A 54,098-nucleotide genomic window follows, 5' to 3' on the forward strand; every position below is an offset into this window, starting at 1 on the left:
GCACATGCTGCGGCACAGTTTCGCCAGCCATATCCTGGAATCCTCGGGCGACCTGCGCGGAGTGCAGGAACTGCTGGGGCACGCCGACATCGCCACCACGCAGATCTATACGCACCTGGACTTCCAGCACCTGGCCAAGGTCTACGATGCCGCGCATCCGCGCGCCAAGCGCAAGACCTGATTCCGTGGGAGCGGCGTCCCGCCGCGAGCTCTCCGCCTTTAAGGGCAGAGTGTGCTTGCCTGCTTTGGATTCCACGCCAAGAGCTCGCGGCGGGACGCCGCTCCCACCACCACTCCCCACGGCATGTCTTTGGTCATGCTTGAACCCGCCCGGGTCGTCCCCACCTCACTAGTTAACACCACGGAGGCCGCATGGACCCCAGTCAGAACCCGAATGTTTTCCACGCCACCACCATCCTGTCGGTGCGGCGCAACGGTCGCGTCGCCGTGGCCGGCGACGGGCAGGTCACGCTCGGCAATACGGTGATGAAAGGCAACGCCCGCAAGGTGCGCAGGCTCGGCCGCGACGGTCAGGTGCTGGCCGGTTTCGCCGGCGCGGCGGCCGATGCGTTCACCCTGTTCGAACTGTTCGAAGCCAAACTCGAAAAGCACGGCCAGCTGCAGCGCGCCGCAGTCGAGCTGGCCAAGGACTGGCGTACCGAACGCCGCCTGGGCAAGCTCGAAGCCCTTCTCGCCGTGGCCGACAAGGACACCTCGCTGATCATCAGCGGCACCGGCGATGTGATCGAGCCCGAAGACGGCCTCATCGCCATCGGTTCCGGCGGTTCCTATGCCCTGTCGGCGGCACGGGCGTTGATGGCGCATACCGAGATGGACGCGAAATCCATCGCGGTCGAGTCGCTGAACATCGCCGGCGACATCTGCATCTATACCAATCGCAACATCGTCGTCGAAGAACTGTAAGCCTCGTCAAAATTCCTTTGCCCTTCCGAGCGCATTCCTTTGCCATTCCGAACGCAGTGAGGAATCTGCTTCACCTGCCCGGTAACCAAACAGCAGATCCCTCACTACGTTCGGGATGACAGTACCAAGAGCACACCTATGTCCGCCAAACCCGAGAACATCAGCGCCACCATGACTCCGCGAGAAATCGTGCAGGAACTCGACCGCCACATCGTCGGCCAGCACGCGGCCAAGCGCGCGGTCGCCATCGCGCTCCGCAACCGCTGGCGCCGCATGCAGCTGCAACCGGACCTGCGCGACGAAGTGATGCCGAAGAACATCCTGATGATCGGACCGACCGGTGTGGGCAAGACCGAGATCGCCCGTCGCCTGGCCACGCTGGCCAACGCGCCGTTCGTGAAGGTCGAGGCCACGCGCTTCACCGAGGTCGGCTATGTCGGCAAGGACGTGGAGCAGATCGTGCGCGATCTGGCCGACACTGCCGTCAAGATGTATCGCGAGCAGGCGAAAATACGCGTGCGCACCCAGGCCGAAGAGCGCGCGGAGGACCGCATCCTGGACGCGCTGTTGCCGCGGCGCAGTGCCGGCATCGGTTTCGATGCCGAGGCCGCCCGCAACGAACCCTCGGCGCACGACGGCGATACCCGCACCAAGTTCCGCAAGATGCTGCGTGCCGGCGAGCTGGACGACCGCGAGATCGAGCTGGAACTCTCCGCCAACGTCAGCATGGACATCATGACTCCGCCGGGCATGGAGGAAATGGGCCAGCAGTTGCGGCAGATGTTCTCCAGCATGGGCAGCGCCAAGTCGCATACGCGCACGCTGACCGTCAAGGCCGCGCGCCCGCAGCTGGTGGAAGAGGAGGCGGCCAAGCTGGTCAACGAAGACGATATCCGCGTCGCGGCGATCGAGGCCTGCGAGCAGAACGGCATCGTGTTCATCGACGAGATCGACAAAGTCGCCAAGCGTGGCGGCAACATGAGCGGGGGCGACGTAAGCCGCGAAGGCGTGCAGCGCGACTTGCTGCCGCTGGTGGAAGGCTCCAACGTCAGCACCAAGTACGGCACGGTCAAGACCGACCACATTCTGTTCATCGCCTCGGGTGCGTTCCACTTGGCCAAGCCCAGCGACCTGATCCCGGAATTGCAAGGTCGTTTCCCGATCCGGGTGGAACTCTCGGCGCTGTCGAAAGATGATTTCGTGCGCATCCTCACCGAACCCAAGGCCGCGCTGACCCGTCAGTACGAGGCGCTGTTGCAGACCGAGGGCGTGACCGTGGAGTTCACGGTGGACGCGGTCGAACGCCTCGCGGAGATCGCCGCGCAGGTCAACGAACGCCAGGAGAACATCGGCGCGCGCCGTCTGCACACGGTGCTGGAACGCTTGCTGGACACACTGAGCTACGAAGCGCCCGATCGCGACGGGCAGAAGGTCAGCATCGACAAAGCCTATGTCGACACGCATCTGGGCGAACTGGTGCAGGATCCGGACCTGAGCCGCTACATCCTCTGAGTCTCTTGTAGGAGCGGGCCCTGCCCGCGACGAATTACCAACAGCGTCGCGGGCAGGGCCCGCTCCTACAAATTCAGGTCATCGCGGTTCGATGGCGACCTCGGTCTTCACCGAATTGGCGATGAAGCAATGCTCGTGCGCCGAATGGTGCAGGCGTTGCAGTCCTTCGGCATCGGGCGCGTTGCCTTCAGCGAACACGATCCTGGGACGCAAGGTGACGCGGGTCAGTGCGATCTTGCCGGCCTCGTTCTTGCCCAGCATGCCCACCGCTTCGTCGGCGTAACTGTCGATCACCCAGCCCTTCTTGGCCGCGATCGCCAGCAGGGTCAGCATGTGGCACGACGACAGCGCCACCACCAAAGCTTCTTCCGGGTCCACGCCCTGTTCGCTGCCGCCGTACGCCGGCGCGGCGGAACCGGTGAGCCGTTGCCCGCGTTCGAAGATCCATGCGTGGTCGCGGCTATAGCCCTCGGGCGTGAACGGCTTGCCGTCGCGGTTCCATTGGAGGGTGGTTTTGTGTTCGGACATGTTGCTGCTCGCATGACTGGAAGGGAGCCAACAGTATCCAATGTCAGGCCCACAGGCGTCTGCTAGCCTTGCAAGCGGACAGAGGGCCGAATATCGCGATGGATAGTGAAATAGAACCCAACAGGACGGTGCTGGTAGTCGGTGCGGCGGGATTCCTGGGCGGGTACCTAGTTGCGAGGTTGCGGGAACGTGGCTGGCGCGTACTGCGGGGCGTGCGCGCCCGAGGCCGGGAGTTGGAGGCCGACGAACGCGAATGCGACCTGCAACAACTTCTGTCCGCCGAAAGCTGGTTGCCGTTATTGGTGGGCATTGATGCTGTGATCAATGTCGCCGGCATACTGCGTGAAGAGCAGGGACAGACTTTCGCAGTAGTCCATTTCGATGCGCCGATCGCTTTGGCCTATGCTTGTGTCAAGCGGGGCGTGCAGTGCTTCGTGCAGATATCGGCATTGGGCATGCCTGAGGATGGCGAGTTCATCGCCTCCAAACATCGCTTCGACGAAGCTCTGATGGAGCTTCCGTTGCGCAGCGTGATATTGAGACCTTCGGTGGTCTATGGGGTTTCCGGTTCTTATGGCGGAACCTCGCTGCTGCGTGCGCTGGCTGCGTTTCCGGGCGCCCTGCTTTTGCCGGGTGACGGGCGCTGGCCGATCCAGCCCGTTGCCGTGGAGGATCTGGCCGATCTGGTTGCGCGCGCGCTGGAATCGAAAGCGAACGGCGTCCACGAAGTCGGTGGTCCGGAGCCCATGACCTTGCGCGAATATCAGAGCATTTGGCGCGAATGGCTGCGTATTCCTGGTCGTCGCGCCATTTTCGTTCCTGCGCTTTTGGTGGCGCTGTTGGTTCGCTTCTGGGAAATCATCGGCAGCGGCCCGGTAGGCGAAACGATGTGGCGCATGCTTAAACGCGGGAATATCACCGCCAACGGCACGACCGTGCGCTTGCGCAATGAGTTCGGAATCGCTCCGCGACCTTTGCGGGAGGTGCTCGCCTCGCATCCCAGTCAGGTGCAGGACCGATGGCAGGCGCAGCTTTACTTTCTTGCGCCAACGCTACGCTTGGGCGTCGCTGCACTTTGGCTGGTTTCCGCCTGGGTCGGATGGGCAACGCAGACATCGGAAATAGAACGGTTGGCCGGAGACTCGGTTCTCGGAGCGCTGGCGCCGGTCGTGGTTGCACGTGTGGCCGCCACGCTCGATCTGATCTTCGGGCTTTGGCTGCTGACGGGATTGCGTTTGCGCGTGGCGGTCGCAGCGATGATGATCATGGTGCTGGCCTATACGCTGGCGTTCGGCATCGCATTGCCCACGCTTTGGCTGGATCCCTTGGGCGGACTGGCAAAGAACCTGGTGATCCTTCCGGCGCTTGCCGTGCTCTGGGTGCTTTCCGAGAGGAGATGAGCTTGCTTTACCTTTGGGTCAAATGGATACACATCCTGTCCTCGACGCTGCTCATGGGCACCGGGCTCGGCATCGCATTCTTCATGTGGGTGGCGCACCTGCGCGGCGATGCAAAGGTGATCGCGGCCACTGCGCGGACGGTGGTGATCGCAGATGCCTGCTTCACTGCGCCGGCGGTGGTGGTGCAACTGCTGACCGGGCTCTGGCTGACCCGCATCATGGGGATACCGCTCACCCACTATTGGATCAAGGTCGCGCTGATCCTGTTCGTACTGGTCGGCTGTTGCTGGCTGCCCGTACTGTGGCTACAGGTGCGGGCCCGCAATCTGGCGATGCAGGCGAGCGCCGGCGGAGAGCCCTTGCCGGCGGCTTATTACCGCACCATGCGCTGGTGGTTCTGGCTGGGCTGGCCGGCTTTCATCAGTGTAGTGGCGATCTTCTGGCTGATGGTGATGAAACCGGGCTGAAACGAAGCATTCAATCCTCGCCGATGTCCTCGTTCCACACTTCCGGATTGGCGGCGATGTAGTCGCCCAGCATGGCGATGCATTCCTCGTCGTGCAGGTCGATGACGGTGACGCCGTTCTCGCGCAGCCAGTCGATGCCGCCGCTGAAGTTGACCGATTCCCCGACCACCACCGTGCCGATGTTGAACTGGCGCACCAACCCGCTGCAGTACCAGCACGGCGCCAGGGTGGTGACCATGATGGTGTCGCGGTAGCGGCGCTGGCGGCCGGCCTTGCGGAAAGCGTCGGTTTCGCCGTGAACCGAGGGGTCGTTTTCCTGGATGCGGCGATTGTGGCCGCAGCCCAGCAGGTTGCCGTCGTTATTGAAAAGAGCGGCGCCGATGGGAATGCCGCCTTCGGCCAGGCCCTGGCGGGCTTCTGCGACGGCGGTTTCCAGCAGGGAGCGATAGTCGATGGTGTGGGCCATGGAGGGTCCGGGAAGGGGCGGGCGAAGAAGATGGTGGCATGCGTCAAGGCAAATCAGGAAATGCGGCCCAGGTCACTTCGGCATAGGCGGTTGTCGTTTATCTAGTCATGACAGGAATTGGAGGCGCTTCGTCGCCTTCGCCAGAACGAGGGGACTGAAGTGGCAGTGAGGGGAAGCGCATCGTTTGCAATCGGCATGCGAGCGGTGCTCGCATGCGGGTTGGCGTGGGCGCTGACGACCAGCGCCGCGCAGGCGCAGATCGTCGAGGGGCAGCTGCAGCTGCAGTGGGGCGATCCACGCGGCGGTGTCGGGCAGGCGAAACGACCCGGGAAATTCCTGGTCACGCTGGTGACGGATGAAGGCAAGCGCCAGGCGCTGGACCCGGCGCAGGCACGGATCGCCGCCGGCGATCTCTATGCGCTGGCCAATCGCCGGGTGGCGATCGAGTTCGGCGCTGACCCGCGCAGCGCCGCGCGCAGGAAAGTAGAAGCCATCGTTCCCGCCGACGACCTTGGCCAGGATTACGATCCAGCCGTTCCCCTGAAGACCGGACCGGTGGCCAAGGCGATTGCAGGTCCCACGCGCTGGGTGACGGTGGCCTGCAAGTTCTCCGATATCGATACCGAGCAGAAGACGGTGGAATTCTTTCGCGGCCAGTACGGCGCGCTACCTGGCCAGCTGGGCCATTACTGGCCTGAAGTGTCCTATGGAAAAGTCTCATTGACCGGCAGCGATGCCTACGGCTGGTTCACCTTGCCGCAGCCGCGTTCGTTCTACATCACGGGCGAAGGCGATGGAAAAGCCAATCTGGACAAGTTGTTCGAAGACTGCGCCGCCGCTGCCGATCCCACGGTGGATTTCGCCGTCGTGCAGGGCATCAACATGATGTTCAACGGCGACCTGGACGGTTTTGCCTGGGGCGGCGGCGCCTGCGGACCGCTTGAGGGTGTGGCGAACCGTTGCATCCGCAATACCTGGAATCCACCCTGGGCGTTCAACAACCTGGCGCCGCTGGCGCATGAAATGGGACATGGCTACGGCTTGCCGCATTCCGACAATTCCGATGGCGACGACGATCCCTACGACAATCCCTGGGATGTAATGAGCGATGGATGGCGGAATGCCGTCGCCAATGCGACCTACGGCAGCCTGCCCAAACACATCAACATCTACCAGCGCGACCGCCTGGGCTGGGTGGACGCCGCCCGCAAGCGGACGGTAACGGCGGGTGGGCCAAGGATTACGGTCATCCTGGATACGGCCAGCCGTGCGGTTTCCTTGAACACGCAGATGGTCGTGTTCACGATTCCGCAAGAACCAGGGGTGCTCTACACGCTGGAAGCCCGGAAGCGCGCGGGCAGCTACGAAGCCAACCTGGCCGGCGATGCGGTCATCATCCACCGCGTGGTGAACGACGGCATGGCCCACAGCGTGGATGCGACCGTGCCGCCCGCCAATGTCTCGAACAACGAGGGATCGATGTTCAAGGTCGGGGAAACCTGGGTATCGCCTTACAACGCTTATTGGGTCACGGTGGAGTCGGAAACCATCACGGGCTTCGTGGTGTCCTTGGGTCCGCAGCCGCGTTTCATGAGCGGTCCCGCGCCGATGCGACGTTCGACCGGCGGCACCACCAGCGCCTCGCAGCCGACGGTGCTATCGACGCCCGCCAATCGCAGGCCCAGTCAGGTGAATGAATGCGTGACTGAGCGCAGCGACCTCTTCGCGCAGTGGCGTTGCAACAAGCGTCTCCAATAGCCCGCCCAACTCCGTTATCTGCGCGCGCTCAGCGTGGCACGCGGCCGTTTCCTGCCTGGATCGGTCATCTGGATCAAGCGCGGATGCCATAATCGGCGGAGATGGGCCGCATGGCCCGCGCATCCGCCGCCTTTGGAGTGAACATGGATCTCGCATCCCCGCCTTCCTCATCCGCCGACCAACCTGCCAGCACGAATCGGCTGGCACTGGTGGTGGTGACCTCGATCTTCTTCATGTGGGGCTTCCTCACCTGCCTCAACGACATCCTGATTCCGCACCTGAAGGCCGCGTTCGAACTGAACTACGCGCGCGCGATGCTGATTCAGTTCACTTTCTTCGGCGCCTACTTCCTGATGTCGCTGCCCGCGGGTTGGGTGGTGGGCAAGCTGGGCTACAAGTACGGCATCGTGGTGGGCCTGGCCATCGCCGGCATCGGCGCGGCATTGTTCTGGCCGGCAGCGGAAATGCATAGCTACAACGTGTTCCTGGGCGCCTTGTTCGTGCTGGCCACCGGCATCACCCTGCTGCAGGTCGCAGCCAATCCCTATGTCGCCCTGCTGGGTCCGGAGCGCACCGCTTCCAGCCGTTTGACCCTGGCGCAGGCGTTGAATTCGCTGGGCACGGCGATAGCGCCGATCTTCGGCGGTATGCTGATCCTGGCCGCCGCGCCGAAGACCGCCGCGGAACTTTCCGCGATGCCGGTGGCCGAGGCCCTTGTCTATCGCAGCATGGAAGCCCAATCGGTGCAGTTGCCGTACCTGGTGCTGGCCGGCTTGCTGTTCCTGCTGGCGATCATCATCTGGCTGTTCCGGTTGCCGGCTATTCGCGCATCGACCGACGCGAAAGACGGGCAACACCATGGTCTGTTCGAACCGTTGCGCTATCGCCACGTGTTGCTCGGGGTGATGGGCATCTTCTTCTACGTGGGCGCCGAAGTTTCCATCGGTAGTTTCCTGGTGAACTACCTGTCGCAGCCGGATATCGGCGCCATGACCGAGCAAAGCGCCACGACCTACGTGTCCGCGTACTGGACCGGCGCGATGGTCGGCCGTTTCATCGGTTCGGCGCTGATGCTGCGCGTCGATCCGGGCAAGTTGCTGGCAATCTTCGCGGCCATCGTGGTCGGCCTGTTGCTGATCACCATGACCACCAGCGGCATGACGGCCGTCTACAGCGTGGTCGCCATCGGCCTGTTCAACTCCATCATGTTCCCCACCATCTTCACCCTGGGTGTGGCGCGGCTGGGACCGATGACCAACAAGGCGTCCAGTCTGCTGATCATGGCGATCGTGGGTGGCGCGGTGGTGCCGCTGGCGATGGGCTTCCTGGCCGACAGCATCGGCGTCCAACACGCGTTCCTGCTGCCGGCCCTGTGCTACCTGTTCATCCTGTTTTACGGGTTGCGCGGCTCGCGGGTGACCGACGCGCCGGCAATGCGATAATGGCGGCATGAGCGAATCCCCCTACAAATCCGGCACCACCCACTTCGGCTTCAAGGACGTCGCCGCCAAGGACAAGCAGAAGCTGGTCGGCGAAGTGTTCTCCTCGGTCGCGGGCAACTACGACCTGATGAACGACCTGATGAGTCTGGGCGTGCATCGCGTGTGGAAGCGCTATTTCGTCGGCACCGCGCAGGTGAAGCGCGGCGACCGCGTATTGGATCTCGCGGGCGGCACCGGCGACATCGCTGCGCTGCTCAAGGAACGGGTGGGCGAAGAGGGCGCTGATTCTGATGGACGCGTGGTATTGGGCGACATCAACGCCGGCATGCTCTCGGTCGGCCGCGACCGCATGACCAATCGCGGGCTGGTCAACGGCCTGGACTATGTGCAATGCAATGCCGAGTCGCTGCCGTTCCCCGATAACAGTTTCGACCTGGTCACGATCGCTTTCGGTCTGCGCAACGTCACCGACAAGGATGCGGGCCTGCGGGAGATGTTCCGCGTGCTCAAAGTGGGCGGGCAGGCGCGGGTGCTGGAGTTCTCGGAAGTGACCCTCGACTGGTTCAAGCCCGTTTACGACTTCCATTCGTTCAAGATCCTGCCGAAGCTGGGCCAGCTGTTCGCCAAGGACGCCGGCAGCTACCAGTATCTGGCCGAAAGCATCCGCAAACATCCGCCGCAGGAAGAGCTGAAGACGATGATGCAGGAAGCCGGCTTCGAGCGCTGCAGCTACAAAAACCTGTCGGCCGGCATCGTGGCGGTGCATACGGGCTACAAGGTCTGATACTGGCGGCTATGGATGAATAATGGAAAAACAATCATGAGGAAACTTCTGATGGTTGCTTTCGTTATCCTGAATGCGAAAGCCGCGTTCGCGCAGGAAATAAAGGACCCAAAAGCGACCGAGGTTTGGGAACCTGAGCCTAAAATCGTAACCCCCGGCACGGTAGGCATTGCGGCGCCGTCGGCCGATGCCATCGTTCTGTTCGACGGAACGAATCTGGAGGAATGGACATCGGTCGACAAGCCGGACGCTCCCGCGGAATGGACGGTTTCCGACGGCGTGGTCACGGTAAAGAAAGGCGCCGGAAACATTCAGACCAAACGCTCGTTCGCCGACTACCAGTTGCACCTCGAATGGCGCATTCCGGAGAACATCACGGGAGAAGGGCAGGCGCGTGGGAATAGCGGCTTGTTCCTGGCCTCCACCGGTCCTGGAGACGAAGGTTACGAAATCCAGATTCTGGATTCCTATAACAACCGGACCTATTCCAACGGCCAGGCTGGCGCGATTTACAAGCAGCATATTCCCTTGGCCAATGCCAATAAGAAGCCAGGGAAATGGCAAACCTATGACGTGGTCTGGACCGCTCCACGATTCAACGATGACGGATCGCTGAAGAGTCCGGCAAGGGTTACCGCCTTCATCAACGGCGTGCTGGTGCAGAACAATGCCGAGCTGCAAGGCGCTACCGTTTACATCGGCAAACCGTCTTACAAGAAGCATGGTCCTGCGCCCATCAAACTCCAGGACCATGGAGATCCGAGCGAGCCCATCAGCTTCCGGAATATTTGGGTACGAGAGCTCTGAGCTAGCGGGCGTCCGCTGCAGCAGGGTTCAGTGAAAGAGAGATCTCGTGGGAGCGGCGTCCCGCCGCGAGCTCTTCGCTGGCTTTCGCCTGAGCCCAAAAGCTCGCGGCGGGACGCCGCTCCCACGCTGTTTGGGACTCGCTTGTGCGGTAGGAGGTAAACTGGGCTATCCCCCGTAGCCGGATATGCCCGATGCGTTCTGTTTTCCTGTTGCTGTCCTGCGCCGCCGTGATGGCGGCCGGTTGTTCCCGCGACGCCGCCCCCGCCCCCGAGGCCGCTCCCGCCAAACCCAAGCCCGTCGCCGTGAAAGTGGATCGCAGCCAGGACGAAAGCTCCTACGCCGAGCCAGGCAAGGTCGCCATCACCGATCTGGCGCTGGACCTGGCCATCGATTTCGACAAGAAGACGATCGGCGGCACCGCTACCTACAAGCTAGACTGGAAGGACAAATCCGCCACCCAGCTGGTGCTGGATACGCGCGCGCTGACCCTCTCCAAGGTGGAAGGCGACGATGGCAAGGGCAACTGGACGCCGCTGAAATACGCGCTGGCCGCCAACGACAAGATCTTCGGCAGCAAGCTGACCATCGAAACGCCGGCGCGCAACCCGAACGTACGCATCGCTTACCAGACCTCGCCCGAGGCTTCCGGCCTGCAATGGCTGGAGCCGTCGATGACCGAAGGCAAGCAGTTGCCCTTCATGTTCAGCCAGTCGCAGGCGATCCACGCGCGCAGCTGGGTGCCGCTGCAGGACACGCCCAGCGTGCGCTTCACCTACAGCGCCCACGTCACCAGCCGCCCGGACGTGATGGTGCTGATGAGCGCCGACAACGACCCGGCCGCGCCGCGCGATGGCGACTACAGCTTCAAGATGCCCAATCCCATTCCGTCGTACCTGCTGGCCATCGCCGCGGGCGATCTGGTGTTCAAGCCCATTTCCGCGCGCAGCGGCGTATGGGCGGAACCGACCATGGTCGACAAAGCCGCCAAGGAATTCGAAGACACCGAGAAGATGATCGCCACCACCGAGGCGCTGTACGGCCCCTACCGCTGGGGACGTTACGACATGCTGGTGCTGCCGCCGTCGTTCCCGTTCGGCGGCATGGAGAATCCGCGCCTGACTTTCGTCACGCCTACGGTGATCGTCGGCGACAAATCGTTGGTGTCGCTGATCGCGCATGAGCTGGCGCACAGCTGGTCCGGCAACCTGGTGACCAACGCCAGCTCCAAGGACATGTGGTTGAACGAAGGCTTCACCACTTACGTGCAGTCGCGCATCACCGAGGCGGTGTACGGGCAGGAAGCGGCCGAGATGGAGCGCCAGATCGACCAGGCCGACCTGGCCGAAGAGATCAAGACCGCCGCTCCGGCCGACCAGCTGCTGGTGCTGGCGCCGCTGACCGGTCGCGACCCGGACGAGGCCTTGTCCGGCATCCCGTACAACAAGGGCGCCTGGTTCCTGCAGTTCCTGGAACAGCGTTTCGGCCGCGAAGTGTTCGATCCGTTCCTTCGCGGTTGGTTCGACGACCACGCTTTCCAGAGCGTCAACAGCGACCAGTTCGTCGCCTACCTGCGCAAGAACCTGCTGCCCAAGAACCCGACCGCGGTCACCGAGGCTGAGCTGAACACCTGGCTCAACGAACCCGGTATTCCCGCCTTCGCACCGAAAGCGCAGTCGCGCGGCTTCGCCATCGTCGACACCGCGCGCATCGCCTGGTTGGGCAGCAAGACCCTGCCGAACGCGCAGATCACCTCGGCGTGGACCACGCAGCAGTGGGTGCATTTCATCGACGGTCTGGGCGACAAGCTCGGCGCCGAGCAGCTGAAGCAGCTCGATGACGCCTACAAGTTCACCGGCACCCAGAACGGCGAAATCGCGATGCGCTGGTATCCGCTGGCCGTACGCAGCGGCTATGCCGAAGCGCAGCCGGCGATCGGCGCATTCCTGGAGCGGGTGGGCCGCCGCAAGCTGATCATGCCGATCTACGAAGAGCTGGTGAAGACGCCCGAAGGCCTGGCCTTCGCCAAGGAAGTCTTCGCCAAGGCGCGTCCGGGCTACCACCCGATCACCACCGGATCGGTCGAAGCGCTGCTGGCCAAGACGGAAGCCGGCAAGTAAGCGATGCGTTCCCGACGCCGCACCCTGAAAACGGTCGCCTTGCTGGCGGCCGTTTTCGTTTGCGCGATGGCGGTGTGGTTGTGGCGCGATCCGCTGGCGTTGGTCCATGCGGAGTTCGCGCGGCAACGCTGGGTCGCAGGACTGTCCCTGCGCCAGGCGCAGGTAGCCGGCCACCGCTGGGTCTACGCGGTGCGCGAAGCGGACCAGGCCGATGCGCCCACCGTGGTGATGATCCATGGCTTCACCGGCAGCAAGGAGAACTGGTATCCGCTGGCCGAGAGGCTGCGCGGCCGCTATCGCCTGCTGATCCCGGATCTGCCGGGCTGGGGCGATAGCGAGCGCATCAAAGGACAGGACTACGGGTTCGTGGCGCAAAGCGAAAGGGTCGCGGCCTTCGTCGATGAGATCGCCAAACGGCCGGGCAGCGACGTCGTATTGCTCGGCCATTCGATGGGCGGGGGCATCGTCGCCCTGACCGCCGCCGATCGCCCGCAAAGCGTGGCGCGCGTGGGGTTGTTCGATGCCGCCGGCGTGCGTTTCAAGGACAACCGGTTCGGCACCGAGGTGCTGGCGGGCAAGAACCCGTTCAGTGTGGAAGACGAGGCGTCGCTCAAGCGCTATCTCGACACGGTGTTCCATCTCGATGCCGCCAAGCCCTCGATCCCGTGGCCGGCGTCGCGCGCGGTGATCGATTGGCGCAAGCAGCAGGCCCAGTTCGAACAAAGCGTGCTGGACAGGATAGGGCGCAGCGACGAACGCTTTTTGCCGGGCGAAGCCGCCGCGTATATCCGTCAGCCCGCGTTGCTGTTGTGGTGCAGGCAGGATGCGGTGATCGATTTCAGCGCCATGGATCTTTATGCCGCGCAGATGCCGCAGGCCAGCAAGGTGCTGCTTGACGGGTGCGGGCATATGTCGATAGTGGAAAAACCGGACGAGGTCGCGGCCGCGGTCGAGTACCTGATCAACAAGGGAGCACCCCGATGAGAAGCCGCCCGATGAAAAGCAGCCCGATGAAAATCAATCCAATGAAGACAGGCAAGACGAAGAACGGCGCTTTCCTGCTCTTTTGCGCGCTTGCATTGGGCGCCTGCGGCGATCGCGAAGCCGAACAGCGAGCCGCCGCACAGGCGCAGGCGGCCGCCCAGGAAGAAGCGGCCGCCGCCTTGGCGCGCGAGTACGACAACGCCGTTACCGGCCAAAACTGGGACATGGCGCGCGTGCACGGTTCGGCCTTGCTCTCGCAGTATCCCGACAGCCAGGCGGCTGCGAAGATGAAAGCCGGCTACGAAGAAGTGAAGGCCAAGGGCGAAGCGGCGCGCGAGCAACGCCGGCTCGCTGCGTTGTGGAATTACGCGCAGGTTTCCGCGGCGGGCGGCACCCAGCGTTCGGCGATGATCTACAGCAAGGATCCGATCGATCTGGACGGCAGCGGCGCAAGGCCGGTGCAACTGGTGTTCCGCGACCACCCCAAATGGAAGCGCAGCGCCTACCTGGTGTTGCAGGCCAGCGATTTCCGTTGCGTCGGGGGTTGCAACGTGAAAGTCGTGGCCGATGGCGCCGCTGCGAAGTCGATGGCCGCCTGGCGTCCCGATACAGACGAGGCGATCGCGATGTTCGTCACCGACTACAAATCGCTTTGGCGCCTGCTGCACAAGACCAAGGTCGTTTCCATCGAGTTCCCGGTGAAGGGCGGCGGCACGCGCACCGCGACGTTCGAGGTAGGCGGCCTGGATGGTTCGCAGATGCCGGGATGGGATTGAGATATCTCGCGCGGATCCTCGCGTGAGGACGTCCGGGCTGCAGTTGTGCGGCATCACGCCATGCTTCGGTGAGAGGAGTAAGCTCCACCGCATGGCGTGCGTGTGTCCGTACCGGATCCGTCCGCCAAGGTGACGCGACGCCGGAAGCTCGCGCCAGGTACATCTGCGACGCAGCGCCGCATTGGACGGCAGGCCTGCGCCACGCGGAGGCGACCATGCTCTCCCCACGACTGCACCACTTCCTAGACGAGCGCCACGGCCACTACACCGCGCTCACCCACGAACGCACCATCACCGCGGACCAGACCGCGGCCGCGGCGAACATAGGCAGCCGGCATTTCGCCAAGACCGTGATGCTCAAGGTCGACGGCAAACTAGCGATGATGGTGATGCCCGCCACCTACCGGGTCGACCTGTTGCGCCTGTCGCGCGCGATGGGCGGCAATTTGGTGGAACTCGCGCAGGAAGACGAATTCCGCGATGCGTTCCCGGATTGCGAACTGGGCGCGATGCCTCCGTTCGGCAATCTCTACGGCATGCCGGTTTATGTCGATTCGCGCCTGACCGGACAAGCCGAAATCGCCTTCAACGCCGGCTCGCACACGGATGTGGTGCGCATGCCCTACAGCGAATTCGAACGCCTGGCGCAGCCCGAATTGCTGTGGCTGGCGCACGTGATGTAACCCGCTGTAAGTGGGAGCGCCGTCCCGGCGCGAGCTTTTCAAGGTAGACGCAAAAAGCTCGCGCCGGGACGGCGCTCCCACGTGGTGGAGTCGGCTTACAGCGAATACCCGAACTGCTGCTTGAACTGCTCGGCGAATTCGGCGTAATCGAAGCGCTGGTTCTGGGTGCCGGGGTGTTCGACTTTCAGCGCGCCCATAAGATTGCCCATGCGGCCGATGGTCAGCCAGTCGTAGCCTTTCTCGATGCCGAAGATCAGGCCGGCGCGGAACGCGTCGCCGCAGCCGGTGGGGTCGGTGACGCGGCGTTCGTGCGCCGGTGGGATTTCGAAGGTCTTTTCCGGGGTGTGGATCTGCGAACCGTGCGGGCCGCGGGTAGTGATGTAGGCCTTGACCCGCTGCATGATCTCGTTCTCGCTCCAGCCGGTGCGTTCCTGCAGCAGGTTGGATTCGTAGTCGTTGACGGTGACGTAGTCGGCCTGTTCTATGAAATGGCGCAGTTCGGCGCCGTTGAACAGCGGCATGGCCTGTCCGGGATCGAAGATGAACGGTATGCCGGCTTCGGCGAATTCGGTCGCGTTCTGCAGCATGCCTTCGCGCCCGTCGGGGCTGACGATGCCGAAGCTGACGCCGGGCACGTTCTTCACGTGGTTCTCGTAACTGCGCATCATCGCCCCGGGGTGGAAGGCGGTGATCTGGTTGTTGTCCAGATCGGTGGTGATGAAGGCCTGCGGGGTGAACAGCTCGTCGATCACCTTGACTTGGCTCATGTCGATGCCCTGTTCCACGAACCATTCGCGGTAGGGGCCGAAATCCTGGCCTACGGTCGCCATCGGGATCGGCTCGCCGCCCAGCAGCTTGAGGTTGTAGGCGATGTTGCCGGCGCAGCCGCCGAATTCGCGGCGCATGCGCGGCACCAGGAACGACACGTTGAGGATGTGGACCTTGTCCGGGAGGATGTGGTTCTTGAACTGGTCCGGGAACACCATGATGGTGTCGTAGGCGAGGGAACCACAGATCAGTGCGGACATCGGGCAGTCTCTTCAATGAGGAAAGTCGCTCCCGGCGGGCCGGGTAACGGCCAGGCGTCGGCACCTTGGCGGCGCAAAGGGTAACGGCTGGGACAGGTGCAGGCCAGCGCGCGCGAACTGCAAGGCGGATGAACGATCGCGGCGGATGTCGCGAAACGCTGGAAATAGTACGGTTTTCCCCAGATTTTCCCTTGCCGCACCCCGGGGCGGTTGTTAGTCTAGCGAACCCCCGAATTCCCCACCGCGCGGACTTTGCGCCGCGTCGGCACAGCAGGACTCTTCCCTCGATGTTCTTCAAGAAACTCCGCGGCATGTTCTCCAACGACCTGTCCATCGACCTGGGCACGGCCAATACCCTGATCTACGTACGCGGACAGGGCATCGTCCTCAACGAACCTTCGGTAGTCGCCGTGCGCCAGGACCGCGCTTTCGGGGGCACCCGCACCGTGGCCGCCGTCGGCGCCGAGGCCAAGCAGATGCTGGGCCGCACTCCGGGCAACATCACCACCATCCGCCCGATGAAGGACGGCGTCATCGCCGACTTCACCTATACCGAGGCGATGCTGAAGTACTTCATCAAGAAGGTGCACAAGTCGCGCTTCCTGCGCCCCAGCCCGCGCGTGCTGGTGTGCGTGCCGGCCGGTTCCACCCAGGTGGAGCGCAGGGCGATCAAGGAGTCGGCCGAAGAAGCCGGCGCCCGCGACGTCTACCTGATCGAAGAACCCATGGCGGCGGCCATCGGCGCCGGCATGCCGGTGACCGAGGCGCGCGGCTCCATGGTCATCGACATCGGCGGCGGCACCACCGAAGTGGCGGTGATCTCGCTGAACGGCATCGTCTACTCGCAGTCGGTGCGCATCGGCGGCGACCGCTTTGACGAGGCCATCACCAATTACGTGCGCCGCAACCACGGCATGCTGATCGGCGAAGCCACGGCCGAACGCATCAAGCTGCAGATCGGCTGCGCCTATCCGCAGCCGGAAGTGCAGGAGCTTGAGATCTCCGGCCGCAACCTGGCCGAAGGCGTGCCGAAGATGATCAAGATCACTTCCAACGAGGTGCTCGAAGCGCTGCACGAACCGCTGGCCGGCATCGTCAGCGCGGTCAAACTGGCCTTGGAGCAGACCCCGCCGGAGCTGTGCGCCGACGTGGCCGAGCGCGGCATCGTGCTCACCGGCGGCGGCGCGCTGCTGCGCGACATGGACCGCCTGATCTCCGAGGAAACCGGCCTGCACGTGCAGGTGGCCGACGATCCGCTGACCTGCGTGGCCCGCGGTGGCGGTCGTGCGCTGGAACTGGTGGACATGCACGGCAACGAGTTCTTCGCCCCCGAATAAGCGTAAAGCCGCCCGCGTCGTGGGCTGGCAATGGTGAAGTCGCGCACGTTGTGCGCTGTCAGTCGGAATACTGCGTACTGCGCGACCCCGCCAGGTTTCTAGTGGCTGTACTCTTTACTCTTCGCAGACGGCGTAGCCGTCGACTTCACTCTTCACGGCTCCCTAGTGCCCTCCTACGCCGGTCCTCCCGTCACTGCCCGTCCAGGCGAAGTCGCCAGCACGCTCAGGCTATTGGGATACCTGGCGTTGGCCATCGCGCTGGTCATCTTCGATCACCGTGGCGGCTGGCTTTCGCAGTTCCGCGTGCAGGCCAACGTCGCCACCCAGCCGCTGTGGTGGCTGGCGGGGCTGCCCGGACGGCTGGGCACGCGCATGCAGGACGATGCCGGCACCCGCACCCGCCTGACCACCGAAAACCGCAATCTGCGCAATGAGCTGCTGATCGCCAATGCGCGCCTGACCCGGCTGCAGACGGCCGCCGCCGACAATGCGCAACTGCGTGCGCTGCTGGGCGCGGCCGAAAGCCGCGGCCTGGACGTGCAGCTCGCACCGATCCTCAACATCGATCTCGACCCGACCCGCCAGCGTCTGGTGCTGGATGCGGGCAGCAGCGATGGCGTGCATGTGGGCCAGGCGGTGATCGACGCCGGCGGTTTGATGGGACAGGTCATCGAAGCGACCCCGTCCCATTCCACCGTGCTGCTGCTGACCGATCCCGACCACGCGGTGCCCGTAGTGGTGGTGCGTAATGGCGTACGCCTGATCGTGTATGGCCGTGGCGATCATCTGGAGCTGTCCGATGTGCCGCTCAATACCGACGTGAAGATCGGGGATGTCATCGTCAGCTCCGGGCTGGGCGGACGGTTTCCGGCCGGGTTTCCGGTGGGAACGGTGACCGGCCTGCGTCCCGACGACAGTCGCGCGTTCCTGGTCGGCGAGCTCAGGCCCGCTGCGCAGTTGAATCGCGGCCGCGACGTGCTGCTGTTGCGTTCGGCGCCGAAGGCGCTTACGAGAATCGGGAATGGGGAATCGGGAATGGGCGAAGCCGCCGCGTCGAGCCCCTCTCCCGGCGGGAGAGGGGTTGGGGAGAGGGTCCGGGGTGAGGCGAATGCTGGCGCTGGCGTTGAACCAGCATCGCCCGCATCCGAAAGTGCCAATGCGGAGCAATCTGTTGCTCCACCTGTAAACCGTACCCTCACCCCAACCCCTCTCCCGGAGGGAGAGGGGCTTGAAACTGCTCCTGCAAAACCTGCCGCAAACCAAACCTCCGCGACCCCACTGGAGCCCCGCCCGTGAGCCGGCCACGCCGAGGCTGGATCATGCCGGTGAGCATCATCATCGCGCTGCTGCTGGGCCTGTTGCCTTTGCCCGGCCTGTTGCAGCCGCTGCGCCCTTACTGGCTGGCGCTGATCATGGCTTACTGGGTCATCGAAGCGCCGGATAGCGCCGGGCTGGGTTTCGCCTTCACGGTCGGGATCATCGCCGACCTGATGTTCGGCTCATTGCTCGGCGAACAGGCGCTGCGGATGGTGATCATGACCTTCATCCTGCAGCGGTTCCGCGCGCGTCTGCGCTTCTTCCCGATGTCGCAGCAGGCGCTGGCGATCGGGGTGCTGCTGCTCAACGATCGGGTGGTGACCGGCGCCGTGCATCTGGCGCTGGGGGAGCCGGCGTTACCCTGGAACTACTGGTGGGCGCCGGTGTTGGGCATGCTGCTATGGCCGCCGCTGTTCGTGATGCTGGACGCGCTGCGCCTGGGCAAGCGCCAATAGCCATGCGGCCCGCCCGCCGACCGTCGAAGAATCCGCATGCGGAAGCCGAACAGTTCCGCCGCCGCGCGGCGCTCGGTTTCGTCATGGTCGCGGTCGCGTTGCTGGGACTGGCCGGGTGGTACTTCAAGTTGCAGGTGGTCGACCACACCGAATACGCGACGCTATCCGAGGCCAATCGCATCAAACCCAAACCGGTGGTGCCCGGCCGCGGCACCATCTTTGACCGCAAGGGCCGACTGCTGGCGGAAAACGTGCCAGCCTTCCGGCTGGAGGTGATGCCGGAGAAGGCCGGCGATCCGAAAAAGCTGGTCGCCGAGCTGGGCAAGATTTTCGTTCTCACGCCGGAAGACATCGAGCGTTTCGAGGCCACCCGCAAGGCGACCCGGGGATTCCGGCCAATCGCGCTGAAACTGCGGGTCAGCGAAGAAGAGATGGCGCGTTTCGCGGTGGATCGCTGGCGCTTCCCCGGTGTCGAGCTTGAGCCTTATCTGACCCGCCGTTACCCGTACGGCGATCTGTTCGCGCACATCGTGGGTTACGTGTCGCGAATCGACGACAAGGACCTGGAAACCCTGGGCGAAGGCAACGCAGCGCTGACCCATATCGGCAAGACCGGCCTGGAGCGCTATTACGAAGAGACGCTGCGCGGCAAGATCGGCTACGAGCAGGTCGAAACCAACGTCGAGGGCCGTGCCCTGCGCACGGTGGGACGGGTGCCGGCCCAGGCCGGTTTGGATCTGCGGTTGAGCGTGGATGCCAATTTGCAACTGGCCATGGTGCAGGCTTTCGGCGACCTGGAAGGCTCGGCGGTGGCCCTGGACCCGCGTACCGGCGAAGTGCTGGCCATGGTCAGCCTGCCCAGCTACGACCCCAATCTGTTCGTCAACGGCATTTCGCATGCCGATTTCAACGCGCTCAACAGCAATCCTTCGCGTCCGCAATTCAATCGGCTGGTGCTCGGCGGCGTGGCCCCGGGTTCGACAGTCAAGCCGTTGACCGCGCTGGCCGGCATGGACAGCGGCCTGCGCAAACCCGAGGACCGGGTCCTTTCCACCGGCATGTTCCGCCTGCCCGGGATGACCGGGCGCGGCTGGGGCGATTCGCATCGCGGCGGTCATGGTTGGACCGACGCGCGCAAGTCGATCTACGAATCAGTCAACACCTACTACTACCGACTGGCGCTGGACATGGGCGTGCAGCGCTACGACGAATACATGGCCAGGTATGGTTTCGGCCAGAAGACCGGCATCGACCTAATGGGCGAAATCGAAGGCATCGTGCCCTCCCCGGAAAGCAAGCGGAAATACGCCAAGGAACGCTGGTACCCCGGCGATCTGGTCAATTCGGCGATTGGTCAGGGCCTGTGGAAAGCGACCCTGCTGCAGCTGGCGCGCGGCACCGCAGCGATCGCCGACGGTGGGCTGATGCGACGCCCGCACTTGGCGGCCGAACAGCGCGCCGGCTTCGATGCGCCGTGGCAGCCGTTGCCGCAGCCGGCGCCGCTACGCATCAGCGACCGTGCCGACCACGTCCGTGTGGTCCAGGAAGGTATGGAAATGACCGTCGCCATCGGCACCGCGGCCAGCGTATTCCGCGGTTCGGCCTATCGTTCGGCCGGCAAGACCGGTACCGCGCAGGTGGTCAACCGCAGCACCGTCGCGGTCAACCCGAAATCGTTGCCGCTATGGAAGCGCCACCGTGCGCTGTACGTCGGCTATGCGCCGGCCGAGAACCCAACCATTGCGGTGGCGGTGGCGGTGGAAGGCGGCGGTTATGGCGCATCCACCGCCGCGCCGATCGCGCGCAAGGTCTTCGACGCGTGGTTGCTGGGCAAGATGCCGGACGTGCCGGAAGTGCCTGGGTCTGAAAAGCCGATCGCTGGCGCTTTGAGCCCCTCTCCCGACGGGAGAGGGGTTGGGGCGAGGGTACGGGGTGAGACCAGTGCTGGCGCTGGCGTTGAACCAGCATCGCCCGCATCCGAAAGCGCCAATGCGGAGCAATCTGCTGCCCCACGTGTAAACCGTACCCTCACCCCAACCCCTCTCCCGCCGGGAGAGGGGCTTAAACCCAAACCGCAGGAGCGCAGCCCATGAGCGAGATCCTGCGCTGGCTGACGGACCTGGTCCGTTATTTCCTGCGGACGCTGGACTGGCCGCTGTTGTTGGCGCTCAGCGCGTTGATGGGTATCGGTCTGGCCGTGCTGTACAGCGCCGGCGGCGAAACGCAGGGCATGCGGCTGATGTTGGCGCAGGGTGCGCGTTTTGTGGTCGGCTTGGCGGCGATGTGGGGCCTGTCGCGGGTGACGCCGACGCGCTTGCGCGCATGGACGCCAGGCATTTTTCTGGTCTCGCTGCTGCCATTGATCCTGGTGCTGTTCATCGGCAGCGGCAAGCACGGCAACCACTGGATCGACCTGAAGCTGTTCTATTTCCAGCCTTCGGAACTGATGAAGCTCAGTCTGCCGATGATGATGGCCTGGTTCCTGCATCGCGAACCGTTGCCGCCGCGTCTGCGTACCGTGTTGGCGGCAGGCGTGCTGGTCGGCCTGCCGACCGGACTGATCCTGCTGCAGCCCGATTTCGGCACCGGCATGTTGGTCGCGGCCAGCGGCGTGTTCGCGCTGCTGCTCGCCGGGCTGCCATGGTGGTGGGTGGGCGTGGCGGTAGGCGGCGTATCGGCGGCGGCACCGGTGGCGTGGCTGTGGTTCCTGCGCCCCTATCAGAAAGATCGCATCCTGACCTTCCTCAATCCCGAGAACGACCCGCTGGGCACCGGTTGGAACATCATCCAATCCAAGATCGCCATCGGCGGCGGCGGCATGACCGGCAAGGGCTGGGGCGAGGGCACCCAGTCGCACCTCAACTTCCTGCCCGAGCACACCACCGACTTCATCTTCGCGGTGCTGTCCGAGGAGTTCGGCTGGATCGGCGTGGCCGTAGTGCTGGCGCTGTACCTGTTCGTGATCGGCCGTTGCCTATGGATCGCCATCGATGCGCGGGATACCTATTCGCGCTTGATCGCCGGCACGATCGGGCTTTCGTTCTTCGTCTACGTGATCGTGAACGGCGGCATGATTTCCGGCCTGTTGCCGGTCGTGGGCGTGCCGATGCCGTTGCTGAGTTACGGCGGAACCTCGGCGGTATCGCTGCTGGCCGGGTTGGGGTTGGTGATGTCGGTCCGCGCGCATCGTCCGGTGCATGGGTATTAGTGTGGTGAATAGTGAAGAGTAAATAGCAAAGGGTGAAACCCAAAGCGGCGTTCTTGCTCTAACCCTTTGCCATTCACTATTCACTCTTCACCGCTTTACGCATGCTACCCTCGGCGCCGATGACCCGAACCGCTCTTTTCTGCCTGTTTACCCTTGGCCTCGTGGCATGCGCGACGCCGGTGAAGTCCCCGACTCCGGCGCAGCAAACGGCCGCCGAGCCGGCGACGCCAAAATCCGCGAAAGGCCCCGCGGAAGCTTCCGTGGAAGCCTTGCCGGCCGACGCGCCTATCGATCTGGCTCCTGTTCCGTTCGAGGTCGCGCGCGCCAATTTCGTGCGCGATACCGCGGCCAAATACGCCATCGCGCCGGCGGTGATCGAAGCGACCCTGTCGCGGGCGCAGTTCCTCGACAGCGTGGTGTCGTTGATGTCGCGACCGGCCGAGCGGACCAAGACTTGGGCCGAATACCGCCCCAATTTCATTACCGAATCGCGCATCGAGGGCGGGCGCGCCTTTCTCGCCACCCATCGCGATGAATTGCAGCGCGTGCAGGCGCGCACCGGCGTGCCTGCCCAGATCATCGTCTCCATCATCGGCGTGGAAACCAGCTACGGCGGATTCACCGGCAACACGCGGGTGATCGATGCGCTGTACACGCTCGCGTTCCGCTATCCGCGCAGCGGCAACCCCGCGCGCGCGGCCTACGAATACAAGCGCGAGCAGTTCTTCCGCGACGAACTGGCGCAGCTGTTCGCGCTGGGCCGCGAGGAGAACCTGGATATCGCCAGCCTGACCGGCAGCTACGCCGGCGCGATGGGCCTTGGCCAGTTCATGCCCTCCAGCTATCGCGAATTCGCGGTGGACGGCAATGGCGACGGCCGCCGCGACCTGTTCAACAGTTACGACGACGTGTTTTCCTCCATCGCCAACTATTTCCTGAAGAAGGGCGGCGAACGCGGCGGCTGGGTGCGCGATGGCGCGATCGTCGCACGGGCGGAACTGCAGCCGGGTTACGCGGAGTTCAATCCCGAGACCTGGACGCCCGACTACACGCTGGCCGACCTGGCCCAGCGCGGATACCGTCCGCTGGATCCGGTTGCGCCCGATGCCACCGCCACCCTGGTCTCGCTGGAAGGCAGTGCCGGCAAGCAATACTGGCTGGGCTTCCAGAACTATTACGCCATCACCCGCTACAACAATTCCAAGATGTACGCGATGGCCGTCTACCAGCTGTCGCAAGCCATCGCCGGCAAAGAGATTCCACCGGCATGAAGTGGCTGGCGCTGCCGTTGATGGCGCTCACGCTTGCGGCTTGCAGCAGCGCACCGAAGAAGTCTTCTCCTCCGCCCTCGTCGGCCGACGCCGGCCGGCGCGCGCAACCCCCGATGCCGACGCAAGCGAGCGCTGCGGGCTGCACGCAGAAATACTCGCCGGCGCAGGAAGACCTGAGCAAGCGCGGCGACTACCAGGCCGGCGGGCTGTATGCGCCGCATGTCCCCGATACCACGCCCGACCACGTTCCCGATGTGGATTGCATCGCCGAGCCGCTGGTCACCAGCGAGCCGCGTTCTGCCATCGGCAACCGCTCTCCCTACAGCGTGCTGGGCAAGAAGTACGAAGTGATGCAGCGTGTCGACGGTTACGTGGAGCGCGGCACCGCGTCGTACTACGGCAACAAGTTCCACGGCCGCCGCACTTCCAACCAGGAGGTGTACGACATGTATGCCTTCACCGCCGCGCACAAAACCCTGCCGCTGCCGAGCTTCGCGCGCGTTACCAACCTGGACAACGGCAAATCGGTGGTGGTGCGCGTCAACGATCGCGGACCCTTCCACGAAGGCCGCGTCATCGACCTCAGCTACGCCGCTGCGGTCAAGCTGGGCATCACCCAGCGGGGAACGGGCAATGTGGAAGTGCGCGCGCTGACCAGCACCGATCAGGGCAGCCTGCTGGCGTCCGCTCCCGCTGCGGTGAAGACCACCATCGCCACCGGCATACCCACGCGCATCGCCACCGGCAAACCGACGCCGATGGATGAACTGGTCGGTAATCTGCCCAAGCAAACACCGGCGACCACGACGGCGACGAAGGCGATCGCAACCGATGCCGGTGCGTCGTCCGATCCTTCGCAGCCCTGGCGTTACCACGTCACCCCGCAGCTGGACAAAAAACCCACTGCCGACGAATTCGACGCCTGGATGAGCTCGCGCGGCGTGCGCGTCGCCACCGGCAAGCCCGCTGCGGTGGAGAGCCGGCCCGCATCCGCCGCGCCCGCTGTGGTGGAAGTCGCACGTGCCGCGCCGCCGGCCGCCGCTCGCCCAACCTCGACGCCGACGCGTTCCGATGGCGACGTGCAGCTGCAGGTCGCCAGCTTCGCCAGTCGCGAGAACGCCGACCGTGCGCTGGCGAGATTGAGCGCCGCCGGCATCGCCCGCGCCAGCTTGAGCGATGTCGCCAGCAATGGCCGTACTCTCTGGCGTCTGCGCGTAGACGCCGCCGACCAGGCCGCCGCCACGGAACTCGCCGGTCGTATCGCAGGCCTGGGGTTCGGCCAGCCGCAGGTAGTTCGCGAATAGCCGTCCAAACGGGCGTGTTCGCTGCTGCGGACCGCCTACCCAGTACCGACACTTCAAGCGTCAACCCGTACAATTTCCTTCTTTACATCGGCCCCGGCCTTCCTGGAGTTAGCAGCAAATGAAGTTCCGTTTCGCAATCGCCGCGTTGGCCACCGTTTCGGTCGGCCTGGCTTTCGCCCAGACTCCCGCGCCCCAGCCCGTGCCGCAACCTGCCGCACCGGCGGCGGCAGTGGCCATCCCGCCCGCACCCAAGCCCGCGGGCACCGCCTGGGTGCTGATGGACTACACCACCGGCCAGATACTTGCCGGCGAGAATTACGATGAGCGTGTGGAGCCGGCCAGCATCACCAAGGTGATGACGTCGTATGTGCTCGCCGCCGAACAGAAGAACGGCAAGATCAAGCCCGACGATCAGGTCATGCTGAGCGAGCGCGCCTGGCGCGAGGGCGGCGCCGGTACCGATGGCAGCTACAGCGGCTTCGAGTTGAACAAGACCGCGCCGCTGGTGGAGATGGAAAAAGGCATGGCCGTGCAATCCGGCAACGATGCCGCCATCGCGCTGGCCGAGCATGCCGCGGGCAGCGAGGAAGCCTTCGCGGCATTGATGAACAACTACGCCGCCAAGATCGGCATGAAAGGCTCGCACTTCGTCAACGCGCACGGTCTGTCGGCGACCGACCATTATTCGACCGCGCACGACTTGGCGCTGCTGGGCCAGGCCTTGATTCGGGATTACCCGGATACCTACGCCTACAACAAAATCAAGGAATTCAAGGTCGGCGCGATGAATCCGCAGCCCAACCGCAACCTGCTGCTGTGGCGGGATCCGGCGGTGGACGGCATCAAGACCGGCCACCATTCGGGCGCCGGCTATTGCTTGATGAGCTCGGCCAAGCGCGGCGACCAGCGACTGATCGCGGTGGTGATGGGTTCCACTTCGGAAAAACAGCGCGCCGACGACAGCATGGCGCTGTTGAACTGGGGTTTCCGCTTCTTCGAAACCCATCGCCTGTACGAATCGGGCAAAGTCATCGCCCAGCAGCGCGTCTGGAAAGGCACCACCAAGCAGGTGCAACTGGGCGTGGCGCAACCGTTGCTGGTGGGCGTGCCGCGCGGCCGCTATGCGGACCTGAAGCCTTCCATGGACGTGCCCAAGGTATTGGTGGCGCCGTTCAAGAAAGGCCAGGCCGTCGGCACGGTCAAAGTCAGCCTGGACGGCAAGCTGGTGGCGCAGGCGCCGCTGGTCGCGCTCAACGAAGTGGAAGAAGGCGGATTCTTCCGCCGCCTGTGGGACAGCTTCTGGATGTGGTGGGAATCGGAGTAATCCGCCTGCCATGACCCTTGGAAAGCCGGCGCAAGCCGGCTTTTTCGTTTCTAGGGCCACGCTTTTCCGCGCAATGGCCGGGGTGGCCGGGAACCCGCGTTCCTACGACTGTTCCGGTTGCCGATTACGGACCGATGTCCGGCGCGGGCGTCCGCAGCGCCGGCTCCGGCGTTCATGCATTCTTTTTTTGGGGAAGGTTCGATGACTATCAATATTTCCACGCACGCGGCCCTGGCGGCAGGCGTGTTCGGTTTGGCCCTGGCCGCCGCTTCGGCGCCGGCGCTGGCGCAACGCCAGAGCGCGCAGGAGCAGCGCAAGGAACAGACCGCGCAGATTCCGACCTGCGCCAAACGCCTCGGCACCATCTCGGTGATCGAACCGGAGGATGCGACCAATTGGTGGAGCGGCCAGCAGTTGCCTGCGCCGTCCAAGCTGATCAAGGTTTTCGTCACCAAGTCGCGCTGCTTCACCCTGGTCGACCGCGGCGCTGGCATGAACGCGGCCATGGGCGAACGCGCGCTGGCCTCGAGCGGCGAATTGCGTGGCCGCTCCAACATAGGCAAAGGCCAGATCAAGGCGGCCGACTATGTGCTGGTGCCGGACCTGATCGCGCAGAACAGCAACGCCGGCGGCAACGCGATCGGCGGATTGCTCGGCGGCCTGATCGGCGGCGATGTCGGCCGAATCGCGGGCGGCTTGAATTTCAAGAAAAAGACCGCCGACGTGGTCCTGACCGTCACCGATGTGCGCTCGTCCGAGCAGGTGGCTATGGCCGAGGGCAACGCGAAGAAGACCGACATCGGCTGGGGCGCCAGCGCCGGCCTGTTCGGCGGCAGCGGGTGGGGCGAGGCGGGCGCTTCCGGATACGCGAACACCGAGCTGGGCCAGGTCATCACTCTGGCTTATCTGCAAGCCTACACCGACATCATCGGCCAGCTGGGCGGCTTGCCGGACAACGCATCCGCAGCCAACGTCACCCAGGCGCTCACGGTAACCAGGGCCGCACGCCTGCTGGCCAATCCCAAAGGCACCGGCAAAGCCGTGCGCACGCTGGACCCGGGCATGATGCTGTACCCGACCGGCAACAAGGACGGTCTGATGTGGGAAGTGGAAGACGAGCTGGGCAACAAGGGCTGGGTCAATTCCACCATGACCGAGCTCTCGCGCTGAACGAGGTGGAAGAAGACGGTTTCTCCGGCCGCACACAAGACAGCTTCTGGAAGCGATGGAACGGAGGATCCGCTTGCCGCGTTCGTCGACGACCGCTGGTGATTGGCTTGTCAGGTTTGTACGGTGAATCGCACAGGTCGAATTGCCCGCGATAGTACGATCCGTAGCGCGGCGGAACTTAAGCACATCGCATTTCGATACATGCGCATGAAAAAGGTCGGCATTTTGCCGACCTTTTTTTAAACATCTATCAAAAAGCGATAGCGCATGGATCATGCCTGGTATGGGCTGAGCCTATTGCAGGGTAAAACTGCTCAAAACGCCATCTTTGAAATGAATGTACAACTTCTCTGCCGGCCGCCCAGAACCATTCTTTTCGGAGTTGGCCAGATCCCCCGCAATATTTGCCTTGGTTTCCGTTGTTTCGAGTGCGTTATCGGCGGTGCTCGTACCACCACGGCCTCCACTTAGCCCTGACACCGCCGACAGCTTGTTTCTGGCTTTATTGAAGAGACCTCTTGCGCCTTCCTCACTTCGTATATAGATCCAATCTTCATAATCCCCGTCTTCATTGGTGCGAGTCTCTACTTCATGAGGCTTGCCAAATTTCTGCTTGACTTCATCTGGCGTGGTCTTGCCTTTTACAAGGTTTGCCCGAACGTACTGGCGATCGTATTTCTGAGCAACGCTGGGCTCTTTGGCATTGATCAACGGACTGGCGATCGCCAAGCCAAAGAATACGGCGAACAGGATGGGCAAGCGTTTGCAGAGAGAGGCTGCGTAATTTCCATTCATTTAATAATTCCTTCCTTAATTAGGGTGAATACTTTTTTGCGCGCGGTACGACGTGATCTGGAAATGCCGATGCGGTTTGAATTTCAGGCTTGGCTGACTACGGCTCCTTGGTGGTGTAGTAAATGCGATATTCGCGAATATATTCAAACAGAACTGTGATGTTTTCCCGGACCTCACATTTCTTTGCCCGCCGTACGTTTCCAACCATATAGAGTTCCCGGTGCCCTCCGCAATCCTGCATACTTGAATTTTCGCTTTTGTGCCATAAGTCACCGTCATGGAAATCAAATCTGACAACCCCGACCACGGCTTCCAGTTCCCCGGCACGTTCGAGCTCAGCGCCATGGGTTCGGCCGACGGCGGCCTGGAAACCGAACTGCCGCGCCTGCTGGTCGCTGCCGGTATCGAAGTGCTGGAGGAAAGCATCAGCTGGAAGCATTCCTCCAACGGCAAATACGTTTCGGTGCGCATCGGCTTCCGTGCCGAGGATCGCGCCCAGTACGACGCCGCCCATCACGCGTTGCGCGCGCATCCGGAAGTGAAGTGGACGATATGACCGCGTTGCCGGCCCGCGTGCGCGAGCTCGGCCGCCAATCCTACGAACCGGTATGGCGCGCGATGCAGCGCTTCACCGATGCGCGCGGCGAAACCACCGACGACGAGATCTGGCTGGTGGAACACGAACCGGTGTTTACCCTGGGCCAGGCCGGTAAGCCGGAGCACGTGCTGGCCGCCGGCGATATCCCCGTCATCCATGTGGACCGCGGCGGCCAAGTGACCTACCACGGACCCGGGCAGATAGTGGCCTATCCGCTGTTCGACCTGAAACGCATGAAGGTCGGCGTGCGCGAATACGTCCACCGGATCGAACAGGCCATCATCGACACCGCGGCCGAATGGAACATCCACGCAGAGCGCAAGGAAGGCGCGCCCGGGGTCTACGTCGCCGGCGCCAAAGTCGCGGCGCTCGGCATCCGCGTGCGCCGTGGATGCACCTTCCATGGCCTGGCATTCAACATCGGCATGGACCTGGAGCCGTTCCACCGCATCAATCCCTGCGGCTACCAGGGTCAGGAAGTCACCACCCTGTCCGATCTGGGCGGGCCGTCCGGCATGGACGCGGTCAAACCGGTGCTGCTGGAGAATCTGGCCCGACAGTTCGGGCTTCGACTGCGGACCGAGGCGGAACTGCCGGACCTGTCGCTGGCGGCATAAACGCCCGTTCATGTTTCCGGGACAAACCACGCCCGGACATGACCTGTAGCATGGGTTTCACTACCCAGTAACCGCGTCTTCTGTATCCAGGCACTATCTCAAGCGGAAGGTGAGTGCCATGTCCATCGTCAACGCATTGGCTGGAATCGCGGTCAAGGACATCGATGCGGCCGTGGTCTGGTACGAACAGATACTGGGGCCGGCGTCGCGTCCGATGGACGAGGTCGCCGAATGGCAGCTTCCCAATGGCGGATGCGTCCAGGTCTTCGAGGACGGCAGTCGCGCAGGCTTGTCGTCGGTGACGCTGGTGGTGGAGGATCTGGATCGCGAAATCGCCGGCCTGGAATCCAAAGGCATCCGTATCGGCGAGAAATCCAGATCCGATCTGGTGGACGTGGCGATCGTGCAGGATCAGGACGGCAACCAGGTCGTTTTCGCGCATGCCAAGAGCGATGCGCTGGTGAGCTGAGGGGCGTCAGCCCTTGGTTCTTCAGGCGCTGCAGAGTCCATCGCCGACCTGCGGGAGCCTCGTGACCGGCCTGCCTTTACAATAGGCGCATGCCCGTCGCGCCTCTTTCCATCGATTCCCTGCGCCTGTCCGTCGCCCCGATGATGGACTGGACCGACAGCCACTGCCGCGTGTTCCATCGGCTGCTGGCGCCGCGTGCGCGTCTGTATACCGAGATGGTGCATGCCAATGCGGTGCTGCAGGGCGATCGCGCACGGCTGCTGGCGCGCGATCCGGTCGAAAACCCGGTGGCCCTGCAATTGGGCGGCAGCGACCCTGCCTTGCTGGCGGGCGCGGCGCGAGTGGGGCAGGAGCATGGGTTCGACGAGATCAACCTCAACGTCGGCTGCCCCTCCGACCGCGTGCAGGCCGGCCGCTTCGGCGCCTGCTTGATGAAGGAGCCCACGCTGGTGGCCGACAGCGTCTCGGCCATGGTCGCGGCCGTGGACATTCCGGTCACCGTGAAGTGCCGGTTGGGCGTGGACGAGGAAAACGACTACGACCGTTTCGCCGGTTTCATCGATACCGTGGCCAGCGCGGGCTGCCGGATCTTCTTCGTGCACGCGCGCAACGCGTGGCTGAAGGGCCTTTCGCCCAAGCAAAACCGCGAAGTGCCGCCGCTGCGCTACGACTGGGCGTACCGGATTAAGCGCGAACGACCGGATCTCATCATCGCGGTCAATGGCGGCATCGCGACCGTGGAAGATTCGCTGCTGCATCTGCAGCACACCGATGGGGTGATGCTGGGCCGCGCCGCGTATCACGATCCCTATCTGCTGCATCGCCTGGACGCGGCCCTGTCCGGCGGGGAAACGCTGCCGCGCGCACAGCTGCTGCGCGCCATGCGTCCTTACGTGGAAAGCAGGCTCGATCAGGGCCTGGCGCTGAAGCACATCGCGCGGCATCTGTTGGGATTGTTCCATGGACAACCCGGCGGCCGCGCATTCCGCCAGGTGCTGAGCGAAGGCGCGCATCGCAATGGCGCGGACTGGACTCTGGTGGAACAGGCCATCGCAGCGACCGAATCGCGGCTGCAGTCGGCGGCCTGATCGTCTGCGGGGCTTTCGCTGTCCGCATGGACTTCGAGCCGGGACTTCAATTGGGCGGGCAGTACGTACTATGATCGGAGCAGAAGCCAGGAGGCCAGGCCATGACGGAATACAGCCATACGCTACTCGTCCGGGGACGCTATCAGATCGTCGCCCTTACCGATGAAGCGCAGTTCGATCCGGCGGAGGTGACCGGCTACGCCGTGTTGTCGTCGGCAGGCGCCAAGCTGCGGCACGAATTGAGTCTTGAAGACGCACGCGATTGGGCGGACCGGCTGATCGAGGAAGAAAGCGCGCAGCGCAGCGATCCGCCGGCTTCGGTCAAACCGGTCAAGCGCCGGCGCTAAGTTCGCGGGCCCAAGGAAGAAAGAACACGACAAGGAGTTGCAGGTGGACAGTAAAAAGCTCGTTTTCGCGTTGGTCGTCTCGCTGGCACTCCTGCTGGCCGGGCTGTACCTGTCCGGCTATTTGGCGCTGCTGCTGCTCAAGCTGGATACGGGCCTGTTGAAGTGGAACACCTACCTCGACTACTGGAAGGCATTGGACCTGCCCCAGGTGCAGCGTTACGCGGGCAAGATCAAAGTGGCCGGCTACCTGGGTTTCGGTTCGTCCCTGTTGGTGTGGCTGGCACTGCTGGTCCTCATTTTCAAGCCGGCTAAGCAATCGATGCATGGCGATGCGCGTTTCGCCGGCGCGGGCGACCTGGCCAAGCATGGCCTGTTCAAGCAGTCCGCCAACGGCATCGTGGTCGGCAAGTTCAACGGCAAGCTGGTGCGCTTGAGCGGGCAGCAGTTCGTGATCCTGGCCGCGCCCACGCGCTCCGGCAAGGGCGTGGGCATCGTCATTCCCAACCTGCTGGACTACCAGGAATCGATGGTGGTGCTGGACATCAAGCAGGAGAACTTCGACCTGACCAGCGGTTGGCGCGCCAGCCAGGGCCAGGAAATCTATCTGTTCAATCCCTTCGCCGAAGATCGCCGCACGCATCGCTGGAATCCGCTGAGCTACGTGTCGCAGGATCCGGCGTTCCGTATCTCCGATCTGCAGAGCATCGCCGCCATGCTGTATCCCGATGGCTCGGACGACCAGAAATTCTGGGTCAGCCAGGCGCGCAACGCATTCACCGCCTTCGCCCTGTATCTGTTCGAGAATTTCGACGAGCAGCACGGGCAGGGATATCCCAAGGAATTCCTGTCGTTTCCGACGCTGGGCGGCATCTACCGATTGTCCTCCGGCGACGGCAGCGAGTTGAAGGCCTATCTGCAGAATCTGTCGAAGCAACCGTTCCTCAGCAACCATGCCAAAACCGCTTTCGCCAACCTGCTGTCGCAGGCGGAGGAAACCTTCGCTTCCATCCTGGGCACCTTCAAGGAACCGCTCAACGCCTTCATCAATCCAGTGCTGGATGCGGCTACCAGCGCCAACGATTTCCTGTTGACCGACGTGCGCAAGCGCAAGATGACGATTTATATCGGCATCCAACCGAACAAGCTGGCCGAAAGCCGGCTCATCGTGAACCTGTTCTTCAACCAGATCATCAACCTCAATACCAAGGAACTGCCGCAGAGCAATCCCGAACTCAAGCATCAGTGCCTGCTGCTGATGGACGAGTTCACCGCCATCGGCAAGGTGGAGATCATCGCCTCGGCGGTTTCCTATATGGCCGGCTACAACATCCGCCTGCTGCCCATCATCCAGAGCATGTCGCAGCTCGATGCCACCTACGGCAAGGATGTCTCGCGCACCATCATCACCAACCACGCGCTGCAGATCATTTACGCGCCGCGCGAACAGCAGGACGCCAACGACTATTCCGACATGCTGGGCTACACCACGGTGCGCAAACGCAACCGCTCGCAGTCGCACGGCGCGCAGGGCAGCGTGTCTTTCAGCGAGTCGGAGGAGCGCAGGGCGCTGATGCTGCCGCAGGAACTGAAGGCGATGGGATTCGACAAGGAAGTGTTCCTGTACGAAGGAATCCCGCACCCGGTGAAATGCGACAAGATCAAGTACTACCAGGACAGCTATTTCACCCAGCGCCTGATGCCCAAGGTGAACGTTCCCACGCTCCGCTTTTGAAGCATAGCGCGTGGGGGGCGCGTGGCCTGGCCCGCAACGGATTTGCGTTTGCGTTAAGGTAATGCTGCCGATATGCAAGCTGCCATGAAAACCAACGCTGTGATCCGTCCGGCCCGCCTGGCCGATGCTGCCGACCTGTCGGCGCTGATGCGCCGGACTTTCATCGCGGCCAATGGCCATTGCAGCAGCCCGGAGAACGTGGCCGGTTTCCTGGATGCAGCGTATACGCCGGAACTGCAAGCGCGTGAGATACGCGATCCGGATACGCTCACGGTGATCGTGGAGCAGGACGGGCAATGGGCCGGCTTCGCGCAGCTGCGCTGGGGAACCACGCCACCGCCGGTGGTGAGCCTGCTGCCGACGGTGGAACTGGGCCGCATCTATCTGGACTCGGCCTTCCATGGCCGCGGCCTGGCCGCGCAACTGGTCTCCAATCTGCTGGCGGCCGCCAGCCTGCGCGGTTCGCGCTCGGTGTGGCTCAACGTGTGGCAGGAAGCGGCACAAGCGATCCGCTTCTACCAGAAGCACGGTTTCGAAATCATGGGAAGCTCCCTCTTCAGGGTAGGCGATGACGTCAAGGACGACTGGGTGATGATGCAGGCGCTGCCGACCGCGTAGACGGCGACCGCTGCGAGGCCATGATGGCGTCGCGCAGTTGCGTGGTTTTTGCGGTGCGGGCGAATGCGAGTCCATCGCCGTCTCTGCTGATGCCGAGTTGCGCATAAGCATCGGCTAGCGAAGGGAACACGCGGGTCGCGGCATAGCGCCGATACAGCGCCGAGAAAGTGTCGTTGCCCGCCGCGCGATCCAGCGCCGAGACGAAGTCCTGCGGCGCCAACGAATCGGTGCCGTGCAGGCAGCAGTCGGCATAACGGTCGAGAACGGCATCGAGGGTGGTGCCGGAGTCGCGGCGCAAGGCCAGATCGGCTTCCAGCCAATACGCGGCGCCGGCCCAGTACACGCGCATGGTGCCGCCGCGTTCGCGACCCATCGCATCCAGCCGCGCGCCGGTGGAGGCGGCCTCGCCCCGGCGGAAGCCGGCATCCAGGCGTCGCCAGGCCTCTTCCGCATCCAGCATGCCCGCGCGGGCGCGCGAAACGTTCTGGTAATAGCTCGCCAGCCCTTCCGCCAGCCAGCGTCCGCTATCGCCCAGATAGGGATGGAACAGGTGCGAGAGTTCGTGCACCGCTGTCCAGTCCGCGCGCAGTTGTTCGTAGCTCGCGTCGCGGCGCACGTAAAGCAGTACGCCGGTTTCGCCGCGACGGCGCGTCTGTCCCCAGGGCACGGGACTGTCGTCGTCGCGGTCGGTTTCCTCTATGCGCACATAGGCGTCGGGCAACGGATAACGGCCCGATTGGGTTTTGGTGGCCTCGGCGGCTTCTTGGATCCAGCGTTGCAGCATTCGCACGCGCGCAGGATCGTCCACCTCCACGATCTCCACGCGCAGGCGCGTATCGCCGGCCTGCAGCACGCGCGACTCCGTGGCTGCCAGGCACACGGCCGGCAGCAACGACAGCGGCAGGAAGAAAATGCGCATGGGACATTGGACGCGCAGGGACCGACAAGGTTCCGTGAAAGCCGAATCGCATTGTTGCGGGATGCACTCTCCCGCGAATCCGGGCTAATCCGATAAGGCCGCGCTGCGTAGACTTGCCGCCTTCATTCCTTCGGCGGCAATCCCATGAGCGATACCCTTTCCATGTACCAGGCCACCGTACCGGTCAGCCAGCGCGCGCTGCGCAATCTGCGCCAGTTGCTGGTCAAGGGCGAGTCCCACGCGCAGGCGCAGGGCTATGATCCCAATGTGTTGCTGCAGACGCGGCTGTATCCGGACATGTTCCCGCTGCTACGCCAGGTACAGATCGCCACCGACGGCGCCAAGAACGCCGCCGCTCGGCTGACGGGCGTGGAGGCGCTGCGTTTCGAAGACGACGAAACCACCTTCGCCCAGCTTTACGATCGGCTGGATCGCGCCATCGAGTATCTGGGCACTTTCACACCCGATCAGTTCGCGGGCAGCGAAGCACGGCCGATCTCGGTGCCGCGCCGCAACAAGGAGCCGCTCAGCTTCGATGGCCGCACCTATCTGCTCAGCTTCGTCACCCCCAACCTGTATTTCCACGTCGCCACCGCTTACGCGATCATGCGCCATGCGGGCGTGCCGCTGGGCAAGGCGGCTTATCTTGGTGGAAGCTGACCTCGGCGGAAGCCGAGGCTTGCGGACGGATTCAGAACACCGCCGCCGCGCGTAGCGGCGCCGGATCGGCCCAGTCCTTGCGCGCGCCGAGGAAACCGAGCTCCAGCAACACGGCCGCACCAACGACTTCGGCGCCTTGTTGCCGGGTCAAGGCGAGCGCCGCTTTCAGCGTGCCGCCGGTGGCCAGTACGTCGTCGACCACGATCACGCGCGCGCCGGGCGGCAACGCGTCGATGTGGATGTGCAAACGGTCGCTGCCGTACTCCAGTGCGTATTCCAGCGACAGCGTGCGCGCCGGCAATTTTCCGGGTTTGCGCGCCGGCACGAATCCGGTGCCCAACTCCAGCGCCAAAGCGGCGCCGAGGATGAAGCCGCGCGATTCGATGCCGACGACGGCATCCAGATTTTCTCCACGCCATGGCGCGGCCATTTCCCCGATCGCGGCAGCGAACGCATCGGCGTCGGCCAGCACCGGCGTGATGTCCTTGAACAGGATGCCGGGCCTGGGGAAGTCGGGAACATCGCGCAACAGCGTTTGCCAGGAAGACATCGGAAGGTCCGTTAGGGCGGCAGACGATGCTAAACCGTAGCGTTGCTGTTTTCGCATTCCCCAAGCCCACACTCACGCCGGATTGACCTTTCGGGTCGCAAACTCCCGTCACCGTCGCAACGGACGCCGACCATGAAACATGCGTGCTGTGCCGTCTGTCTCTCCGCGTTGACGCTGCTGTCGGCCTGCAGCAACGGCCATACCCAAACAGCGGCCGGGCAGGATACGGGCCCCTCGCCGGTGCTGGCCGAACCCAAAACCTCGTTGATTCCCACTGTGGATATCGCCCCGGCCGTGGGCTGGCCGGCGCAGGGCAAGCCCGTAGCGGCCCAGGATTTCGCCGTCAACGCGTTCGCCAGCGGCCTGGATCATCCGCGCACGGTGTACGTGCTGCCCAACGGCGATGTGCTGGTCGCCGAAACTAACGCGCCGCCCAAGCCCGACGACGGCAAGGGCATCAAGGGCGCGGTGATGAAATCGGTCATGAAAAAAGCGGGCGCCGGTGTGCCCAGCGCCAACCGCATCACCCTGCTGCGCGATGCCGATGGCGATGGCGTGGCGGAAACGCGCAGTGCGTTCCTGCAGAATCTGAATTCCCCGTTCGGCATCGCCCTGGTCGGCGGAACCCTGTATGTGGCCAATACCGATGCGGTGGTGAGTTTCCCCTACCGCAAGGGAGATACAGCGATCGCCGCCGCGCCGACGAAAGTCGCGGATCTGCCTGCAGGCACCCTCAACCATCACTGGACCAAGTGCCTGGTCGCCAGCGCCGACGGCAAACGCTTGTATGTCGGCGTAGGCTCCAACAGCAACATCGGCGAGAACGGCATGGACAAGGAAGTCGATCGCGCGGCCGTGTTGGAGATCGACGCCGCCACCGGCGCGCGTCGCGTATTCGCAAGCGGTTTGCGCAATCCTACGGCGTTAGCCTGGCAACCGCAGGACGGAAAATTGTGGGCGGTGGTCAACGAGCGCGACGAACTGGGCGACGATCTGGTGCCCGACTACCTGACTTCGGTGCGCGACGGCGCGTTCTACGGGTTTCCCTACAGCTATTACGGCCAGCATGTGGACATGCGGGTGAAACCGCAGGATCCTGCGTTGGTCGCCAAGGCCATCGCTCCGGACTACGCATTGGGTTCCCATGTCGCGCCGTTGGGCCTGGCGTTCTACACGGGCCAAGCGCTGCCGCCGCGTTTCCGCAATGGGGCTTTCATCGGCCTGCACGGTTCCTGGAACCGCAAGCCGTTCAGCGGCTACAAAGTGGTGTTCGTGCCTTTCAATGAAGGCGTACCGTCCGGACCGATAGAAACCGTGCTGGAGGGATTCCTAAACGACAAAGGCGAAGCGCAAGGGCGTCCGGTCGGCGTGGCTGAGGACAAGGCGGGTGCGATCCTGATCGCCGACGATGTGGGCAACACGATCTGGCGGCTGACCTCGTCATCCCAGCCGGTGCCCACCAAACCTTGATAGCGAAGGGGACTTCCGTCCGCGTCAGCCGAACGGTCCCAGATAATCCAGCTTGCCGACCGGTACGCCTTGATGGCGCAAGATGCCGTGGGCGGTAGCCAGGTGGAAATAGAAGTTGGGCAGGGCGAAGGTCAGCAGATATTCCTCACCCGTGAGTGTGGCCTGCATCTTGCCGAATTTCAGGGTGATCTCGCGCGCTGCGCTGCCCTCGAACTGGTCAGGCTCCACGCTTGAGAAGAAATCCAGGGTATTGCGGATGCGCTGCCGCAGTTCTGTGAAGGTGGTTTCGGTATCGGGGAAACTAGGCGCTTCGATGCCGGTCAGGCGCACCACCGCATTCTTGGAAGTATCGCTGGCGCGTTGTATCTGGCCGGCCAAGGGCAGCATGTCCGGAGACAGACGTGCCTGCACCAATATCTCAGGATCCAATCCGCTGGCCTGCGCATGCGCATCGGCCTTGTCCAGATAGGCGGAAAGCACGCCGAAGCCGCGCACGAACGCAGGGATCGACAGGCGGTACATGGAAAGAGACATGGCATCCTCCGGGCAGGAAAACAGGGGCGCGCGACCTGCCGGTCGCGGGTTTCCCGCCAAGATATCAGGACCGAGGTCCCCGCATCGATCAGGCATGCGCCACGTTGCGGACCTTGCGCATCTCCAGGTTGCGCGGCGGCGGGCTCGCGGCCGCCACTTTGCGCGGCGCAATGCAGGGTTCTCCGGACTGTATCCGTTGCCACACCGCCTTGACGATCCTCTCCACGACGCGCCATTCCGTGCGCTGCGGCAACGGAAATTGCCGCTGATAGCGTTCTTTCAACGCGGGGAACAACATTTTCAGGTCGTCGCGGTGGTGATACAAATAACAGTCGTACGCGAACTTGATCGCGGGTACATAAGCTTCGTACGCAAGCCCCTGGCGGTGGAACGGCATTCTGCGGTAGCAGCAACGCCAGTACTCGAGCTCCACTTCAATATTCAGGGCTACCTGTTGCGGAGCTGCGTGCGTGTCGAGGAACGGATCCATGATCTCTCCTTCACGTGCGCACTCGTCCCCTTAGTTGTTTTCGAGGATTTTGTGCAGACATCGTGATATCCACGATCCCCCCTGTATTTTACAAAACGGAAATAGCGCAGACAGCGGCCAAATCCCGCTGCCGGCCGACGAACGGACGGACATGCCGCTGCAACAACCGCGCGCCACCATTCCCAACGCAAGCCGCGATGCCTGCGCTTGCGCGTTCGTTGTGGGAGAAGAAACATGCAAAGAGTACTGTTCACCATCACGTCCAGCTACAACGGCTGGCAGGTGCGCGACGAGTTGCGAAACCGTGACTGGTTCGAGCATTTGGAGGATGCGGTCGCTTCCGCCAATACCCTCGCGCAGACCCGCTACGTACTGACCGGCCACTCGACAGGGGTGCTGGTCGATGTGGGTCAGGGCGATACCGTCATGCGGGTGCGGCACGGCTGACTCCGGCGTTACGTTGGAGTGATGGTATTTTCACCCCGCGCTGAAGGTCGCGGGGGTAGGGTTGGGCTCCCTGATACGGGAGCATGAGATGAACAACGACTATTTTTTCGCGCAGGATCAGGCCGGCGGCCTGCAGCGGGTTCATGTGGTTCGGCATTCCGGCGAACACGAGGGCGGTGGCGATGCCAGCAAGCGCGCCGCCGCTTACGCACTGGATGACGGCAGGCCGCTGCGGCGTATCGACAGCGACACTTTCCAGATCCTGGATTCGGGCGCGCTGGTTACTCTCGTACGCGATTGAGAAATAGAAGGCGTCGCCGGGTCCGGTGTACCCGAAGGCCCTGGATTCGTACGCGACGGGTACTGCAACAGCGGAGCGGCCTTTCCGCGAGCAGCCTGAAGCCGGCATTCACCGTTTCACCAGAGCGCCCAGCGATGCGTGATCTTCAGGCGGCAGGCATGCGAAGCTATGCGGCAATCGCCGGATTGAAGGAATGCATATGCAATTGGGAATGATCGGCCTGGGTCGCATGGGCGCCAACATGGCCGAACGGCTGGTGCGCGGCGGCCATACCGTGGTGGGTTTTGACCCCAGCCCGGAAGCGCGCGGCCTGGCGTCGAGCAAAGGCATTTCACCCGCGGCATCGCTGGCCGAGCTGATCGATCGGCTTCCCGCGCCACGCGTGCTCTGGTTGATGGTGCCGGCCGGCAAGATCGTCGACGACACCCTGGCGGAATTGCTGCCGCTGCTTTCGCGCGATGACGTGGTGGTGGACGGAGGCAATTCCTTCTACAAGGACACGATGCGCCGTGGCCAGATGCTGGCAGAGCAGGGCGTGCATTACGTCGATTGCGGCACCAGCGGCGGCGTGTGGGGGCTGGCCGAGGGCTACAGCCTGATGATCGGCGGCGAAACCACCGCGGTGGAGCGGCTGCGGCCTATCTTCGCCACGCTAGCACCGGCTCCCGACCGCGGCTGGGGCAGGGTAGGGCCCGGCGGCGCCGGGCACTTCACCAAGATGGTCCATAACGGCATCGAATACGGACTGATGCAGGCCTACGCCGAGGGTTTTGCGATCATGCAGCACAAGACCGATTTCGCGCTCGACCTCCATCAGGTCGCCGAGATCTGGCGCGAAGGCAGCGTGGTGCGCTCCTGGCTGCTCGACCTGACCGCCGATGCCTTGGGTAAGAATCCGAAGCTGGCCGGCATCGCGCCTTACGTGGAAGACTCGGGCGAAGGCCGCTGGACTGCAGCCGAAGCCATCGATCTCAATGTTTCCGCACCGGTCATTACCCTGTCGCTGCTGGAACGCTTGCGCTCGCGCGACGGCGACTCTTTCGCGGACAAGCTGCTGGCGGCGATGCGCAACGAATTCGGCGGGCACAAGATCAAGGCCGAGTAGGCCGGCAAGCGGCCCGCGTGCCGCCAGCGCGCGCATCCATCTTGAGGATGCGCTGCCGGGATGCCCGAAGAGGCCATTTTCACGGGTTTCGTCGCCGGAATCCCGGTTCCATCGCCGCGCCCACCACCCAATGCTTGCGGAAGGCTAATCTCCATCGCAACCCAGTACCCCGGAAAGCCTTCGTGAAAACCAGCATCTTCTTCGTCTTCCGTCTCGCCGCCGCCTGGTTCGCAGCGTTCCTGTTGCTGATAATGGTGTGGAATGGGGTATTCGACGGCAGCCCGCCTGAGGGTCTGTTTTTCCTGCTGTTCGTCATAACGTTGGGGTTCGTGATTGCCGGGGCGATCTCGCATATCCGCCGTATCCGCCTCATCGCCGGCCGCATCGACCCGGGCACGTTGGCCAATCGCCACTCCCGCCAGGTGGAAATTCCGCTGGAGGCCGGCGAGGCATTCGATCTGGTCGATGCCGCCATTCGCGAGTTGCCGCGTTCCGAAGAGATCGAAAGCGCGCGCGACAGCTTGCAGGTGCGTTCGAAGGTCACCCGCGTCAATCCTTACAGCAACAAGAGCCCGGGCCGCTTCAATCCGCTGTACTGGATCCACATCAAGCGCAACCAGATCCTGGCCACGGTGACGCCACGCGACGGCACCAGCAGCGTAAGCCTGGTATGCGAACCGGAAAGCGGCGCGTGGAGCGACTGGTTCAAGGTGGACGACGGCACCAACCTCGAAAACGCCGAAGCGATTACGCGCGCCATCACCCGCCGCGTGGCCGAACACCGACGCAACGAGCAAGCCGCCGCGCAGCAGACCGTCACCGAGAAGGAACTGACCGTCGCCAAGCTGAGCCTGCTGCACGCGCAGGTGGAGCCGCACTTCCTCTACAACACCCTGGCCAGCGCGCAATACCTGACCCGCAGCGACCCGGCGCGCGCCGACGAGATGCTGGGCAACTTAATCACTTACCTACGCCATTCGCTGCCGCGTACGGAAGATTCGCTGTCCACGCTGGGAGAGGAACTGGAACGCGCCCGCGCCTACCTGGAAATTCTCAAGATCCGCATGGGCGCGCGCCTCAATCTGCAGATCGAAGTGCCGGAGGCGCTGAAGTCCATTCCGTTCCCGGCGATGATGCTGCAGACGCTGGTCGAAAACGCGATCAAGCACGGCCTGGAACCGAAGTCGGGAGGCGGCACCGTCTGGATCATCGCCCGCACTATCGACGACACGCTGGCGGTCACCGTGGCCGACGACGGGCAGGGCTTCAACGCGGGAAGCAGCGGCACCGGCATCGGTTTGAAGAACGTGCGCGAACGCCTGCGCCTGGCCTATGGCGTCGCGGCGTCGTTCGCCATCGTCGCCAACTTCCCCAGTGGGGTAGCCGCGACCATCAACATTCCCAACGACGCCACCAAGGGAGACGATCATGCTTAAGTGCGTCATCGCCGAAGACGAAGAGCTGCTTCGCAACGAGCTGTCGAAACTCATCTCCGAAGCCTGGCCCGAGCTGCGCATCGTCGCCGAGTGCGAAGACGGCGGCGCGGCGCTCGAAGCCATCGCCGAACAGCAGCCGGAAGTCGCCTTCCTCGACATCCGCATGCCCGGCCTGACCGGCCTGGAAGTCGCGGCCGCGGCCGCCGAAGCCAGTCCGAATACCCAGATCGTATTCGTGACCGCCTACGACCAGTACGCGATCGACGCCTTCGACAAAGGCGCAGTCGACTACCTGCTCAAGCCCATCGCGCCCGAACGCCTGGCCGCGACGGTGCAACGCCTGCAGACGCGCATCGCACAAGGCAATCCCGACGCCGATGCGCTTGCCGCGCTGGTCAAGCAATTGGGCGCACGCCTGCAGCCGGCAACGGCCGAGCCGCTGGTCTGGATCACCGCCAGCGCGGGCAAGGACACGCGATTGATCATGGTCGACGATGTGGCCTACTTCCAGGCCGACCACAAATACACCGTGGTGATGACCGCCGAAGGCGAGTCGCTGTTGCGCAAGCCGATCCGCGAGCTGCTGGAGGTGCTGGATCCGACCATCTTCAAGCAGATCCACCGCTCCACCATCGTCAACCTGAAGGCCATCGCCTCCATCGCGCGCGACGACACCGGCAAGGGCACGGTGAAACTGAAATCGCGACCGGAGACGCTTACGGTCAGCCAGCCGTTCATGACCCTGTTCCGCAATATGTGATGGCGAGGTACGCGTTTCACATCGCGCTACGATCGGCGGTCTAACCTGCGCTCCCCACTGGCTGGAGAACGGGGATGACGAAAATCGCCGAACGAGTGCATACCGACCAGGGAGAAATCGCCCTGATCGAATCGCGTATCGTCGAATTGAACGATGCGTCCGTCGTCGAGTTGAGTCTGTCCGATGGACGGAAACTGAAAGGGGTAGTGACGGTGCGTCCCAGCGTGCAGACGTTCCGCGATGGGGATGGCAACGAAGGGGTCAATGCGCTGCTGCGATTGGACGATCTGCATGATCCCGAAAGAACCCACCACATCTGGCTCGATCAGGTGACCGATATCTTTCCTCTTGGCAGCGATTAGCGCCGCGCTGCGACGGTCCTAATCAATCGGCGTGCAGGCGATCTCGCGCCGTTCGGCCGAACTGCGCATTCCAAATTCCAGCATCGACATGACTTGCAGCGCCTGCGCCGTGGTCACCGGAGGCGCGTTGCCCTGCAATATCGCATCGCGCAGCAGCGCGTAATAGCGCAGGTAGTCGCCCCGGACGCTTTCCACGACTTCGGCGCGCGCCTCCTCCTGAGTCCCCAGGCGCAGCGTTCCCGGTTGCGGATCTTTTCCCCAGGCTGCCTGTCCGGGCACTTGTCCGCTGCGCAAAGCCTCTTCCTGCGGATCCATTCCGTGTTTTATATAACTGCCGCGCGTGCCATGCACGGCGAACCGCGGGCCGTGCGCCGCGACCAGCGCGCCGGCGTGCAGCACCACGCGAAGCGTCGGATAACGCAGCAACACGTGGAAATAATCGGCCGTCTGCGCTCCGTCGCGCTGCAAGGCGATGTCGGCGCTGATCGCCTCGGGCATGCCGAACAGCTGCAAGGCCTGATCCAGCAGATGCGGACCCAGGTCGTACCACACGCCCGAACCGGGCTGGTCGCGTTCGCGCCAGCGGTCGGCCACGACCGGGCGATAACGATCGAAATGCGAATGGAATTCAGCCACTTCGCCCAGCGCGTTCTGCACGATCAGTTTCTGCACAGTGAGAAAGTCGGCGTCCCAACGCCGGTTCTGGAACACGCTGACGATGCGTTGCGCCCGAGCGGCGTGGGCGACGATCTGTCGCGCCTCCTCCAGGGTCACCGTGAAAGGCTTGTCCACCACCACGTGCTTGCCCTGAGCGAGCGCAGCCTCGGCGAGCGGTGCATGCGCGGTATTGGGTGCGGCGATGACGACCAGATCGATGTCCGGGTCGGCAAAAGCGACTTCGGCATCGCCGATCACGCGCACCTCCGCATGATCGGCGTGTACCTTGCCGGCGTCGCTGGAAACCACGCTGCGCAGGCGCAGCCCGGGCGTATGCGCGATCAGCGGCGCGTGGAATACCTTGCCGACGAAGCCGTAACCCACCAGCGCCACATTGAGGATCCGTTGCAACTGCCTGCTCCGATCGCACGGCGGTCGATACCGCCTGCCTAGTCTAATGCCCGTGGAAGGGCTGGGCCGTCATCGCCGATGCGGCGCTGCGAACGGGCATGCTGCGCACCATCACCTGTGCGGGAGGCGATTGCATGAAAGCTCTGTCGTCCCTCTTGCTGAAGACGCGGTTGAACGCCTTCGTCGCGATCTTGAAGATGGTCGCCGCGCTGACCGCGCGATTGTAGTGGCCAACGGCGGTCAGCGCTCTTGGCGCCTGACCGCGCTTGCGCGCTTGATTTGCGATTCGATGTGCATGCGCGCCAGGTCCAGGTAATGGGTGTGCGGTCCGCTGCCCGATCCCTGGACCTCTCCCAGATAGGCATCGCTGCTCCATACCCGGCCCAACCATTCGGCGCCCTCGTCCGACAAGGTCAGCGTGACGGTATAGCGCATGTCCTGGCCGTCATCGTCCAGGCAGTGGTAGACCAGGGGGAATTGGCCGGCGAAAGTCGCATCGCCGCAACGGCGTTCCAGGTGCAGGCGCGCTTCTTCGGCCAACTGCTCCTTCTCGCTCTCGTGGATCATCAGCATCTGCGAACGGACGAAGTCCGAGGCGCGGAAAAAGGGATCGATGCCGTCGGCGGGGTTGTAGCCCTGCGTGCGCAGCCATTCGATGAAGGCGGCCTCCAGCTCCATGGAACCGGCCTTGAGCTTGTTGCTCATCGTTGGATCCCCATTGCGATTCAAGCAATCCCTGCGTCGAGCTTAGCAGGGCTTACGGACGGACGGGGCGCCAGGGCCATGGCGGTCCGGGCGCAGAGGCGTATCCTGCGCTTGCCGCCGGCCTCAGTCCTGGGAGGGAACATGAACGTCGCTGCCCCGCGTCCGCTTGGTTTCTGGATCGTTTCGGTGCTCGCCCTGCTGTGGAACTTGGTGGGCATGGCCATCTTCTTCATGCAGATCAACATGCCCCCCGAGGCGCTGGCCGCAATGCCGGCAGAACAGCGCGCGCTGTACGAATCCACGCCTGTCTGGGTCAATGGCGCATTCGCGGTCGCGGTATTCGGCGGCGCGCTTGGCAGCGCGATGTTGTTGATGAGGAAGCGTCTTGCGCTGCCCCTGTTGGCCTTGTCGCTGCTCGGCGTAGTGGTGCAGATGGGCTATACCTATCTGATGACGCCGGCGTTCCGCGTTTACGGTGCGAGCGGCGCCATCCTGCCGGCGCTGTTGGTGCTGATCGCGCTGTTCCTGGTGTGGTTCGCACGCAGGTCCCTTGCCCGCGGCTGGATCAGCTGAGTTATTGCGGTCGCTTCGTGATCGCGAGGCGATCGGCCGCCGCAATCTTCCTGGTTCATGCGTCCATAGCGAGACAATCCAATGAGCAAACTTCTCCTCGGCACCGCATTGGCGATCCTCCTCGGCGCCTGCAACAAGCCTGCCGATACGCCTGCCTCCGAAGCGTCCACCCAGGAAGCATCGGCCACGCCGGCAAGCGATACGAACGCGCCGCCCGCGCAGGCACCGGAACCGGAAACAAGCGTCGCGTCCGCCGAAGTCGGCGACAAAGCTGTCGACGATGCCATCGATACGCTGCTGGGCGATCACGCCAGGTACCAGGAGGTGATCAACGCTTACCAGAAAGCCGTTGCCCAGCGCGACAAGGATGCGGTTGCCGCGCTGATCGACTATCCCTTCTTCGCCAGCATCGATGGAAAACGGACCTCGATCAAGAACGCAGCGGGCTTCGTGGAAAACTACGACAAGATCGTCACCCCGGCCATTGCGAGCGTGATCGAGGCGCAGAAATATTCCGAGCTGATGGTCAACGGCAAGGGTGTGATGTTCGGCAGCGGCGAGACCTGGATCAACGGCATCTGCAAGAAGGGCAGCGCCGATTGCAGCGAGTTCGAGGTCAAGGTGGTGGCCATCCAGCCGGGCGGTTCCGGCTGACGGGTATCGGATCCGCCAGCCGGTTATGCGTCGGTTGGCCCACGAACGTTTACGATCCGCGCATGTTTTCGCCCCGCACCCTGCTGGCCGCCTTGCTGATCGGCCTTTTCGCGCTGGTTCCACCGTCTGTGGAAGCGCGCACGGTGTACCGCTGCGTGCGCAACGGCACGGTCAGCCTGTCGACCGCGCCGGAGCCGGGTTCCAAGTGCGAAGCCAAGCAGGTCGAGGACGATACGGCCAAGGTCCCCAACCTGTGGGGGTCGATGGGCGTGTTCAGCGGTACGCTGTACCAGCGCGAGCAAGAGGGGCAGCTGGTCTACGGCACCCGCAAACTGCCGGGTGCCACCGTCTACCTGAAGTTCACCGTGGAAACGCCGCCCGGCGAACCCGCGCATCCCGGCCTGGGCAAGGTGGGCAAGCCGCGCCTGGACATGTACGCCAAACAGTTCAAAGCCGCCTCGAAATCCACGGGCGTGGAGGATGCGTGGTTGCGTTCCATCGCCCATGCCGAAAGCGGCTTCGATGCGAACGCGCTTTCGCCCAAGGGCGCGCAGGGCGTGATGCAGCTGATGCCGGAAGTGTCGAAGCAATACGGTGTGGTGGATCCCTACTCCTCGGTGCAATCGATCAATGCCGGCGCCAAGCATCTGAAGGGGCTGCTGAAGCGCTACAAGAACGATCTGACCCTGGTCGCGGCCGCCTACAACGCGGGCATCGGTGCGGTCACGCGCTACAAAGGCGTGCCGCCGTACGCGGAAACCCAGGCCTATGTGGAGAAGGTGCAAGCGCTGCACCAGCGCTACCTGCAGGCGCTGGGTCCTGCGCAGCTGAAGCCGGCCGATGCGACCCAGCAAAAGCTCAAGTCCTCGCCGTAGGAATGCCGTAGGAGCGACGTGAGTCGCGATGCTCTGAGAGCATCCGATCTTCGCGACTCGCGTCGCTCCTACGACACTGATCTCAGCCCACCGGGCTGAGTTTCAGCAATCTTCCGCCCGAGCCTTCCTTTTCATCCTCTAATAGCCACAGGTTTCCATCCGGGCCTTGTTCGACTTCGCGAATGCGCTGCCCCATGTCGTAACGCGCCGCCTCGCGCGCCCGGGTTCCCTCGAACTCGATGCGCACCAGCGACTTGGACGAAAGCCCGCCGATGAAGGCATCGCCGTTCCAGTCCGGGAATGCCTTGCCGGAATAGATCAGCAGGCCGGCGGGAGAGATCACCGGATTCCAACTGACCTTCGGCGCTTCGAATTCCGGGCGGGTCGGATGATCGGGAATGTCGCGGCCATCGTAGTGGTCGCCATTGGAGACGATGGGATAGCCGTAGTTCCTGCCGCGTTCGATCAGGTTCAACTCGTCGCCACCCTTCGGCCCCATCTCCTGTTCCCACAGGCGCCCCTGCGAATCGAAAGCGATGCCCAGCGCATTGCGATGACCCAGCGACCACACCTGCGCGGCGACGCCGCCCTGCTTGGCGAAGGGGTTGTCGGCCGGCACGCTGCCGTCGTCGTTGAGGCGGATGATCTTGCCCAGGTTGGATTTCATGTCCTGCGCCGGGGTGAATTTCTGGCGCTCGCTCGAGGTGATCCACAACTTGCCGTCGGGACCGAAAGCGATGCGATGACCGTAATGCCCGTTGCCGGAAACCTTCGGCACCTGACGCCAGATCACCGACAGATCGGACAGCGCACCGCCGCCTTTTTCGTCCAGGATCAGCTTGGCGCGAGCCACCGCGCCGCCGCGCGTGTCGTCTTCGCCGGCCTCGGCATAGCTGAGATACACCCAGCCGTTGCTGGCGAATTGCGGATGCAGCACGACATCGCCGAAGCCGCCCTGACCCCCGTAGGCCACCGCCGGGACTCCGCTGATATCGCCGACCTTGTTTCCGGCAGGCGTCGCGCCCAAGGCGACCAGTTTCAACGCGCCTTTCTTCTCGCTGACCAGCAGCCGTCCGTCGGGCAGGAAAGTCATCGCCCACGGCTCCTTGAACTGGCCCATCGGGGTGGACTGGAACGGCAGTCGTGTCTTTTCCTGGGCGGCGCAGCCGGTCGCAAAGAGGGCGAGCATCGCAGTCGCGCAGGCGGCGGTAAGCAGGTTGCGGGGCATGGGAATTCTCCGAAAAGGTTGAGGGGGTTATGGCACGAGTGCCGTAAAGGCCACGTTTTGCCTTCCTGTCCCAGGACGCAACGAATGACCTCTGGCACCTAGATTGCGGGTACGCAGGGCATATTCTGGATCGAGCCAACGCGAGACCTTGCCATGCCCGCCGCCGTCCTCCCAGCCCTGACTCCCTATCTCGCCACCGCCGGCATCGGCTGGCTCTATTACCGCCGCATCCGGCGCAGTTTCGGTCGCCAGCGTTGGCAGCCGAAGCGCACCCTCGCCCGTTTGCTGCTGGTGTCGCTGGTGGCGGTCAGTCTGATAGGCGCAGCGGTGTTCCTGCCGCACGTGGGCGTAAGCATCGGCATCGGCTCGGTATTGGGGGGCGTACTGGGCGTATTCGCGCTGAAGTACACCCATGCCCAAGTGACCGACGGACAACGTTTCTACACGCCCAACCCCTGGATCGGCGGCGGACTCAGCCTACTGTTGCTCGGGCGCCTGGCCTGGCGTTGGAGTCAGGGCGCCCTGGCTGGCGGCTCCGCCCAGGCCGCGCAACAGGCTAATCCGCTGACCCTAGGCATCGCGGCAACGCTGATCGCCTATTCGCTGGTCTACACCAGCGGATTGTTGCTGCGCATGCGCCAACTGGCACCGGCGCAGACCCCGAGCGACTAGGCCCGTATCGCTATCGATACTACGTCGCTCGCCGAGCCTGAGAGCGAGCGGATTCCGGCAGGCTACAGCTCAGGTCAACGCGGTGGTGCCCTCGTAGGGCAATCGCGTCGCCCCAAGTCTGAGTAGGGCCGCTTCGGCTGCAGGCAGTTGCGGATCCTCGGCGTCGAGCACCACCAGGATGCGGCCGGCCTTTATTTCTCCCTCGAACTTGCGCCTGACCGGATCGTCCACCGTCGATCCCAACAACGCCGATACCCAGGTGCCGACCGCTGCGCCGCCTACGGTCAGCAATGCCGCACCGGCCAGCGTTACTCCCAGCGGCGGGAATGCGATGGCAACCAGCCCGGCCACTAGGCCGACGGCGCCTCCGGTGGCCGCGCCGCGCAAAGCGGCCGGCATGAAATCCGTGGCCGCATCCTTGTGCCGGTCCTGGATCGAGTCCAGTTCTATGTCGGCGCGCGCGATCAGGGATAGGTTGTCGTCGGTAAGGCCGGCCTCGCGCGCAACATTGAGGGCATCCTGGGCGGCAGCCAGGTCGGGGACGCTGAATACATGGCGGGTCTTCATGACTATGGCCTCCGTCTTGAAACCATACCCATTACCTCCCCAACCGGGTTAGCCATGCGTGACGGATAAAGCACGGCCGAAGGTGGGAAACTGTTGCCTTCAGCGGCAGGTCCACGGACAACCATGCTTCCCTTCGAATCCATCCTGTGCCCCTACTGCGGGGAGCCGATCGATCTGTTCATCGATGACTCGGTCGACCATCAGCAATATGTCGAGGACTGCCAGGTCTGCTGCCGTCCGATCAATGTGTTGGTGACGACGGGCGACGAGGGTGAGGTGAACGTAGTAGCGCGCGCGGAAAACGACGTGTGACCCTTTCGAAACCGACGATCACCTTTCCTCTGGATTTCTGCGTGCACAACGTCATCGCCAATACTCCGTCAAATCCGGTGCGCCTTCCATGAACTTGCCGCTGCATCTCGGGTTCCTGGGCGCGATAGAAGCCGGCTTGATCGCTCTGCTGGTCGGAATACTTTCGTATGGCCTGTGGAGTTGGCTGATGCGGCGAGCGGGCGCAAGCGTCGGTCACGCGATCGGCTGGGCCTGCGTGACCGCAGCGGTGGTGGCCGGAGGCATCGACGCGTGGAATCTCTTTTATCTGGGCATCGTGAAGCTGGAGTCGCCTCTCTATGCGCGTCTGGCCTTGCAGGGAATCCACGATGCTGAATCGCTGGGCGCACGGGTGGTATGCGAAGCGGCGGGCGCGCTGGCCGGTGTTGCGCTCGGTTGGCAATTGTTCAGCGGCGGATTTCGTGAAAATAACGTTCCCAAAAGCGACGAAAATCCCGATAAGCCCGATTGATAGAACGATTTCATCACAAACGAAACGCTGGGCTTACTAGCCGTTCACGACTCGCTAACGAAGTGGGTAACCGCTTCAGTCGGCCTTGTGGTTAACGCAGTGTGCAGCGGCGAATTTGCCTGCCTGTTTGATTCAGCAGCGTTTGTGCATGGTGTGGTCGTGCGACGAATAGCACCCACACCTACGGAGTAACGACGATGAAGAACACCAAATCCACGCTTGGTCTGATCGCCCTGTCCGCCGCTCTGGCGATGCCGATGGCCTATGCGCAATCGCAGACCGAAGAAGCCGCGCAGCCGCAGGCCGAGCAGCCGACTCCCACCGAATCCGCAACCCCGACCGACAGCGCGCAGGGCGCGGCCACGCAGCCGACCGAGCAGGCCACTGGGGCTGCCTCGAGCGGCGGCAAGCAGGGCTGGAACGATGTGGACACCGATAAGGACGGCGCCATCAGCAAGAGCGAAGCTTCTTCCAACGCCGGTCTTTCCCAGATCTTCGACAAGGCCGATGCCGACACCGACGGCAAACTGACCCCCGACGAGTACAAGGCGTTCGTGAGCAAGAATTACGGCGAGCCCGAATCGAAGAAATAAGCAACACACAACCGTAAAACAGAGGTTGGCTGCAAAACCGGCACTTGCGTGTCGGCATCGGTGGAAGGGGGCGGCGCAAGCCGCCCCTTTTCCTTTTTTTGGACGTCGAAACTTCAACACAACGAGACAAACACACGACAAGACACTCGAGAGGAGAAAGCTAATGAAAATGCAAGACTTCACAGAACCACGTGAGAACTCGCCAGTGCGCATGGCGCTGGTGTTGGTCGCGGCGTTGTCCGCCTCTGTTCTGATCTCCGGCTGCAACAAGCCGGCCGAAGAACAGGCGCCGCCCGCCGCGGAAGCCACGCCGCCGGCCGAGGCGCCGCCACCGGCTGAAACCCCCCCAGCCACCGATCCGGCCGCACCGGCCCCCACGGATTCGACCACTCCGCCGCCGACCGATCCGGCTACGCCGCCGTCGGAACCGGCGACAGCGCCGACTCCGAGCGATAGCGATTCCCCTCCGAAAAACTGACCGGAGATATTTCGGTTCCGAGAGGACGGAACGAACTTGCTCCGGACAACAGCGAAGGGCGGCTCAGGCCGCCCTTCGCGTGTGGCCGTCGCTGTTATCCTGACGCGGTGCGTTACAGGAGGCGGCGAATGGCGGGTGGGATCAGTTGGGTCGGGTTCGACGGCGACGACACTCTGTGGAAGAGCGAGGACTACTATCGTGCCGCGGAATTGGCCTTCGAGGAAATCATCGGCCAGTACATCGACCTGACCGATGCGCGCACCCTGCAGCACCTGCTGGAAGTGGAGCGCCGCAACCTGCGCATATTCGGCTACGGCGCCAAGGGCATGACCTTGTCGATGATCGAGTCGGCCGTACAGCTGACCGGAGAGCGCATAAGCGCACGCGACATTCACCGCGTGATCGAAATCGGCCGCAGCACACTGCAGCACCCGGTGGTCCTGATCGATGGCATCCGGGAGGCGGTGGACACTATCGCCGCGCGGTACGAGATCGTGTTGATCACCAAAGGGGACCTGTTCCACCAGGAATCCAAGATCGAACAGTCCGGACTGGCCGATGTGTTCCATCGTATCGAGGTGGTGTCCGAAAAAGACACGAAGACCTACGCACGCGTGCTCCGCGAGCTGGATGTGCCCGCTGCCCAGTTCGCGATGATCGGAAACTCCTTGCGTTCGGATATCGAACCGGTGGTCGCGCTGGGAGGGTGGGGCATCTATATGCCGTACCACATCACTTGGGCGCATGAGGCCGAGCATGCGATTGAGGAAGGAGAGCCGCGCATGCTGCAGGTCGGAACCGCCGGTGATCTTCCCGATGCGCTTTCGCGGCTGTCCGTCGCGGCAACCAAGCCATGACCTATCCGGTCCTCCGCCTGCTGATCGTCGCGTTGTTGCTGGGCATGGCCGTGCGGGTTTTCGCACAGCCTGTCGAAGAGCCCGCCTACCAGCCGCGCAGCGGCGACGCGTGGGTAGACCGGCAGCTTACGGATATCAACCGCTACGCCGCACGCTATCCGCGCAGCTTCGCCGATGAAGTGGCGCGTTACTATTCGGTACCGCGCGACTATGTGGAAGCCATGCAGCAACAGCCCACCTGGGAGCCAGGCGACATCTTCATGGCCTGCGCGCTGGCTCAGCGGATCGCGCAACCTTGCCGGGCCGTGGTGCGCGAGTGGTCCCGCGATCATGCCGACGGTTGGGCGGGCGTTGCCACGCGCCTGCAGGCCAAACCCGGCACTGCGCCCTACCGCGAACTGAGCAAGGACATCGAGCAAACCTACGCGCGCTGGGCACGGCCGCTAGCGAAGTAACGGCGCGCCGTGGTCGATTACTGGGCGCCTTTCTTGCGGTAGGTGATCAGCAGGACCAGGTCTTCGTCGCCGGTTTGGCGGATGGTGTGGGTACTGCCGGGACGGGTCAGCATGGCGTTGCCGGGACCGACCGGGTGTTCCTTGCCGTCCAATGTATAGACGCCGGTTCCGCTGACTACGTAATAGATCTCGTCATGGTCGTGCTGGTGCAGGCCGATACCGGCACCTCGCTGCAAGGCGCGCTTGCGGAACTCGAACGACATGCCCGGCGCGTCCTTGAAGAACGGATACGCCGTGGTTTCGCCCGCGCCGCCGTGGGGCCCGGGTTGCGTCACTGCTATGTCGCGTTCGTGCGCAACGAGGGAGGGATGCGGCTGCGAGGACCGATCGATGAGCGCGGTCGGGCGCGCTCCGCAATCTGTATCGCGAACCAGGTGCTGCTTCAGCGCGGGATCCAGTTTTTCCCAGCCTCCAACCACCAGGCAGGCCACGGCGAAAGCGCCACGGCGCTGGAAGTGGGTGTCGTCGGCTTGGCCCTGTTCGGGCACGTGCATGTAGAAGGCCTTGGACGGTTCATCGCCCAACGCACGCAGCCAGTCCATGCTGGTCGCGCCCAGGTCGATCAGGCCGACTTGCTCGCGCTTGGCCAGATCGCGCACCGCTTGCGAATAGGCTCCGTGCGTATCGAGCAGTTGGCCGTGATCGAACTTGCGCCGCGCCACCGGCGTGATCAGGATCGGCGTGGCGCCGCGTTCGCGGGCCAGCGCCACATAGCGCATCAGCCATTGCGGATAGGCCTGCAACGGCTCGTTGTAGCGCGCGGGATCCTCGATCTTCTCGTCGTTGTGGCCGAACTGGATCAGCAGTACGTCGCCCTTGCGCAGATCCTTGGCGATGCCGTCGAACCAGCCCTGATCGATGAAGCTGCGTGCGCTGCGCCCGCTCTGCGCGTGGTTGCGCACTTTCCATGTGTCGGCGTCGAGGTAAGTCTGCAGCACCTGGCCCCAGCCAGTGCGCGGCGCGCGTTCCGGGCCGTATTCGCTGGCGGTGGAATCGCCGGCGATGAAGACTTGGCGGACTGGCGAGCCTGCAGCAGCGGGAATTGCCACTGCCATGAAGACCAGAAATAACATCCACCTCAACATATCGATTCGCCTCTAGATTTGAATCAGGAGATGAGTCAGGTGTGGGAGCGGCCTCTGGCCGCGAGCTTTCGGACTTTCTGTTGGAAGAGCTCGCGGCCGGAGGCCGCTCCCACCCATTCGTTATCGTTAGCGCGCCAGCCAGCCGCCATCGACCGGGATCACCGCGCCGTTGACGTAGTCCGAAGCGCGCGAGGCCAGGAACACGGCGGTGCCGCCCAGATCGGCCGGTTCGCCCCAGCGGCTGGCCGGAATGCGCTCCAGGATGGCCTTGTTGCGATCGGCGTCGGCGCGCAGCTGCGCGGTGTTGTCGGTGGCCATGTAGCCGGGCGCGATGGCGTTGATGTTGATGCCCTTGGCGGCCCATTCGTTGGCCAGCAGGCGGGTGATGCCAGCGATGCCGGACTTGCTGGCGGTGTAGGACGGCACGCGTATGCCGCCCTGGAACGACAGCATGGAGGCGATGTTGATGATCTTGCCGCTGCCTTGGGCGATGAAATGCCTGCCCGCCGCCTGCGACATGAAGAACGCGCCCTTGATGTTGACGTTCATCACGTCGTCCCAATCCTTCTCGCTGAACTCCACCGCATCGGCGCGGCGAATCAGGCCGGCGTTGTTGACCAGGATGTCCAGTCCGCCCAGGCCGGTCACGGTTTCGGCGACGATGCGTTCGACCGGCTCGATGCTGCTGAGGTTGGCTTCGATGTTGAGGAAGCGACGTCCCAGCGCCTTCACTTTTTCCTCGGTCTCGGTAGCGGCCACGATGCCGGCGCCGGCGATGTCGGCGCCCGCTTCGGCAAGCGCCAATGCGATGCCTTGGCCAAGACCGGTGTTGGCGCCAGTGACCAGCGCGACCTTGCCTTCCAGACTGAATGGATTGCTTGCCATGTGTTTCCCCTCGGTTGAATGGTGGTTGCTGGTCTAGGAGTTGCTGGTCTAGGAGCTGCTGATCTAGGAGTTGCTGATCTAGGAGTTGCTGGTCTAGGAATGGCGAGCGGACGAATCCGCTCGCGTCGGTGCGGCTACTTGAGCTGACAGATGTCGAGCACGTTCATGTCGGTGTAGTCCA

62 protein-coding genes (2 of these 62 cut by a window edge) are annotated in these 54,098 nt (G+C 63.5%); 47 read left to right on the plus strand and 15 right to left on the minus strand.

All coding sequences use genetic code 11. The annotated features are described in order from the left end of the window. The 3 genes from xerC to hslU form a co-directional block, all read left to right on the plus strand. Nucleotides 1–181 carry the final stretch of a tyrosine recombinase XerC gene (gene xerC / locus J2W94_RS15055; protein WP_310095175.1) on the plus strand. Its footprint begins 755 nt before the window's first position, so the window shows 181 of its 936 coding nt (coding positions 756–936); its start codon lies beyond the left edge, outside the window; its stop codon occupies nt 179–181. 191 nt (nt 182–372) lie between these two features. Next, a complete protein-coding gene (gene hslV, locus J2W94_RS15060) occupies nt 373–924 on the plus strand; it encodes an ATP-dependent protease subunit HslV (RefSeq protein ID WP_310095177.1) in 552 nt (183 codons plus the stop codon). A gap of 138 nt (nt 925–1,062) precedes the next feature. Further along, nucleotides 1,063–2,436: an ATP-dependent protease ATPase subunit HslU gene (gene hslU / locus J2W94_RS15065; RefSeq protein WP_430540626.1), complete on the plus strand. Its 1,374-nt coding sequence runs from the start codon at nt 1,063–1,065 to the stop codon at nt 2,434–2,436. A 78-nt stretch (nt 2,437–2,514) separates the two neighbouring features. Here the strand turns inward: hslU and J2W94_RS15070 are convergent, their stop codons facing one another. Next, nucleotides 2,515–2,964: an OsmC family protein gene (locus J2W94_RS15070; RefSeq protein ID WP_310095180.1), complete on the minus strand. Its 450-nt coding sequence runs from the start codon at nt 2,962–2,964 to the stop codon at nt 2,515–2,517. Nucleotides 2,965–3,062: 98 nt separating this feature from the next. On the opposite strand from J2W94_RS15070, the gene J2W94_RS15075 reads away from it, so the two are divergent. Further along, on the plus strand, nt 3,063–4,364 hold the full coding sequence (locus tag J2W94_RS15075) for an SDR family oxidoreductase (RefSeq protein WP_310095183.1): 1,302 nt from the start codon (nt 3,063–3,065) through the stop codon (nt 4,362–4,364). Next, the gene (locus tag J2W94_RS15080) at nt 4,361–4,831 is read left to right on the plus strand and encodes a DUF2269 family protein (protein WP_310095186.1); all 471 of its coding nucleotides are present in this window, start codon (nt 4,361–4,363) and stop codon (nt 4,829–4,831) included. The genes J2W94_RS15075 and J2W94_RS15080 overlap by 4 nt, the downstream gene beginning before the upstream one ends. Before the next feature lie 10 nt (nt 4,832–4,841). On the opposite strand, the gene J2W94_RS15085 is transcribed toward J2W94_RS15080, so the two are convergent. Next, the gene (locus tag J2W94_RS15085; RefSeq protein WP_310095187.1) at nt 4,842–5,297 is read right to left on the minus strand and encodes a nucleoside deaminase; all 456 of its coding nucleotides are present in this window, start codon (nt 5,295–5,297) and stop codon (nt 4,842–4,844) included. A 195-nt stretch (nt 5,298–5,492) separates the two neighbouring features. On the opposite strand from J2W94_RS15085, the gene J2W94_RS15090 reads away from it, so the two are divergent. From J2W94_RS15090 to J2W94_RS15125, 8 genes are all read left to right on the plus strand, one after another. Beyond that, a complete protein-coding gene (locus tag J2W94_RS15090) occupies nt 5,493–7,055 on the plus strand; it encodes a hypothetical protein (RefSeq protein ID WP_310095188.1) in 1,563 nt (520 codons plus the stop codon). Between the two features lie 143 nt (nt 7,056–7,198). Further along, nucleotides 7,199–8,497, plus strand: coding sequence for an L-fucose:H+ symporter permease (gene fucP / locus J2W94_RS15095; RefSeq protein WP_310095191.1), 1,299 nt, complete (start codon nt 7,199–7,201; stop codon nt 8,495–8,497). Nucleotides 8,498–8,504: 7 nt separating this feature from the next. Beyond that, nucleotides 8,505–9,281, plus strand: a complete 777-nt coding sequence (ubiE, locus tag J2W94_RS15100) for a bifunctional demethylmenaquinone methyltransferase/2-methoxy-6-polyprenyl-1,4-benzoquinol methylase UbiE (protein WP_310095194.1) — start codon at nt 8,505–8,507, stop codon at nt 9,279–9,281. Between the two features lie 36 nt (nt 9,282–9,317). Beyond that, on the plus strand, nt 9,318–10,088 hold the full coding sequence (locus tag J2W94_RS15105; protein WP_310095196.1) for a 3-keto-disaccharide hydrolase: 771 nt from the start codon (nt 9,318–9,320) through the stop codon (nt 10,086–10,088). A gap of 191 nt (nt 10,089–10,279) precedes the next feature. Further along, nucleotides 10,280–12,205: a M1 family metallopeptidase gene (locus J2W94_RS15110; RefSeq protein ID WP_310095199.1), complete on the plus strand. Its 1,926-nt coding sequence runs from the start codon at nt 10,280–10,282 to the stop codon at nt 12,203–12,205. Nucleotides 12,206–12,208: 3 nt separating this feature from the next. Continuing rightward, nucleotides 12,209–13,189, plus strand: a complete 981-nt coding sequence (locus J2W94_RS15115) for an alpha/beta fold hydrolase (RefSeq protein ID WP_310095202.1) — start codon at nt 12,209–12,211, stop codon at nt 13,187–13,189. Nucleotides 13,190–13,215: 26 nt separating this feature from the next. Next, nucleotides 13,216–13,965 (plus strand): hypothetical protein, encoded by a 750-nt coding sequence (locus J2W94_RS15120; RefSeq protein ID WP_430540627.1) that lies wholly within the window; start codon nt 13,216–13,218, stop codon nt 13,963–13,965. A gap of 215 nt (nt 13,966–14,180) precedes the next feature. Then, a complete protein-coding gene (locus tag J2W94_RS15125) occupies nt 14,181–14,648 on the plus strand; it encodes an aminoacyl-tRNA deacylase (RefSeq protein ID WP_310095205.1) in 468 nt (155 codons plus the stop codon). Between the two features lie 95 nt (nt 14,649–14,743). Here the strand turns inward: J2W94_RS15125 and J2W94_RS15130 are convergent, their stop codons facing one another. Then, nucleotides 14,744–15,676: a carbohydrate kinase family protein gene (locus J2W94_RS15130; RefSeq protein WP_310095207.1), complete on the minus strand. Its 933-nt coding sequence runs from the start codon at nt 15,674–15,676 to the stop codon at nt 14,744–14,746. Nucleotides 15,677–15,963: 287 nt separating this feature from the next. On the opposite strand from J2W94_RS15130, the gene J2W94_RS15135 reads away from it, so the two are divergent. The 9 genes from J2W94_RS15135 to J2W94_RS15175 all read left to right on the plus strand — a co-directional run bounded on the left by J2W94_RS15135 (nt 15,964) and on the right by J2W94_RS15175 (nt 27,062). Beyond that, entirely contained in the window at nt 15,964–17,013 is a 1,050-nt protein-coding gene (locus tag J2W94_RS15135) for a rod shape-determining protein (RefSeq protein ID WP_093283831.1), read from the plus strand. A 165-nt stretch (nt 17,014–17,178) separates the two neighbouring features. Next, nucleotides 17,179–18,309, plus strand: coding sequence for a rod shape-determining protein MreC (mreC, locus tag J2W94_RS15140; RefSeq protein ID WP_310095210.1), 1,131 nt, complete (start codon nt 17,179–17,181; stop codon nt 18,307–18,309). Nucleotides 18,310–18,332: 23 nt separating this feature from the next. Next, the gene (gene mreD / locus J2W94_RS15145; protein ID WP_430540634.1) at nt 18,333–18,785 is read left to right on the plus strand and encodes a rod shape-determining protein MreD; all 453 of its coding nucleotides are present in this window, start codon (nt 18,333–18,335) and stop codon (nt 18,783–18,785) included. Nucleotides 18,786–18,787: 2 nt separating this feature from the next. After that, nucleotides 18,788–20,878, plus strand: a complete 2,091-nt coding sequence (mrdA, locus tag J2W94_RS15150) for a penicillin-binding protein 2 (protein WP_430540628.1) — start codon at nt 18,788–18,790, stop codon at nt 20,876–20,878. After that, nucleotides 20,875–21,993 (plus strand): rod shape-determining protein RodA, encoded by a 1,119-nt coding sequence (gene rodA / locus J2W94_RS15155; protein ID WP_310095214.1) that lies wholly within the window; start codon nt 20,875–20,877, stop codon nt 21,991–21,993. The genes mrdA and rodA overlap by 4 nt, the downstream gene beginning before the upstream one ends. Before the next feature lie 119 nt (nt 21,994–22,112). Beyond that, nucleotides 22,113–23,264 carry a lytic murein transglycosylase B gene (gene mltB, locus J2W94_RS15160; protein ID WP_310095216.1) on the plus strand — a complete coding sequence of 384 codons (1,152 nt, stop codon included), beginning with the start codon at nt 22,113–22,115 and terminating at the stop codon, nt 23,262–23,264. Next, on the plus strand, nt 23,261–24,568 hold the full coding sequence (locus J2W94_RS15165; RefSeq protein ID WP_310095219.1) for a septal ring lytic transglycosylase RlpA family protein: 1,308 nt from the start codon (nt 23,261–23,263) through the stop codon (nt 24,566–24,568). The genes mltB and J2W94_RS15165 overlap by 4 nt, the downstream gene beginning before the upstream one ends. Before the next feature lie 118 nt (nt 24,569–24,686). Further along, the gene (locus tag J2W94_RS15170; protein ID WP_310095221.1) at nt 24,687–25,892 is read left to right on the plus strand and encodes a D-alanyl-D-alanine carboxypeptidase family protein; all 1,206 of its coding nucleotides are present in this window, start codon (nt 24,687–24,689) and stop codon (nt 25,890–25,892) included. 201 nt (nt 25,893–26,093) lie between these two features. Then, the gene (locus tag J2W94_RS15175; protein WP_310095223.1) at nt 26,094–27,062 is read left to right on the plus strand and encodes a CsgG/HfaB family protein; all 969 of its coding nucleotides are present in this window, start codon (nt 26,094–26,096) and stop codon (nt 27,060–27,062) included. Nucleotides 27,063–27,356: 294 nt separating this feature from the next. Here J2W94_RS15175 and J2W94_RS15180 read toward each other — a convergent pair whose 3' ends face one another. Then, nucleotides 27,357–27,857 (minus strand): hypothetical protein, encoded by a 501-nt coding sequence (locus J2W94_RS15180; RefSeq protein ID WP_310095225.1) that lies wholly within the window; start codon nt 27,855–27,857, stop codon nt 27,357–27,359. Nucleotides 27,858–28,134: 277 nt separating this feature from the next. Between J2W94_RS15180 and J2W94_RS15185 the strand changes: the two genes are divergently transcribed. From J2W94_RS15185 to J2W94_RS15215, 7 genes are all read left to right on the plus strand, one after another. Continuing rightward, a complete protein-coding gene (locus J2W94_RS15185) occupies nt 28,135–28,413 on the plus strand; it encodes a DUF493 family protein (RefSeq protein WP_310095227.1) in 279 nt (92 codons plus the stop codon). Then, nucleotides 28,410–29,072 (plus strand): lipoyl(octanoyl) transferase LipB, encoded by a 663-nt coding sequence (gene lipB / locus J2W94_RS15190; protein WP_310095631.1) that lies wholly within the window; start codon nt 28,410–28,412, stop codon nt 29,070–29,072. Before J2W94_RS15185 ends, lipB begins: the two co-directional genes overlap by 4 nt. Nucleotides 29,073–29,190: 118 nt before the next feature. Next, nucleotides 29,191–29,541 (plus strand): VOC family protein, encoded by a 351-nt coding sequence (locus J2W94_RS15195; protein ID WP_310095229.1) that lies wholly within the window; start codon nt 29,191–29,193, stop codon nt 29,539–29,541. Nucleotides 29,542–29,630: 89 nt separating this feature from the next. Next, on the plus strand, nt 29,631–30,629 hold the full coding sequence (dusA, locus tag J2W94_RS15200; RefSeq protein ID WP_310095231.1) for a tRNA dihydrouridine(20/20a) synthase DusA: 999 nt from the start codon (nt 29,631–29,633) through the stop codon (nt 30,627–30,629). Between the two features lie 101 nt (nt 30,630–30,730). Beyond that, on the plus strand, nt 30,731–30,976 hold the full coding sequence (locus J2W94_RS15205; protein WP_310095233.1) for a hypothetical protein: 246 nt from the start codon (nt 30,731–30,733) through the stop codon (nt 30,974–30,976). 70 nt (nt 30,977–31,046) lie between these two features. Continuing rightward, the gene (locus J2W94_RS15210; RefSeq protein ID WP_430540635.1) at nt 31,047–32,708 is read left to right on the plus strand and encodes a type IV secretory system conjugative DNA transfer family protein; all 1,662 of its coding nucleotides are present in this window, start codon (nt 31,047–31,049) and stop codon (nt 32,706–32,708) included. An 84-nt stretch (nt 32,709–32,792) separates the two neighbouring features. Further along, entirely contained in the window at nt 32,793–33,326 is a 534-nt protein-coding gene (locus J2W94_RS15215) for a GNAT family N-acetyltransferase (protein WP_310095238.1), read from the plus strand. Here J2W94_RS15215 and J2W94_RS15220 read toward each other — a convergent pair. Further along, nucleotides 33,283–34,245, minus strand: a complete 963-nt coding sequence (locus J2W94_RS15220) for a hypothetical protein (RefSeq protein WP_310095240.1) — start codon at nt 34,243–34,245, stop codon at nt 33,283–33,285. The genes J2W94_RS15215 and J2W94_RS15220 overlap by 44 nt on opposite strands. A 144-nt stretch (nt 34,246–34,389) precedes the next feature. On the opposite strand from J2W94_RS15220, the gene J2W94_RS15225 reads away from it, so the two are divergent. Then, complete coding sequence (locus tag J2W94_RS15225; protein ID WP_310095243.1) at nt 34,390–34,905, plus strand: DUF1993 domain-containing protein; 516 nt, start codon at nt 34,390–34,392, stop codon at nt 34,903–34,905. 31 nt (nt 34,906–34,936) lie between these two features. On the opposite strand, the gene J2W94_RS15230 is transcribed toward J2W94_RS15225, so the two are convergent. Then, complete coding sequence (locus J2W94_RS15230; protein ID WP_430540629.1) at nt 34,937–35,455, minus strand: adenine phosphoribosyltransferase; 519 nt, start codon at nt 35,453–35,455, stop codon at nt 34,937–34,939. Between the two features lie 132 nt (nt 35,456–35,587). Here J2W94_RS15230 and J2W94_RS15235 point away from each other — a divergent pair, with 132 nt between their 5' ends. Further along, the gene (locus J2W94_RS15235; RefSeq protein ID WP_310095250.1) at nt 35,588–36,925 is read left to right on the plus strand and encodes a PQQ-dependent sugar dehydrogenase; all 1,338 of its coding nucleotides are present in this window, start codon (nt 35,588–35,590) and stop codon (nt 36,923–36,925) included. 24 nt (nt 36,926–36,949) lie between these two features. On the opposite strand, the gene J2W94_RS15240 is transcribed toward J2W94_RS15235, so the two are convergent. Together J2W94_RS15240 and J2W94_RS15245 are read right to left on the minus strand one after the other, a co-directional pair. Continuing rightward, entirely contained in the window at nt 36,950–37,459 is a 510-nt protein-coding gene (locus tag J2W94_RS15240; protein WP_310095252.1) for a DUF1993 domain-containing protein, read from the minus strand. An 88-nt stretch (nt 37,460–37,547) separates the two neighbouring features. Beyond that, nucleotides 37,548–37,949 carry a hypothetical protein gene (locus J2W94_RS15245; RefSeq protein WP_310095253.1) on the minus strand — a complete coding sequence of 134 codons (402 nt, stop codon included), beginning with the start codon at nt 37,947–37,949 and terminating at the stop codon, nt 37,548–37,550. A 234-nt stretch (nt 37,950–38,183) separates the two neighbouring features. On the opposite strand from J2W94_RS15245, the gene J2W94_RS15250 reads away from it, so the two are divergent. From J2W94_RS15250 to J2W94_RS15275, 6 genes are all read left to right on the plus strand, one after another. Further along, nucleotides 38,184–38,396 (plus strand): hypothetical protein, encoded by a 213-nt coding sequence (locus J2W94_RS15250; protein WP_310095255.1) that lies wholly within the window; start codon nt 38,184–38,186, stop codon nt 38,394–38,396. 88 nt (nt 38,397–38,484) lie between these two features. Further along, nucleotides 38,485–38,697, plus strand: a complete 213-nt coding sequence (locus J2W94_RS15255; RefSeq protein ID WP_310095257.1) for a hypothetical protein — start codon at nt 38,485–38,487, stop codon at nt 38,695–38,697. Between the two features lie 199 nt (nt 38,698–38,896). Next, the gene (gene gnd, locus J2W94_RS15260; RefSeq protein ID WP_310095632.1) at nt 38,897–39,802 is read left to right on the plus strand and encodes a phosphogluconate dehydrogenase (NAD(+)-dependent, decarboxylating); all 906 of its coding nucleotides are present in this window, start codon (nt 38,897–38,899) and stop codon (nt 39,800–39,802) included. A 182-nt stretch (nt 39,803–39,984) separates the two neighbouring features. Continuing rightward, on the plus strand, nt 39,985–41,238 hold the full coding sequence (locus tag J2W94_RS15265) for a sensor histidine kinase (protein ID WP_310095259.1): 1,254 nt from the start codon (nt 39,985–39,987) through the stop codon (nt 41,236–41,238). After that, a complete protein-coding gene (locus tag J2W94_RS15270; RefSeq protein WP_310095261.1) occupies nt 41,231–41,998 on the plus strand; it encodes a LytR/AlgR family response regulator transcription factor in 768 nt (255 codons plus the stop codon). Before J2W94_RS15265 ends, J2W94_RS15270 begins: the two co-directional genes overlap by 8 nt. A 74-nt stretch (nt 41,999–42,072) precedes the next feature. Further along, nucleotides 42,073–42,360 (plus strand): DUF3247 family protein, encoded by a 288-nt coding sequence (locus tag J2W94_RS15275; protein WP_310095264.1) that lies wholly within the window; start codon nt 42,073–42,075, stop codon nt 42,358–42,360. Nucleotides 42,361–42,378: 18 nt separating this feature from the next. On the opposite strand, the gene J2W94_RS15280 is transcribed toward J2W94_RS15275, so the two are convergent. Beyond that, nucleotides 42,379–43,428 (minus strand): oxidoreductase, encoded by a 1,050-nt coding sequence (locus J2W94_RS15280; protein WP_310095266.1) that lies wholly within the window; start codon nt 43,426–43,428, stop codon nt 42,379–42,381. Nucleotides 43,429–43,668: 240 nt separating this feature from the next. After that, nucleotides 43,669–44,133 carry a hypothetical protein gene (locus J2W94_RS15285; protein WP_310095269.1) on the minus strand — a complete coding sequence of 155 codons (465 nt, stop codon included), beginning with the start codon at nt 44,131–44,133 and terminating at the stop codon, nt 43,669–43,671. A 141-nt stretch (nt 44,134–44,274) separates the two neighbouring features. Here J2W94_RS15285 and J2W94_RS15290 point away from each other — a divergent pair, with 141 nt between their 5' ends. The 3 genes from J2W94_RS15290 (at nt 44,275) to J2W94_RS15300 (ending at nt 46,235) form a co-directional block, all read left to right on the plus strand. After that, on the plus strand, nt 44,275–44,706 hold the full coding sequence (locus J2W94_RS15290; protein WP_310095272.1) for a hypothetical protein: 432 nt from the start codon (nt 44,275–44,277) through the stop codon (nt 44,704–44,706). Between the two features lie 81 nt (nt 44,707–44,787). Beyond that, complete coding sequence (locus tag J2W94_RS15295) at nt 44,788–45,360, plus strand: hypothetical protein (protein WP_310095275.1); 573 nt, start codon at nt 44,788–44,790, stop codon at nt 45,358–45,360. 62 nt (nt 45,361–45,422) lie between these two features. Continuing rightward, entirely contained in the window at nt 45,423–46,235 is an 813-nt protein-coding gene (locus tag J2W94_RS15300; RefSeq protein WP_310095279.1) for a lytic transglycosylase domain-containing protein, read from the plus strand. A gap of 82 nt (nt 46,236–46,317) precedes the next feature. Here J2W94_RS15300 and J2W94_RS15305 read toward each other — a convergent pair whose 3' ends face one another. Continuing rightward, nucleotides 46,318–47,463: a PQQ-dependent sugar dehydrogenase gene (locus J2W94_RS15305; protein WP_430540630.1), complete on the minus strand. Its 1,146-nt coding sequence runs from the start codon at nt 47,461–47,463 to the stop codon at nt 46,318–46,320. A 153-nt stretch (nt 47,464–47,616) separates the two neighbouring features. Between J2W94_RS15305 and J2W94_RS15310 the strand changes: the two genes are divergently transcribed. After that, nucleotides 47,617–48,135, plus strand: a complete 519-nt coding sequence (locus J2W94_RS15310) for a hypothetical protein (protein WP_310095282.1) — start codon at nt 47,617–47,619, stop codon at nt 48,133–48,135. 69 nt (nt 48,136–48,204) lie between these two features. Here J2W94_RS15310 and J2W94_RS15315 read toward each other — a convergent pair whose 3' ends face one another. Then, nucleotides 48,205–48,702: a hypothetical protein gene (locus tag J2W94_RS15315; RefSeq protein ID WP_310095285.1), complete on the minus strand. Its 498-nt coding sequence runs from the start codon at nt 48,700–48,702 to the stop codon at nt 48,205–48,207. Nucleotides 48,703–48,825: 123 nt separating this feature from the next. Here J2W94_RS15315 and J2W94_RS15320 point away from each other — a divergent pair, with 123 nt between their 5' ends. The 6 genes from J2W94_RS15320 (at nt 48,826) to J2W94_RS15345 (ending at nt 51,887) form a co-directional block, all read left to right on the plus strand. After that, entirely contained in the window at nt 48,826–49,014 is a 189-nt protein-coding gene (locus J2W94_RS15320; protein WP_310095288.1) for a CPXCG motif-containing cysteine-rich protein, read from the plus strand. An 88-nt stretch (nt 49,015–49,102) separates the two neighbouring features. Next, a complete protein-coding gene (locus tag J2W94_RS15325) occupies nt 49,103–49,504 on the plus strand; it encodes a hypothetical protein (RefSeq protein WP_310095291.1) in 402 nt (133 codons plus the stop codon). Nucleotides 49,505–49,701: 197 nt separating this feature from the next. Then, entirely contained in the window at nt 49,702–50,097 is a 396-nt protein-coding gene (locus J2W94_RS15330) for an EF-hand domain-containing protein (RefSeq protein WP_310095294.1), read from the plus strand. Between the two features lie 163 nt (nt 50,098–50,260). After that, nucleotides 50,261–50,575, plus strand: a complete 315-nt coding sequence (locus tag J2W94_RS15335) for a hypothetical protein (RefSeq protein ID WP_310095297.1) — start codon at nt 50,261–50,263, stop codon at nt 50,573–50,575. Nucleotides 50,576–50,703: 128 nt separating this feature from the next. After that, nucleotides 50,704–51,432: an HAD family hydrolase gene (locus tag J2W94_RS15340; RefSeq protein WP_310095299.1), complete on the plus strand. Its 729-nt coding sequence runs from the start codon at nt 50,704–50,706 to the stop codon at nt 51,430–51,432. Continuing rightward, nucleotides 51,429–51,887 carry a hypothetical protein gene (locus tag J2W94_RS15345; protein WP_310095301.1) on the plus strand — a complete coding sequence of 153 codons (459 nt, stop codon included), beginning with the start codon at nt 51,429–51,431 and terminating at the stop codon, nt 51,885–51,887. Before J2W94_RS15340 ends, J2W94_RS15345 begins: the two co-directional genes overlap by 4 nt. Before the next feature lie 17 nt (nt 51,888–51,904). On the opposite strand, the gene J2W94_RS15350 is transcribed toward J2W94_RS15345, so the two are convergent. From J2W94_RS15350 to kduI, 3 genes are all read right to left on the minus strand, one after another. Beyond that, nucleotides 51,905–53,032, minus strand: a complete 1,128-nt coding sequence (locus J2W94_RS15350) for a cupin domain-containing protein (RefSeq protein WP_430540631.1) — start codon at nt 53,030–53,032, stop codon at nt 51,905–51,907. Nucleotides 53,033–53,158: 126 nt separating this feature from the next. After that, nucleotides 53,159–53,917, minus strand: a complete 759-nt coding sequence (gene kduD / locus J2W94_RS15355; RefSeq protein ID WP_310095305.1) for a 2-dehydro-3-deoxy-D-gluconate 5-dehydrogenase KduD — start codon at nt 53,915–53,917, stop codon at nt 53,159–53,161. A gap of 134 nt (nt 53,918–54,051) precedes the next feature. Continuing rightward, nucleotides 54,052–54,098 carry the 3' end of a 5-dehydro-4-deoxy-D-glucuronate isomerase gene (gene kduI, locus J2W94_RS15360; RefSeq protein ID WP_310095307.1) on the minus strand. The gene runs 802 nt beyond the window's last position, so only the last 47 of its 849 coding nucleotides appear in the window; the start codon falls outside the window, past its right edge; its stop codon occupies nt 54,052–54,054.

Origin of the sequence: Pseudoxanthomonas sacheonensis, from assembly GCF_031455975.1 — a bacterium.
Lineage (GTDB): Bacteria > Pseudomonadota > Gammaproteobacteria > Xanthomonadales > Xanthomonadaceae > Pseudoxanthomonas_A > Pseudoxanthomonas_A sacheonensis_A.

Excerpts from the sequence above, each read along its gene's own strand:
- hslV (WP_310095177.1), top strand. The coding sequence starts at position 373 with ATGGACCCCAGTCAGAACCCGAATGTTTTCCACGCCACCACCATCCTG.
- hslU (WP_430540626.1), top strand. The coding sequence starts at position 1,063 with ATGTCCGCCAAACCCGAGAACATCAGCGCCACCATGACTCCGCGAGAA.
- J2W94_RS15070 (WP_310095180.1), bottom strand. The coding sequence starts at position 2,964 with ATGTCCGAACACAAAACCACCCTCCAATGGAACCGCGACGGCAAGCCG.
- J2W94_RS15075 (WP_310095183.1), top strand. The coding sequence starts at position 3,063 with ATGGATAGTGAAATAGAACCCAACAGGACGGTGCTGGTAGTCGGTGCG.
- J2W94_RS15080 (WP_310095186.1), top strand. The coding sequence starts at position 4,361 with ATGAGCTTGCTTTACCTTTGGGTCAAATGGATACACATCCTGTCCTCG.
- J2W94_RS15085 (WP_310095187.1), bottom strand. The coding sequence starts at position 5,297 with ATGGCCCACACCATCGACTATCGCTCCCTGCTGGAAACCGCCGTCGCA.
- J2W94_RS15090 (WP_310095188.1), top strand. The coding sequence starts at position 5,493 with ATGCGAGCGGTGCTCGCATGCGGGTTGGCGTGGGCGCTGACGACCAGC.
- fucP (WP_310095191.1), top strand. The coding sequence starts at position 7,199 with ATGGATCTCGCATCCCCGCCTTCCTCATCCGCCGACCAACCTGCCAGC.
- ubiE (WP_310095194.1), top strand. The coding sequence starts at position 8,505 with ATGAGCGAATCCCCCTACAAATCCGGCACCACCCACTTCGGCTTCAAG.
- J2W94_RS15105 (WP_310095196.1), top strand. The coding sequence starts at position 9,318 with ATGAGGAAACTTCTGATGGTTGCTTTCGTTATCCTGAATGCGAAAGCC.
- J2W94_RS15110 (WP_310095199.1), top strand. The coding sequence starts at position 10,280 with ATGCGTTCTGTTTTCCTGTTGCTGTCCTGCGCCGCCGTGATGGCGGCC.
- J2W94_RS15115 (WP_310095202.1), top strand. The coding sequence starts at position 12,209 with ATGCGTTCCCGACGCCGCACCCTGAAAACGGTCGCCTTGCTGGCGGCC.
- J2W94_RS15120 (WP_430540627.1), top strand. The coding sequence starts at position 13,216 with ATGAAAATCAATCCAATGAAGACAGGCAAGACGAAGAACGGCGCTTTC.
- J2W94_RS15125 (WP_310095205.1), top strand. The coding sequence starts at position 14,181 with ATGCTCTCCCCACGACTGCACCACTTCCTAGACGAGCGCCACGGCCAC.
- J2W94_RS15130 (WP_310095207.1), bottom strand. The coding sequence starts at position 15,676 with ATGTCCGCACTGATCTGTGGTTCCCTCGCCTACGACACCATCATGGTG.
- J2W94_RS15135 (WP_093283831.1), top strand. The coding sequence starts at position 15,964 with ATGTTCTTCAAGAAACTCCGCGGCATGTTCTCCAACGACCTGTCCATC.
- mreD (WP_430540634.1), top strand. The coding sequence starts at position 18,333 with ATGCCGGTGAGCATCATCATCGCGCTGCTGCTGGGCCTGTTGCCTTTG.
- mrdA (WP_430540628.1), top strand. The coding sequence starts at position 18,788 with ATGCGGCCCGCCCGCCGACCGTCGAAGAATCCGCATGCGGAAGCCGAA.
- rodA (WP_310095214.1), top strand. The coding sequence starts at position 20,875 with ATGAGCGAGATCCTGCGCTGGCTGACGGACCTGGTCCGTTATTTCCTG.
- mltB (WP_310095216.1), top strand. The coding sequence starts at position 22,113 with ATGACCCGAACCGCTCTTTTCTGCCTGTTTACCCTTGGCCTCGTGGCA.
- J2W94_RS15165 (WP_310095219.1), top strand. The coding sequence starts at position 23,261 with ATGAAGTGGCTGGCGCTGCCGTTGATGGCGCTCACGCTTGCGGCTTGC.
- J2W94_RS15170 (WP_310095221.1), top strand. The coding sequence starts at position 24,687 with ATGAAGTTCCGTTTCGCAATCGCCGCGTTGGCCACCGTTTCGGTCGGC.
- J2W94_RS15175 (WP_310095223.1), top strand. The coding sequence starts at position 26,094 with ATGACTATCAATATTTCCACGCACGCGGCCCTGGCGGCAGGCGTGTTC.
- J2W94_RS15180 (WP_310095225.1), bottom strand. The coding sequence starts at position 27,857 with ATGAATGGAAATTACGCAGCCTCTCTCTGCAAACGCTTGCCCATCCTG.
- J2W94_RS15185 (WP_310095227.1), top strand. The coding sequence starts at position 28,135 with ATGGAAATCAAATCTGACAACCCCGACCACGGCTTCCAGTTCCCCGGC.
- lipB (WP_310095631.1), top strand. The coding sequence starts at position 28,410 with ATGACCGCGTTGCCGGCCCGCGTGCGCGAGCTCGGCCGCCAATCCTAC.
- J2W94_RS15195 (WP_310095229.1), top strand. The coding sequence starts at position 29,191 with ATGTCCATCGTCAACGCATTGGCTGGAATCGCGGTCAAGGACATCGAT.
- dusA (WP_310095231.1), top strand. The coding sequence starts at position 29,631 with ATGCCCGTCGCGCCTCTTTCCATCGATTCCCTGCGCCTGTCCGTCGCC.
- J2W94_RS15205 (WP_310095233.1), top strand. The coding sequence starts at position 30,731 with ATGACGGAATACAGCCATACGCTACTCGTCCGGGGACGCTATCAGATC.
- J2W94_RS15215 (WP_310095238.1), top strand. The coding sequence starts at position 32,793 with ATGAAAACCAACGCTGTGATCCGTCCGGCCCGCCTGGCCGATGCTGCC.
- J2W94_RS15220 (WP_310095240.1), bottom strand. The coding sequence starts at position 34,245 with ATGCGCATTTTCTTCCTGCCGCTGTCGTTGCTGCCGGCCGTGTGCCTG.
- J2W94_RS15225 (WP_310095243.1), top strand. The coding sequence starts at position 34,390 with ATGAGCGATACCCTTTCCATGTACCAGGCCACCGTACCGGTCAGCCAG.
- J2W94_RS15230 (WP_430540629.1), bottom strand. The coding sequence starts at position 35,455 with ATGTCTTCCTGGCAAACGCTGTTGCGCGATGTTCCCGACTTCCCCAGG.
- J2W94_RS15235 (WP_310095250.1), top strand. The coding sequence starts at position 35,588 with ATGAAACATGCGTGCTGTGCCGTCTGTCTCTCCGCGTTGACGCTGCTG.
- J2W94_RS15240 (WP_310095252.1), bottom strand. The coding sequence starts at position 37,459 with ATGTCTCTTTCCATGTACCGCCTGTCGATCCCTGCGTTCGTGCGCGGC.
- J2W94_RS15245 (WP_310095253.1), bottom strand. The coding sequence starts at position 37,949 with ATGGATCCGTTCCTCGACACGCACGCAGCTCCGCAACAGGTAGCCCTG.
- J2W94_RS15250 (WP_310095255.1), top strand. The coding sequence starts at position 38,184 with ATGCAAAGAGTACTGTTCACCATCACGTCCAGCTACAACGGCTGGCAG.
- J2W94_RS15255 (WP_310095257.1), top strand. The coding sequence starts at position 38,485 with ATGAACAACGACTATTTTTTCGCGCAGGATCAGGCCGGCGGCCTGCAG.
- gnd (WP_310095632.1), top strand. The coding sequence starts at position 38,897 with ATGCAATTGGGAATGATCGGCCTGGGTCGCATGGGCGCCAACATGGCC.
- J2W94_RS15270 (WP_310095261.1), top strand. The coding sequence starts at position 41,231 with ATGCTTAAGTGCGTCATCGCCGAAGACGAAGAGCTGCTTCGCAACGAG.
- J2W94_RS15275 (WP_310095264.1), top strand. The coding sequence starts at position 42,073 with ATGACGAAAATCGCCGAACGAGTGCATACCGACCAGGGAGAAATCGCC.
- J2W94_RS15285 (WP_310095269.1), bottom strand. The coding sequence starts at position 44,133 with ATGAGCAACAAGCTCAAGGCCGGTTCCATGGAGCTGGAGGCCGCCTTC.
- J2W94_RS15290 (WP_310095272.1), top strand. The coding sequence starts at position 44,275 with ATGAACGTCGCTGCCCCGCGTCCGCTTGGTTTCTGGATCGTTTCGGTG.
- J2W94_RS15295 (WP_310095275.1), top strand. The coding sequence starts at position 44,788 with ATGAGCAAACTTCTCCTCGGCACCGCATTGGCGATCCTCCTCGGCGCC.
- J2W94_RS15300 (WP_310095279.1), top strand. The coding sequence starts at position 45,423 with ATGTTTTCGCCCCGCACCCTGCTGGCCGCCTTGCTGATCGGCCTTTTC.
- J2W94_RS15305 (WP_430540630.1), bottom strand. The coding sequence starts at position 47,463 with ATGCCCCGCAACCTGCTTACCGCCGCCTGCGCGACTGCGATGCTCGCC.
- J2W94_RS15310 (WP_310095282.1), top strand. The coding sequence starts at position 47,617 with ATGCCCGCCGCCGTCCTCCCAGCCCTGACTCCCTATCTCGCCACCGCC.
- J2W94_RS15315 (WP_310095285.1), bottom strand. The coding sequence starts at position 48,702 with ATGAAGACCCGCCATGTATTCAGCGTCCCCGACCTGGCTGCCGCCCAG.
- J2W94_RS15320 (WP_310095288.1), top strand. The coding sequence starts at position 48,826 with ATGCTTCCCTTCGAATCCATCCTGTGCCCCTACTGCGGGGAGCCGATC.
- J2W94_RS15325 (WP_310095291.1), top strand. The coding sequence starts at position 49,103 with ATGAACTTGCCGCTGCATCTCGGGTTCCTGGGCGCGATAGAAGCCGGC.
- J2W94_RS15330 (WP_310095294.1), top strand. The coding sequence starts at position 49,702 with ATGAAGAACACCAAATCCACGCTTGGTCTGATCGCCCTGTCCGCCGCT.
- J2W94_RS15335 (WP_310095297.1), top strand. The coding sequence starts at position 50,261 with ATGAAAATGCAAGACTTCACAGAACCACGTGAGAACTCGCCAGTGCGC.
- J2W94_RS15340 (WP_310095299.1), top strand. The coding sequence starts at position 50,704 with ATGGCGGGTGGGATCAGTTGGGTCGGGTTCGACGGCGACGACACTCTG.
- J2W94_RS15345 (WP_310095301.1), top strand. The coding sequence starts at position 51,429 with ATGACCTATCCGGTCCTCCGCCTGCTGATCGTCGCGTTGTTGCTGGGC.
- J2W94_RS15350 (WP_430540631.1), bottom strand. The coding sequence starts at position 53,032 with ATGTTGAGGTGGATGTTATTTCTGGTCTTCATGGCAGTGGCAATTCCC.
- kduD (WP_310095305.1), bottom strand. The coding sequence starts at position 53,917 with ATGGCAAGCAATCCATTCAGTCTGGAAGGCAAGGTCGCGCTGGTCACT.